General features: G+C 59.8%; 48 protein-coding genes, 2 tRNA genes and 3 rRNA genes (2 of these 53 running past the window's edge). 36 read left to right on the top strand and 17 right to left on the bottom strand.

Annotated features, from left to right (window positions below):
- The 4 genes from N2A98_RS22580 to dksA form a co-directional block, all read right to left on the bottom strand.
- Positions 1 to 221 carry the start of a sensor histidine kinase gene (locus N2A98_RS22580; protein ID WP_003194154.1) on the bottom strand. 2,734 nt of this gene lie to the left of the window's left edge, so 221 of the gene's 2,955 nt are visible here — the first part of the coding sequence; the start codon lies at positions 219 to 221; its stop codon lies beyond the left edge, outside the window.
- Entirely contained in the window at positions 205 to 381 is a 177-nt protein-coding gene (locus N2A98_RS22575) for a hypothetical protein (protein ID WP_003176118.1), read from the bottom strand. Before N2A98_RS22575 ends, N2A98_RS22580 begins: the two co-directional genes overlap by 17 nt.
- 62 nt (positions 382 to 443) lie before the next feature.
- Positions 444 to 1,331 carry a tRNA glutamyl-Q(34) synthetase GluQRS gene (gluQRS, locus tag N2A98_RS22570; RefSeq protein WP_047711790.1) on the bottom strand — a complete coding sequence of 296 codons (888 nt, stop codon included), beginning with the start codon at positions 1,329 to 1,331 and terminating at the stop codon, positions 444 to 446.
- 82 nt (positions 1,332 to 1,413) lie between these two features.
- Positions 1,414 to 1,857: an RNA polymerase-binding protein DksA gene (dksA, locus tag N2A98_RS22565; protein ID WP_275622665.1), complete on the bottom strand. Its 444-nt coding sequence runs from the start codon at positions 1,855 to 1,857 to the stop codon at positions 1,414 to 1,416.
- Positions 1,858 to 2,177: 320 nt separating this feature from the next.
- Here dksA and N2A98_RS22560 point away from each other — a divergent pair, with 320 nt between their 5' ends.
- Positions 2,178 to 3,350 (top strand): pyridoxal phosphate-dependent aminotransferase, encoded by a 1,173-nt coding sequence (locus tag N2A98_RS22560; protein WP_014719940.1) that lies wholly within the window; start codon positions 2,178 to 2,180, stop codon positions 3,348 to 3,350.
- Positions 3,350 to 4,063 (top strand): DNA/RNA nuclease SfsA, encoded by a 714-nt coding sequence (sfsA, locus tag N2A98_RS22555; protein ID WP_078803821.1) that lies wholly within the window; start codon positions 3,350 to 3,352, stop codon positions 4,061 to 4,063. The genes N2A98_RS22560 and sfsA overlap by 1 nt, the downstream gene beginning before the upstream one ends.
- Here sfsA and N2A98_RS22550 read toward each other — a convergent pair.
- Positions 4,060 to 4,377 (bottom strand): Rieske (2Fe-2S) protein, encoded by a 318-nt coding sequence (locus N2A98_RS22550; protein ID WP_078803820.1) that lies wholly within the window; start codon positions 4,375 to 4,377, stop codon positions 4,060 to 4,062. The two genes, sfsA and N2A98_RS22550, sit on opposite strands and share 4 nt — an antisense overlap.
- 156 nt (positions 4,378 to 4,533) lie before the next feature.
- On the opposite strand from N2A98_RS22550, the gene N2A98_RS22545 reads away from it, so the two are divergent.
- Genes N2A98_RS22545 through N2A98_RS22535 form a run of 3 tightly spaced genes read left to right on the top strand, consistent with a single transcriptional unit; the run spans position 4,534 to position 7,213 of the window.
- Entirely contained in the window at positions 4,534 to 5,412 is an 879-nt protein-coding gene (locus tag N2A98_RS22545) for an ABC transporter substrate-binding protein (protein ID WP_047711789.1), read from the top strand.
- The gene (locus tag N2A98_RS22540; RefSeq protein WP_044268556.1) at positions 5,409 to 6,446 is read left to right on the top strand and encodes an iron ABC transporter permease; all 1,038 of its coding nucleotides are present in this window, start codon (positions 5,409 to 5,411) and stop codon (positions 6,444 to 6,446) included. The genes N2A98_RS22545 and N2A98_RS22540 overlap by 4 nt, the downstream gene beginning before the upstream one ends.
- The gene (locus tag N2A98_RS22535; protein ID WP_047711787.1) at positions 6,446 to 7,213 is read left to right on the top strand and encodes a heme ABC transporter ATP-binding protein; all 768 of its coding nucleotides are present in this window, start codon (positions 6,446 to 6,448) and stop codon (positions 7,211 to 7,213) included. Before N2A98_RS22540 ends, N2A98_RS22535 begins: the two co-directional genes overlap by 1 nt.
- Positions 7,214 to 7,457: 244 nt before the next feature.
- Here N2A98_RS22535 and N2A98_RS22530 read toward each other — a convergent pair whose 3' ends face one another.
- The 3 genes from N2A98_RS22530 to N2A98_RS22520 form a co-directional block, all read right to left on the bottom strand.
- A complete protein-coding gene (locus N2A98_RS22530) occupies positions 7,458 to 7,730 on the bottom strand; it encodes a TfoX/Sxy family protein (protein ID WP_044268551.1) in 273 nt (90 codons plus the stop codon).
- 204 nt (positions 7,731 to 7,934) lie between these two features.
- Entirely contained in the window at positions 7,935 to 8,279 is a 345-nt protein-coding gene (locus N2A98_RS22525; RefSeq protein WP_044268549.1) for a pentapeptide repeat-containing protein, read from the bottom strand.
- Positions 8,280 to 8,371: 92 nt separating this feature from the next.
- Positions 8,372 to 9,928, bottom strand: a complete 1,557-nt coding sequence (locus tag N2A98_RS22520) for a bifunctional aminoglycoside phosphotransferase/ATP-binding protein (RefSeq protein WP_078803818.1) — start codon at positions 9,926 to 9,928, stop codon at positions 8,372 to 8,374.
- 118 nt (positions 9,929 to 10,046) lie between these two features.
- Between N2A98_RS22520 and mrcB the strand changes: the two genes are divergently transcribed.
- From mrcB to N2A98_RS22420, 20 genes are all read left to right on the top strand, one after another.
- Positions 10,047 to 12,371 (top strand): penicillin-binding protein 1B, encoded by a 2,325-nt coding sequence (mrcB, locus tag N2A98_RS22515; RefSeq protein WP_003194136.1) that lies wholly within the window; start codon positions 10,047 to 10,049, stop codon positions 12,369 to 12,371.
- Positions 12,372 to 12,387: 16 nt separating this feature from the next.
- Positions 12,388 to 13,122: a tetratricopeptide repeat protein gene (locus N2A98_RS22510; protein WP_032902681.1), complete on the top strand. Its 735-nt coding sequence runs from the start codon at positions 12,388 to 12,390 to the stop codon at positions 13,120 to 13,122.
- Positions 13,122 to 13,451, top strand: coding sequence for a YqcC family protein (locus tag N2A98_RS22505; RefSeq protein WP_014719929.1), 330 nt, complete (start codon positions 13,122 to 13,124; stop codon positions 13,449 to 13,451). Before N2A98_RS22510 ends, N2A98_RS22505 begins: the two co-directional genes overlap by 1 nt.
- A 431-nt stretch (positions 13,452 to 13,882) precedes the next feature.
- The gene (locus tag N2A98_RS22500) at positions 13,883 to 15,607 is read left to right on the top strand and encodes an acetolactate synthase 3 large subunit (RefSeq protein WP_044268781.1); all 1,725 of its coding nucleotides are present in this window, start codon (positions 13,883 to 13,885) and stop codon (positions 15,605 to 15,607) included.
- 2 nt (positions 15,608 to 15,609) lie between these two features.
- Entirely contained in the window at positions 15,610 to 16,101 is a 492-nt protein-coding gene (ilvN, locus tag N2A98_RS22495) for an acetolactate synthase small subunit (RefSeq protein WP_003176102.1), read from the top strand.
- A 46-nt stretch (positions 16,102 to 16,147) separates the two neighbouring features.
- Positions 16,148 to 17,164, top strand: a complete 1,017-nt coding sequence (ilvC, locus tag N2A98_RS22490; RefSeq protein WP_003194132.1) for a ketol-acid reductoisomerase — start codon at positions 16,148 to 16,150, stop codon at positions 17,162 to 17,164.
- A 145-nt stretch (positions 17,165 to 17,309) separates the two neighbouring features.
- On the top strand, positions 17,310 to 18,167 hold the full coding sequence (gene pssA / locus N2A98_RS22485) for a CDP-diacylglycerol--serine O-phosphatidyltransferase (RefSeq protein WP_003194131.1): 858 nt from the start codon (positions 17,310 to 17,312) through the stop codon (positions 18,165 to 18,167).
- A gap of 63 nt (positions 18,168 to 18,230) precedes the next feature.
- A complete protein-coding gene (gene msrP, locus N2A98_RS22480; protein WP_044268541.1) occupies positions 18,231 to 19,244 on the top strand; it encodes a protein-methionine-sulfoxide reductase catalytic subunit MsrP in 1,014 nt (337 codons plus the stop codon).
- Positions 19,244 to 19,864 (top strand): protein-methionine-sulfoxide reductase heme-binding subunit MsrQ, encoded by a 621-nt coding sequence (gene msrQ, locus N2A98_RS22475; RefSeq protein ID WP_044268539.1) that lies wholly within the window; start codon positions 19,244 to 19,246, stop codon positions 19,862 to 19,864. The genes msrP and msrQ overlap by 1 nt, the downstream gene beginning before the upstream one ends.
- A gap of 488 nt (positions 19,865 to 20,352) precedes the next feature.
- Positions 20,353 to 21,889 (top strand): 16S ribosomal RNA (locus N2A98_RS22470).
- An 81-nt stretch (positions 21,890 to 21,970) separates the two neighbouring features.
- A tRNA-Ile gene (locus N2A98_RS22465) sits at positions 21,971 to 22,047 on the top strand.
- A gap of 30 nt (positions 22,048 to 22,077) precedes the next feature.
- Positions 22,078 to 22,153, top strand: a tRNA-Ala gene (locus N2A98_RS22460).
- Between the two features lie 247 nt (positions 22,154 to 22,400).
- Positions 22,401 to 25,292 (top strand): 23S ribosomal RNA (locus N2A98_RS22455).
- Between the two features lie 158 nt (positions 25,293 to 25,450).
- Positions 25,451 to 25,566, top strand: a 5S ribosomal RNA gene (gene rrf, locus N2A98_RS22450).
- Together the 16S, 23S and 5S rRNA genes with 2 tRNA genes alongside form the textbook arrangement of a ribosomal RNA operon.
- Before the next feature lie 160 nt (positions 25,567 to 25,726).
- Positions 25,727 to 29,179: an exodeoxyribonuclease V subunit gamma gene (gene recC, locus N2A98_RS22445; RefSeq protein WP_275622664.1), complete on the top strand. Its 3,453-nt coding sequence runs from the start codon at positions 25,727 to 25,729 to the stop codon at positions 29,177 to 29,179.
- Positions 29,176 to 32,847 carry an exodeoxyribonuclease V subunit beta gene (gene recB, locus N2A98_RS22440; RefSeq protein WP_275622663.1) on the top strand — a complete coding sequence of 1,224 codons (3,672 nt, stop codon included), beginning with the start codon at positions 29,176 to 29,178 and terminating at the stop codon, positions 32,845 to 32,847. Before recC ends, recB begins: the two co-directional genes overlap by 4 nt.
- Positions 32,844 to 34,913, top strand: a complete 2,070-nt coding sequence (recD, locus tag N2A98_RS22435) for an exodeoxyribonuclease V subunit alpha (protein WP_044268528.1) — start codon at positions 32,844 to 32,846, stop codon at positions 34,911 to 34,913. Before recB ends, recD begins: the two co-directional genes overlap by 4 nt.
- Positions 34,914 to 35,054: 141 nt before the next feature.
- On the top strand, positions 35,055 to 35,621 hold the full coding sequence (locus N2A98_RS22430) for a YfiR family protein (protein WP_044268525.1): 567 nt from the start codon (positions 35,055 to 35,057) through the stop codon (positions 35,619 to 35,621).
- Complete coding sequence (locus tag N2A98_RS22425; RefSeq protein WP_044268522.1) at positions 35,618 to 36,880, top strand: diguanylate cyclase; 1,263 nt, start codon at positions 35,618 to 35,620, stop codon at positions 36,878 to 36,880. The genes N2A98_RS22430 and N2A98_RS22425 overlap by 4 nt, the downstream gene beginning before the upstream one ends.
- A 5-nt stretch (positions 36,881 to 36,885) precedes the next feature.
- Positions 36,886 to 37,374 carry an OmpA family protein gene (locus N2A98_RS22420; protein WP_275622662.1) on the top strand — a complete coding sequence of 163 codons (489 nt, stop codon included), beginning with the start codon at positions 36,886 to 36,888 and terminating at the stop codon, positions 37,372 to 37,374.
- A 144-nt stretch (positions 37,375 to 37,518) separates the two neighbouring features.
- On the opposite strand, the gene N2A98_RS22415 is transcribed toward N2A98_RS22420, so the two are convergent.
- Complete coding sequence (locus N2A98_RS22415; protein WP_044268516.1) at positions 37,519 to 38,466, bottom strand: LysR family transcriptional regulator; 948 nt, start codon at positions 38,464 to 38,466, stop codon at positions 37,519 to 37,521.
- A 131-nt stretch (positions 38,467 to 38,597) separates the two neighbouring features.
- Between N2A98_RS22415 and N2A98_RS22410 the strand changes: the two genes are divergently transcribed.
- Positions 38,598 to 40,115, top strand: a complete 1,518-nt coding sequence (locus tag N2A98_RS22410; protein WP_275622661.1) for a CoA-acylating methylmalonate-semialdehyde dehydrogenase — start codon at positions 38,598 to 38,600, stop codon at positions 40,113 to 40,115.
- 15 nt (positions 40,116 to 40,130) lie between these two features.
- Positions 40,131 to 41,018, top strand: coding sequence for a 3-hydroxyisobutyrate dehydrogenase (gene mmsB / locus N2A98_RS22405; protein ID WP_275622660.1), 888 nt, complete (start codon positions 40,131 to 40,133; stop codon positions 41,016 to 41,018).
- A 47-nt stretch (positions 41,019 to 41,065) separates the two neighbouring features.
- Here the strand turns inward: mmsB and N2A98_RS22400 are convergent, their stop codons facing one another.
- Positions 41,066 to 41,410, bottom strand: coding sequence for a cupin domain-containing protein (locus N2A98_RS22400; protein ID WP_003230905.1), 345 nt, complete (start codon positions 41,408 to 41,410; stop codon positions 41,066 to 41,068).
- A 366-nt stretch (positions 41,411 to 41,776) separates the two neighbouring features.
- Here N2A98_RS22400 and kynB point away from each other — a divergent pair, with 366 nt between their 5' ends.
- The gene (kynB, locus tag N2A98_RS22395; protein WP_034133668.1) at positions 41,777 to 42,427 is read left to right on the top strand and encodes an arylformamidase; all 651 of its coding nucleotides are present in this window, start codon (positions 41,777 to 41,779) and stop codon (positions 42,425 to 42,427) included.
- The gene (gene kynA, locus N2A98_RS22390) at positions 42,424 to 43,296 is read left to right on the top strand and encodes a tryptophan 2,3-dioxygenase (protein WP_073521906.1); all 873 of its coding nucleotides are present in this window, start codon (positions 42,424 to 42,426) and stop codon (positions 43,294 to 43,296) included. Before kynB ends, kynA begins: the two co-directional genes overlap by 4 nt.
- A 142-nt stretch (positions 43,297 to 43,438) precedes the next feature.
- On the opposite strand, the gene N2A98_RS22385 is transcribed toward kynA, so the two are convergent.
- The 4 genes from N2A98_RS22385 to antA form a co-directional block, all read right to left on the bottom strand.
- Positions 43,439 to 44,839 carry an amino acid permease gene (locus N2A98_RS22385; RefSeq protein WP_044274391.1) on the bottom strand — a complete coding sequence of 467 codons (1,401 nt, stop codon included), beginning with the start codon at positions 44,837 to 44,839 and terminating at the stop codon, positions 43,439 to 43,441.
- 71 nt (positions 44,840 to 44,910) lie between these two features.
- Positions 44,911 to 45,918 (bottom strand): anthranilate 1,2-dioxygenase electron transfer component AntC, encoded by a 1,008-nt coding sequence (gene antC / locus N2A98_RS22380; RefSeq protein WP_275622659.1) that lies wholly within the window; start codon positions 45,916 to 45,918, stop codon positions 44,911 to 44,913.
- Between the two features lie 147 nt (positions 45,919 to 46,065).
- A complete protein-coding gene (gene antB, locus N2A98_RS22375; RefSeq protein ID WP_198715965.1) occupies positions 46,066 to 46,557 on the bottom strand; it encodes an anthranilate 1,2-dioxygenase small subunit in 492 nt (163 codons plus the stop codon).
- A complete protein-coding gene (antA, locus tag N2A98_RS22370; protein ID WP_047711775.1) occupies positions 46,557 to 47,948 on the bottom strand; it encodes an anthranilate 1,2-dioxygenase large subunit in 1,392 nt (463 codons plus the stop codon). The genes antB and antA overlap by 1 nt, the downstream gene beginning before the upstream one ends.
- A gap of 311 nt (positions 47,949 to 48,259) precedes the next feature.
- Between antA and N2A98_RS22365 the strand changes: the two genes are divergently transcribed.
- Positions 48,260 to 49,252 carry an AraC family transcriptional regulator gene (locus N2A98_RS22365; protein WP_047711774.1) on the top strand — a complete coding sequence of 331 codons (993 nt, stop codon included), beginning with the start codon at positions 48,260 to 48,262 and terminating at the stop codon, positions 49,250 to 49,252.
- 133 nt (positions 49,253 to 49,385) lie between these two features.
- On the opposite strand, the gene N2A98_RS22360 is transcribed toward N2A98_RS22365, so the two are convergent.
- The gene (locus N2A98_RS22360; protein WP_047711773.1) at positions 49,386 to 50,261 is read right to left on the bottom strand and encodes a LysR family transcriptional regulator; all 876 of its coding nucleotides are present in this window, start codon (positions 50,259 to 50,261) and stop codon (positions 49,386 to 49,388) included.
- A 114-nt stretch (positions 50,262 to 50,375) separates the two neighbouring features.
- On the opposite strand from N2A98_RS22360, the gene N2A98_RS22355 reads away from it, so the two are divergent.
- The 3 genes from N2A98_RS22355 to catA are packed head-to-tail and all read left to right on the top strand — an operon-like array spanning position 50,376 to position 52,775.
- Entirely contained in the window at positions 50,376 to 51,503 is a 1,128-nt protein-coding gene (locus N2A98_RS22355) for a muconate cycloisomerase family protein (RefSeq protein ID WP_069557797.1), read from the top strand.
- 12 nt (positions 51,504 to 51,515) lie between these two features.
- Complete coding sequence (catC, locus tag N2A98_RS22350; protein WP_047711771.1) at positions 51,516 to 51,806, top strand: muconolactone Delta-isomerase; 291 nt, start codon at positions 51,516 to 51,518, stop codon at positions 51,804 to 51,806.
- 39 nt (positions 51,807 to 51,845) lie between these two features.
- The gene (catA, locus tag N2A98_RS22345) at positions 51,846 to 52,775 is read left to right on the top strand and encodes a catechol 1,2-dioxygenase (RefSeq protein ID WP_275622658.1); all 930 of its coding nucleotides are present in this window, start codon (positions 51,846 to 51,848) and stop codon (positions 52,773 to 52,775) included.
- Positions 52,776 to 52,837: 62 nt separating this feature from the next.
- Here the strand turns inward: catA and N2A98_RS22340 are convergent, their stop codons facing one another.
- Entirely contained in the window at positions 52,838 to 53,311 is a 474-nt protein-coding gene (locus N2A98_RS22340) for an Lrp/AsnC family transcriptional regulator (RefSeq protein ID WP_003176072.1), read from the bottom strand.
- 144 nt (positions 53,312 to 53,455) lie between these two features.
- On the opposite strand from N2A98_RS22340, the gene kynU reads away from it, so the two are divergent.
- Both kynU and N2A98_RS22330 read left to right on the top strand, forming a co-directional pair.
- On the top strand, positions 53,456 to 54,706 hold the full coding sequence (gene kynU, locus N2A98_RS22335) for a kynureninase (protein WP_044274378.1): 1,251 nt from the start codon (positions 53,456 to 53,458) through the stop codon (positions 54,704 to 54,706).
- Positions 54,707 to 54,838: 132 nt separating this feature from the next.
- Positions 54,839 to 56,266: an amino acid permease gene (locus N2A98_RS22330; RefSeq protein ID WP_275622657.1), complete on the top strand. Its 1,428-nt coding sequence runs from the start codon at positions 54,839 to 54,841 to the stop codon at positions 56,264 to 56,266.
- Between the two features lie 15 nt (positions 56,267 to 56,281).
- On the opposite strand, the gene N2A98_RS22325 is transcribed toward N2A98_RS22330, so the two are convergent.
- Complete coding sequence (locus tag N2A98_RS22325) at positions 56,282 to 57,193, bottom strand: LysR substrate-binding domain-containing protein (protein ID WP_044274374.1); 912 nt, start codon at positions 57,191 to 57,193, stop codon at positions 56,282 to 56,284.
- A 185-nt stretch (positions 57,194 to 57,378) separates the two neighbouring features.
- On the opposite strand from N2A98_RS22325, the gene N2A98_RS22320 reads away from it, so the two are divergent.
- Positions 57,379 to 57,671 carry the 5' end (the start) of a sulfite exporter TauE/SafE family protein gene (locus N2A98_RS22320; RefSeq protein ID WP_275622656.1) on the top strand. Its footprint extends 472 nt past the window's final position, so the window shows 293 of its 765 coding nt (coding positions 1–293); the start codon lies at positions 57,379 to 57,381; the stop codon falls past the right edge of the window.

Raw genomic sequence — 57,671 nt, 5'->3', positions numbered from 1 at the left:
CTGGAGAGAAAGCCGTAGCCGTACTGATAGGCCAACCCCACCGTGCCGTAGAACGCCCAGGCACTGGCGTACACGCCCAGGGATAGGGTGTAGGTCAACGGATGGCGAATGATCGCCCGCGGAATCATTCCGCGCTCGCTGATCCAGGCCACGCCGAATAACGCAGCCAGGTAGGCCGCGCTGATCAGCAGCATCTGGGTGAGACTAAAGCTCATCGGCATCTTTTTGGCTCTGCAGGATGAAGGTCACGACGATCAGGATCAGCCATAGCAGATAAGGGCGATACCAGGCGCCCGTGGCGTCGATCCACCAATCCATGATGGCGGGGGAGAACAGGTAGATCCCGACGACCAGCAGCAGGACCAAACGATAGATGTACATGTTGGCCTCTGATTAAAAATCTGCCGCGATGTTAACGGATGGCTGGCAACCTGCAAGCGCCTTCAACTCAATTGCGCTTCGGCCAGGGTCAGTGTGCGCGGGATGCGGGTGGCGTCCCAGTGCGCAATGCCCCAATCCAGCAGTTCTCGGGGGCTGGCGTACCGCAGTTGCGCGTCGGGCTGTTGGCCAAGGGCGCGCAGTGCTCTGAGCAGCAAAGGCGTGGCCTGGTCGGCTGTCAACGGTGGAGAGCGGTAGGACTTGCCCAGTTTGTTGCCGTCCGGCTGCACGATCAGCGGAACATGCAGGTAACGGGGTTGGCGCAGGCCGAGCAGCTCTTGCAAATAAAGCTGGCGCGGCGTGGAATCGAGCAGGTCGGCGCCGCGCACGATATCGGTGACCCCTTGCCAGGCGTCGTCGAGCACCACCGCCAGTTGGTAGGCGTAGAGGCCGTCGCGGCGACGGATGATGAAGTCGCCGGCATCGCGGCCCAGATGCTGCCGGAACTCGCCCTGCACACGGTCGGTAAAGTGGTATTCCAACTCGGGCACGCGCAGGCGGATGGCGGCATCCTGCTGGTCGTGGCCGGCATTGCGGCACAAGCCTGGGTAAATCCCGTTGTAGGGCTCCAACTGCTTGCGCGAGCAGGTGCAGGCGTAGGCCAGACCGTGGTTGAACATATCGTTCAGCACTTTGGCGTAGGCATCATGCCGCTCGCTCTGGCGAACCAGTTCGCCATCCCATTCAAAGCCGTAGCTTTCCAGCGCATGCAGAATCGCCGCCTGGGCGCCGGGCTCTTCACGGGGAGGGTCGAGGTCTTCCATGCGCATCAACCAACGGCCCTGGTGGGCGCGTGCATCGAGGTAGGAGGCGAGGGCGGCAACCAGGGAGCCAAAGTGCAAATGGCCGCTGGGCGTGGGGGCGAAGCGCCCGATATAAGTAGAGGCTGTCATGGCCCGGATACTACTGCATAACCGGTAAACGCCAGAAAAAAAATGGAGCGTTCGCACGCTCCATTCGTTCAACTCGGCAAAGTTACTTGCCGACCTGTTTTTCCTTGATTTCAGCCAAGGTCTTGCAATCGACGCACATGTCGGCAGTCGGGCGAGCTTCCAGGCGGCGAATACCTATTTCAATGCCGCAGGACTCGCACCAGCCATATTCTTCGTCTTCGATCAGTTGCAGCGTCTTGTCGATTTTCTTGATGAGCTTTCGCTCACGATCTCGCGCGCGGAGTTCAAGGCTGAACTCTTCTTCCTGGCTGGCGCGATCAGCCGGATCAGGGAAGTTGGCCGCTTCATCCTTCATATGGTCAACCGTACGGTCGACTTCCTGCATCAAGTCCTGTTTCCACTTGTTCAGGATTTTGGTGAAGTGCTTGCGCATGGGCTCGCCCATGTACTCCTCACCTTTCTTCTCTACGTAAGGTTCGAAGCCGTTGAGGCTTTGAGTCTGCTGTTGCTTTGCTTGGGTGGACATGAATAGACCGCCTCTCACTCTTCTAATCCATTGCGCAGGATTGCAACGTCACCGACACCTGCCGGCCCTGCGGCTGCAAGCGGGCGAACTTACCAGATAGATTCAGGGTGCGCTACTCCCGGTTGTCGAGGTCCAGGGCAAAGGGGATGCAAACCGCAGCAGCCCGCCATGACTGGGTATGTATCGCCTCGAATGTTGATTTTAGCTGTTTTACGAGCGCGCGCAGGGTGCACTTGCAGCCCCAATCAGGCAATAGAGCATGTTTTACCGTGAGGGTTCGGTAGAATCCTGATTTTGTCCTCACCGTCTAAGGAAGGCTAATGGCTCAGCCCTACAGTGCGCGCAGTCGCGCCATCGAACCTTTTCATGTCATGGCGTTACTGGCGCGTGCCAATGAGCTGCAGGCCGCCGGTCACGACGTGATCCACCTGGAAATCGGCGAGCCGGACTTCACCACCGCCGAGCCGATCATCCAGGCCGGTCAAGCCGCGTTGGCAAACGGTAAAACCCGCTACACCGCCGCCCGCGGCCTGCCCGAGTTGCGCGAAGCCATCAGCGGTTTCTACCAGCAACGCTACGGTTTGAGCATCGACCCGCAGCGTATTCTGATCACCCCCGGTGGCTCCGGCGCGTTATTGCTGGCCAGCAGTTTGCTGGTGGATCCGGGTAAGCATTGGCTGCTGGCGGACCCAGGCTACCCCTGCAACCGACACTTCCTGCGCCTTGTGGAAGGCGCGGCGCAGTTGGTGCCGGTCGGCCCGGACGTACGCTACCAGTTGACCGCTGACCTGGTGGCCAGGCATTGGGACCAGGACAGTGTTGGCGCACTGGTGGCATCGCCGGCCAACCCCACCGGCACGATCCTCACCCGGGACGAGTTGGCTGGGCTGTCGGGCGCCATCAAGGCGCGCAACGGGCACCTGGTGGTCGACGAGATTTATCACGGCCTCACCTACGGCACGGACGCCGCCAGCGTGCTGGAAGTCGATGACGACGCCTTTGTCTTGAATAGTTTTTCTAAGTATTTCGGCATGACCGGCTGGCGCCTCGGTTGGCTGGTGGCGCCGCCTGAAGCGGTGGGTGAACTGGAGAAATTGGCGCAGAACCTCTACATCAGTGCGCCAAGCATGGCTCAGCATGCCGCGTTGGCCTGTTTCACCCCGCAAACCCTGGAGATCCTGGAGCAGCGCCGTGCCGAGTTTGGTCGCCGTCGTGACTTCCTGCTGCCCGCCCTGCGTGAGCTTGGGTTCGGTATCGCGGTGGAACCCGAAGGTGCCTTCTATCTGTATGCCGATATCAGCGCGTTCGGCGGCGATGCCTTCGCGTTTTGCCGGCATTTCCTCGAAACCGAGCATGTGGCCTTTACGCCCGGGTTGGATTTCGGTCGCTACCAGGCGGGCCATCACGTGCGGTTTGCCTACACGCAAAACCTCGATCGGCTGCAAGAAGCGGTGGAGCGGATCGCCCGTGGTTTGCGGAGCTGGCAAGGCTGATGCGTTTTAATCCTCCTCTTGAAGAAGGGCGGCTGATCCGCCGCTACAAGCGCTTTCTCACCGATATCGAAACCGTTACCGGCGAGTTGCTCACCATTCACTGCCCTAACACCGGTTCGATGCTCAACTGCATGGTCGAAGGTGGCCAGGTCTGGTTCAGCCGTTCCACGGACCCCAAGCGCAAGTTGCCGGGCACCTGGGAAATTGCCGAAACGCCTCAGGGCCGGCTGGCGTGTGTCAACACCGCGCGTGCCAATCAGTTGGTGGAAGAAGCCTTGCTGGCCGGTGTGATCACTGAGCTCAACGGCTTTACTGCGTTGAAGCGTGAGGTGCCTTATGGCCAGGAGAAAAGCCGGATCGACTTTCGCCTGGATTACCCCCAAGGCGCTGCGTTTGTCGAGGTCAAAAGCGTCACCTTGGGCTTTGATGGCAGCTCGGTGGCGGCTTTCCCCGATGCGGTGACCCAGCGCGGTGCCAAGCACTTGCGTGAGCTGGCCCACTTGGCGCGCGACGGTATACGGGCGGTGCAGTTGTATTGCGTGAACCTGTCGGGGATCGACGCGGTGCGCCCGGCGGTGGAAATCGACGCCGGTTATGCGGCAGCGCTACGTGAGGCCAAGGCTGCAGGTGTAGAGGTGTTGGCCTATGGCGTACGGGTCACGCCGCAGGAGATTAACGTCGAACGTCGGCTGAAGGTGCTGCTGGGCGACTAGAGATCGACCCACAATCCCTGTTCGTCTTCGCGGCCCGGCAGGGCGGTGAGGCTTTGGCCTGCGCAAGGCCCGGCGATGCACTCGCCGCTTTCAATCAGGAACAACGCGCCATGGGTGGCGCATTGGATCAGGCTGGCGCTTTCATCGAGGAAGCGATCTGGCTGCCATTCCAGCGGGATGCCGCGATGGGGGCAGCGGTTGAGATAAAAGTAAGCAATGCCGTCCCGGCGCACTGCCAACAGCTTGCGGCCATCAATATCAAAACCGCGGCTGCTGTTGGGGGCGAGGTCGCCTGAGGTGCAGAGAAACTTCATTTCAATCCTTAAGTGCCTTGACGTGCAAATGCAAACAATTATCAAATGCCCGCTTCGCCCGTCAGCTGACTGGGTGCTCAATACGATGCATGGCAGCGGTTATCTGTCACATCAATGAGTGCTTGAGTGGCCCTGCCCTAGGAAGGAAACCCTGTTATGCGCTTGAGTACCAGCGCTATTGCGCTTGTTGCCTCACTGCTGATCAACCCTGGGGCGCACGCCTCTGAACTGCCGCAACGCTGGGTCAGTGCCGGCGGGGCGCTGTCGGAATGGGTGACGGCCTTGGGCGGTGAGTCGAAGTTGGTGGGAGTGGATACCACCAGTCAGCATCCAGCCTCGCTCAAGGCCTTGCCGAGCATTGGTTACCAGCGGCAGTTGTCGGCCGAAGGCATTCTCAGCCTGCGCCCGCAAATCCTTGTGGGCACGGAGGAAATGGGGCCGCCGCCGGTGCTGGCGCAGATTCGCAGTGCCGGGGTGCAGGTGGAGATGTTCTCGGCCCAGCCTGACTTGCCCACGCTCAAAGGCAACCTTGAACACTTGGGGAAACTGCTCGGCAGTGAGGCCCAGGCCAGTGCGTTGTTTGCCGGGTATGAGCAGGCGCTGGCGCAGCAAAAAAAGTGGGTGGCCAAGGCCCAGGCTACACAAAAGGCTCCAGGCGTGTTGTTGCTGCTCGGTCATGCCGGTGGCAAGCCGCTGATCGCGGGCAAGGACACGGCCGCTGATTGGATGTTGCAGCAGGCTGGGGGGCGTAATCTCGCCACGCATGTGGGCTATAAACCGTTTTCCGTCGAATCGCTGGCGGGTTTGAGCCCTGAGGTGCTGGTGTTTGCCGATCGCGCGCTGACCGGTGACGCGGCGCGCGCAGCCTTGTTCAAGGAAAATCCGATTCTTGCCTCTACGCCGGCAGCCAAGAGCGGCCGCGTCTTTGAGCTGGACGCGACCTTGCTGGTAGGTGGCCTGGGGCCTAGATTGCCGCAAAGCCTGGAGAAACTGTCTGCCGGTTTTTATCCGTCCCAGCCTAAGCCTGCTCCATGACCACTCTGGTTAAGCCAAAAACGCTGTTTATCGGGCTGTCGCTGCTGTGTGTATTGGCGATCTGGCTTTCATTGGCACTGGGGCCGGTCAGCCTGCCGTTAATGGACACGCTCAGGGCTGCGCTAAAACTGATGGGCGTACCGATTGAGGCCCAGGGTTTGGAGCAGGCCGAGTTGATCCTGGGGCAGATTCGCCTGCCGCGGACCCTATTGGGGCTGGCGGTCGGCGGTGTGCTGGCATTGTCGGGTGTGGCGATGCAGGGGTTGTTCCGCAACCCGCTGGCCGATCCTGGCTTGGTAGGGGTATCCAGCGGTGCCGCGCTGGGGGCGGCGGTGGCGATTGTCGGTGGCTCGTTCTTTGGCGGGCTGCCGGATGCCTTCGGGCCATACCTGTTGTCGCTGTGCGCATTTCTCGGTGGCTTGGGCGTCACGGCGCTGGTCTATCGGCTGGGGCGTCGCAACGGCCAGACCAATGTCGCGACCATGTTGCTTGCTGGCATCGCGCTGACGGCCCTGGCCGGTTCTGCGGTGGGGCTCTTTACCTATTTGGCCGACGACGCCACCTTGCGCACCCTGACGTTCTGGAACCTGGGCAGCCTCAATGGCGCAAGTTACTCGCGGTTGTGGCCCTTGCTGTTGGTGAGTGCGGGCGTGGCGCTGTGGTTGCCGCGCCGGGCCAAGGCGCTGAACGCGCTGCTGTTGGGTGAGTCTGAGGCCAATCATCTAGGTATTGATGTTGAAAGGCTCAAGCGTGAGCTGGTGTTCTGTACGGCTTTAGGCGTTGGCGCTGCAGTGGCGGCGGCGGGCATGATTGGTTTTGTCGGGTTGGTAGTACCCCATCTGGTGCGGTTGCTGGCGGGGCCAGATCATCGGGTGTTGTTACCGGCCTCAGTATTGGCGGGGGCGAGCCTGCTGTTGTTTGCGGACCTGGTGGCGCGCCTGGCGTTGGCGCCGGCGGAGCTGCCGATCGGTATTGTCACCGCGTTTATCGGTGCGCCGTTTTTCCTCTATTTATTGTTACGAGGGCGCGCCTGATGTTGCGGGTAGAAGCGTTGCAGATCCGGCGTGGTGGGAAAACCGTGCTGGCCGATATCACCTTGGACCTTTTGCCGGGCGAAGTGCTGGGCGTTCTGGGCCCCAATGGCGCCGGCAAAAGTACCTTGCTTGGGGCGCTGTGCGGGGAGTTGCAGCCGGATCAGGGCAAGGTCTGGCTGGATCAGCAGGCGCTCAAGCACATGACCGGCGCGCAGCGTGCCCAGCGCCTGGCGGTGCTGCCACAATCTTCCACCCTGGATTTTGCTTTTCGTGTCGAAGAGGTGGTGGGCATGGGCCGCTTGCCTCATCAGACCGGGCGAGTACGCGACGACGAAATCATCAGCGCGGCCCTGCAAGCGGCGGATGTCGGCCACCTGAGTGGCCGCAGTTACCTGGCGTTGTCCGGCGGCGAGCGGCAGCGTGTGCACCTGGCGCGAGTATTGGCGCAGTTATGGCCGGGTGAGGCGGGGCAGACGTTGTTGCTGGACGAGCCCACGTCGATGCTCGACCCTCTGCACCAACACACCACCTTGCAGGCTATTCGACACTTTGCCGACAGAGGCGCTGCGGTGCTGGTTATCCTGCATGACTTGAACTTGGCGGCGCGTTACTGCGACCGGATCCTGTTGCTGGAAAACGGCCGCCCCCACGCGTTGGATACGCCCTCGAAAGTCTTGCAACCTGAGCCGCTCAAGGCTGTATTCGGCCTGGATGTGTTGGTACAGCCGCATCCGGAGCGTGGGCATCCGCTGATCATTGCGCGCTAAGGCCGGTTAATTCGCGGGCAAAAAAAGACCCGGCAAGAGCCGGGTCAAATAACCGTGATTAGCCTGATGAGGAGATAATCTGAGAGTCCGAACCAATGGTCTTTCAGTTATCGGCTGATCTCGCGACCAGTTGTGATAATCATAACGATTCTCATTTGAGAGTCAACATTTGTTTTTCTGCCTCATCCAGTTTTTCTCAAACGCTCGTTTGTAATGCCCGTAAACACGGGGTTTGAGTGCCGCTCTAGTTCTTCTGATGCACTGAAATCGCTTCCAGCTGACGGTTCAAGGCCTCCTTGCGCTCCGCGGGTATGTCGTTCCAGTGCACATCCATCAATGCCCCTTCAATCGCATACAGCAGAACCTTCGAGGCTCGAAACCCGCGCGTGCGCACGGCTCGGTAGGCATCGACCGCCCCCAGCCGACGCAAGTCGGACGCGCTGTGGATGCCCACCGCATGCAGCCACTGCGCTGACGTCTTGCCAAGGTTTTTCAGGTGTTGCAGCTCATCGTTCATCAAGCCTCCTTGCGTTGGCTGAATGGTGCGGTGGGTGTCGTGACCAGGCAGCCTGAAAATGAGTGTAGCGCTCAGTAGGAAAAGCGTGGTTCTTTGGTCAGGAAGAGCTGAAAAGCTTATAAGAATGGCGCGACTGCGTTTGCTCGCAGATAGGCCCAAAGCGCCCGGCAGGCAGGGGATGTGGCCGTCACTCAGTGTGTGGGGTTACTTGGTACGGTAGCGCAGGCGAGTACCGAAATTGACCGACATGAGTATTTCGTCTGCCGTGAGTTCGGGCGGGAAATAAGCACCTGAAATCTGTGCATGGGCCAGGCTGGCGCCTTCCAATGAACAGCCACGCAAGTCCAGGCCCCGCAGGTCGGCAGAGCGAAAATAGGCGTCGGTGAAGTCAATACCGGTGGCGTTCAGGTCGCGCAGGTCCAGCCCTCGAAAGTCGCCACCGCGCATGTCGATGGTGCCGATTTCAGGGCGCTCCTGGTTGAAGCCGCGGATATCATCCTTATGCAGGAGGGCGTAGAGCGGGGTATCAAGAAGCTTGGGCTGACTCATGATCGCGACTCTGGCTGGTGTTATGGAGCCAGTATAGTGCCACTATCGCGAGGTCGCGCGCCGAAGACGGCGACGCGACCAAGAAATATTCCCTACAGGCCCGGCAGGCGCTGGCGGATATGTCCGACCAAGGCGTCGAGCGTCCCGCTTTCATTGGTCTCCACACGCTTGCTGAGCAGCAGCTCCTCGGCAGTCAGCGGATCACGACTGGCTTGTTGTTCTTCGATAACGGCCAGTGTGGCGTCGGACGGATCGTTTTTATCCGCCTGGCGTTGGGCCAGCCAACTGGTGATAACGGCTTGCGGGGCGTTGCAGTCCAGGATCAGGAACGGCGCCCCAGTGGCTTCGGCAACCTGAGCGGCGGCGTCACGCTGTGCGCGTTTCAGGAATGTGGCATCCAGCACCACCGGGTAACCGGCGCGCAGCACGGTGTCGGCAATCTCGTTCAGGCGTGCGTAGGTGGCAGCGCTGGCGTCCTGATTGTAGATGCCGGCCTGTGGCGTGTTCTCTACCTGCTGCTCGCCAAACAGGCGCTTGCGCTCAACATCCGAGCGTAGGCGGATGGCGCCCAGGGCTTCGACCAGGCGCATGGCCACGTGGCTCTTGCCCACGGCTGACACACCGTGGGTAATTGCCAGGAAGCGCGAGGGAATGGTGCTGTAGCTTTCCGCCAGGTTGGCGTAGTTGCGGTATTGGCGCAGGGTGGTAGCGCGTTGTACCGGGTTGGCTTCGCTCGGCATGCTAAATAGCGCAACCTTGGCGCGCACCAATGCACGGTAGGCTTTATAGAAGTTCAGCAGTTCCAGGCCCTGGTAGTCACCGGTCAGTTCCAGGTACTGGCTGATAAAGCGCCGTGCCAGGCATTTGAGGCCGCGATCTTCCAGGTCCATGGCCAAAAAGGCGGTGTCGGCGTACACGTCGGTAAAGCGGAAAGGCTCGTTGAACTCGATGCAGTCGAAGATCACCACGCGGCCATCGATCAGGGTGGCGTTGCCCAGGTGGATATCGCCGTGGCACTCACGGGTATAGCCCTCTAGCTTGCGCTGGGAAAGCAGAGGCTTGAGGCGTTCGAAGCTGCTTTCAGCCCAGGCTTGCAGAGCCTCCAACTGAGTAAGGTCGGCCTTGTCGCTGAGGAATGGGCGGATCTGGTCGAAGTTCTGGCGTACCGGAGCCATCACTTCCTCCGGCGTGCCGGCCGGGTGATCTTGCGGGACTTTGGGGGCACTGAGGTGGAACTGCGCAATCTGCTTGGCCATCTCATCGATGTGCGCGCTGGTCAGTTCGCCGTTGGCTTGCAGGGTGCTGAGCATCTGGCTTTGCGGGAACTGACGCATTTTCAGCGCGTATTCGATGGCCGTGCCGTCTCCACCCAGTTGGGGCGCCTCGGCAGTGCCGGTAATCGGCAACACTTCAAGATACAAATCTTCGGTCAGGCGTTGGTTCAGGCGCAGTTCCTCGCGGCAGAAATGCCCGCGGTCGTCCAGATTGGTGAAGTCCAGGAAGCCGAAGTTCATCGGTTTCTTTAGCTTATATGCATAGGGGCCCGTCAGTATCACCCAGGAAATATGGGTCTCGATGACTTGAAACGCGTCAACCGGATGAGGGTACAAGGCCGGGTTTTGCAGGGCAGCGATCAGGGTCTGGCTCACGGGCGATCCTTCAAAGTCTGGGGAAAATCATGGGGGGCATTATGGCTGCTGATGCCAGTCGTGCAAACCGCTGTCCGGCTCATGTTGATCATCAATAAAGTGCGTATAATCCGCCGCCATGACTCGAACCCGATCTCCCCGTTCCCGTAAAAAACCTCCTTCCCGCGGCCCGCGCCCTTGGCTGGGCTGGGTGATCAAGCTTGGCCTGGTGGGCCTTGTGGCGGTCGCCGGCCTTGCGGTGTACCTCGATGCCGTGGTGCAGGAAAAATTCTCCGGCAAGCGCTGGACGATTCCGGCCAAGGTGTATGCACGCCCGCTGGAACTGTTCTCTGGCCAGAAGCTCAGCAAGGAAGATTTCCTCACCGAGCTCGACGCGCTGGGCTACCGCCGTGAACCTGTGAGCAATGGCCCAGGCGCTGCGGCGGTCAGCGGTAACACCGTCGACCTGAACACCCGTGGCTTCCAGTTCTACGAAGGCCTGGAAAAAGCCCAGCCGGTGCGCGTGCGATTCTCTGGCGATTATGTGGCAGAGCTGTCGTCGCTCAATGGCTCCAAGCTGCCAGTAGTGCGTCTTGAACCGTTGCTGATCGGCGGTATTTACCCGAAAAACCTTGAAGATCGCATCCTGATCAAGCTCGATCAGGTGCCGCCGTACCTGCTGGAAACCCTTGTCGCTGTCGAAGACCGCGATTTCTATAGCCACTGGGGTGTCTCGCCGAAGTCGATCGCCCGCGCTATCTGGGTCAACACCTCCGGCGGCAAGATGACCCAGGGCGGCAGTACGTTGACGCAACAGTTGGTCAAGAACTTCTACCTGACCAACGAACGCAGCCTCACCCGTAAACTCACCGAAGCCATGATGGCGATGTTGCTGGAGCTGCATTACAGCAAGCAGGAAATCCTCGAGGCCTACCTCAACGAGGTATTCGTCGGGCAGGATGGCCAGCGCGCCGTGCACGGTTTCGGCCTGGCCAGCCAGTTCTTCTTCGGGCAGCCGTTGTCCGAGTTGAAGTTGCATCAGGTCGCGTTGCTGGTGGGGATGGTGAAGGGGCCGTCCTATTACAACCCGCGCCGCAACCCGGAGCGTGCGCTTGAACGTCGCAACCTGGTGCTCGATGTACTGGAGCAGCAGGGTGTCGCTACCGCTGAACAAGTAGCCGCTGCGAAAAAAATGCCACTGGGCGTGACCACCCGCGGCAAGCTGGCGGATAGCTCATTCCCTGGCTTTATCGACTTGGTCAAGCGCCAACTGCGCGAAGACTACCGCGACGAAGACTTGACCGAAGAGGGCCTGCGGATCTTCACCAGCTTCGACCCCATCCTGCAGATGAAGGCCGAAGCGTCGGTCAACGACACCTTCAAGCGCCTGACCGGCCGTAAAGGCTCGGATGAAGTCGAAGCCGCCATGGTCGTGACCAACCCGGAAACCGGCGAAGTCCAGGCCATGATCGGCAGCCGGCAGGCCAGTTTCGCCGGTTTCAACCGCGCACTGGATGCCGTGCGGCCGATTGGCTCGCTGGTCAAGCCCGCGGTCTACCTCACAGCACTGGAAAAACCCAGCAAGTACACGCTGACCAGTTGGCTGTCCGATGACCCGCTGTCGGTCAAAGGTGCGGATGGACAGGTGTGGACCCCCAAGAACTTCGACCGCCGCTCCCATGGCACGGTGTTCCTGTATCAAGGGTTGGCGCATTCCTACAACATCTCGACCTCGCGCCTGGGGCTTGAGGTCGGTGTGCCAAATGTCCTGAAAACCATAGCGCGACTGGGGGTGGAGCGTGAGTTCCCTGCATTCCCATCCATGCTTTTGGGCGCTGCGGCCATGACGCCGATGGAAGTGACCACCATGTACCAGACCCTCGCCAACGGTGGTTTCAATACACCGATGCGCGGTATCCGCAGTGTGCTGACCGCCGATGGCGAACCGCTCAAGCGCTACCCGTTCCAGATTCAGCAGCGCTTCGACGCGGGTTCCATTTACCTGATCCAGAACGCCATGCAGCGCGTGATGCGTGAGGGTACAGGGCGTTCGGTCTACAGCGTGCTGCCGTCGAACCTGACCCTGGCGGGCAAGACCGGTACCAGTAACGACTCCCGCGACAGCTGGTTCGCAGGGTTCGGCCAGGATGTACTGGCCGTGGTGTGGCTGGGGCGCGACGATAACGGCAAGACGCCGTTCACCGGTGCGACCGGCGCGTTGCAGGTATGGACCAGTTTCATGCGCAAGGCTGATCCGTTGCCGCTCAACATGCCGCAGCCGGACAATATCGTGCAGGCCTGGATTGATCCGCACACCGGCCAAGGCTCCGATGCCAACTGTCCGGGCGCGGTGCAGATGCCGTATATTCGCGGCAGCGAACCACCACCCGGCGCCGCGTGCAGTGGCAGTACACCTGCTGACGCGGAATCGGTGATGGATTGGGTCAAGGGCTGGATGAATTAAGCAAAGAGGGTTTCAAGTGAACAAGTTGTGGATTCCAGCAATTACGGCTCTGGCTTTGCTCGGCGGTTGCTCCAGCGTGCAGCGCGGCTCTATCCCTGTGGTGGACTCAAGCACGTCCGTCTCCAATAACGACCGCATTTCGGCCAATGGCGGCTTCCGTCAGACCGTGGTCAAACGGCCAGCCCAGGCTGCAACCCAGGCAATTCCCCAGGATTCCGGCGTCGTGGTGATGGTGCCAGGCAGTGGGGCTGCAACCTCGGCGCCTATCAGTGCCGAGCCATGGACCCCAGGCCCGAGCACTTCCGGGCCGGTGAACTCCACGCCGATTCAAACCGCGCCGGTCAACCAGGGCACCTACAACATGCCTTCGACGCCGAGCGGTATTCCGTCATCGTCCAATGCGGGCGGGTTGTCGGCTGACGAACAACTCGATGGCCCGGTACTGGCGTTGCTCACCACCGCTCAGCAGCAGCAGGCCGGTGGCGACTTGAACGGCGCCTCGTCGAGCCTTGAACGTGCCCAGCGCGTGGCGCCGCGTGAGCCACAAGTGCTCTATCGCCTGGCCCAGGTGCGCATGGCCCAGGGCGATGCGCCCCAGGCGGAGCAGTTCGCTCGTCGCGGCCTGAGCCTGGCCAATGGCCGTCCAGACCTGCAAGCCAGCCTGTGGGCCTTGATCGGTGATGCACGTGCCGCCCAAGGGGATGCAGCCGGTGCAGCCCAGGCGCGGCAAAAAGCCAAGGTCAGCCTCTGATGGATGCACGTTTCCCCGCGATTGCCGAGCAGTTATTGCTGATCGAGCGCGAACTGCGCGTGCAGGGCTGGTGGGACGAAGTCTCCCCTAGCGCTGAAGCCCTCAGCAGTGTCGAGCCCTTTTCCGTCGACACCCTGGACTTCCACCAGTGGCTGCAATGGATCTTCCTCGCACGTATGAAGCAGATCCTGGAGCAGGACCTGCCCTTGCCGAATGCGTCGGGGATCTTGGAAATGGCCGAGATGGTCTACGCCGACCGACCGCGGGAGAGCCTCGGCTTGCGTAACGCGCTGAAAAAGTTCGATCAATTGATCGTCGACGCTCGTTAATTGCCTGACTGCCGGTTTTTCCGGCAGTCTTGCGCACATTTCTACCGCTTGACGACATTCAGGCGAGTTTTATCCCTCCTCAAAGCCCTTTCTTCTACGTTCTCATGCGCTTAGTTGGAAAAAAGCGCAATTATTGCTTGACTTGAAGGGCGTGAAACAGAAGAATCCAAAGTCCGCTGTATCGGGACTGCCAGAAGCAGGCCCGCTCAGCAGATCATGAGGCGCACATCCGCGCCGACCTGTAACACCCGCAACGCGTTACCTCGCGCTGGGTGGGAAAAGCCCGCAACACTTGGGACGATCCCAATACTTGCTCAGTCAGTGCTGACGTAGTCGGCGACCACCGTCGCTCATGCTCTGTTGAGAAGTAAACCTATTAAGACCCGTCGGTTTTTAACGGACGGTATTCTGGCGTTTTAGAGGTGAACAACGTGGAGCTTTTATCTGGCGGTGAGATGCTCGTCCGCTTTTTGCGTGACGAAGGCGTCGACTATATCTACGGGTACCCAGGTGGTGCTCTGCTGCATGTCTACGACGCACTGTTCAAGGAACCGGCTGTTACCCACATCCTGGTTCGCCACGAACAGGCCGCGACCCATATGGCTGACGGTTACGCCCGTGCCACCGGTAAAGCCGGCGTGGTACTGGTAACGTCTGGCCCAGGCGCAACCAATGCCATTACCGGCATCGCGACTGCCTATATGGACTCCATTCCGATGGTAATCATCTCTGGCCAGGTGCCTAGCACTATGGTCGGTACCGATGCATTTCAGGAAACCGACATGATCGGTATTTCCCGGCCGATCGTGAAACACAGCTTCATGATCAAGCATCCCTCGGAAATCCCGGATGTCATGAAAAAGGCGTTCTACCTTGCCCAGTCCGGTCGCCCGGGCCCGGTAGTGGTCGATATCCCGAAAGACATGACCAACCCGGCCGAGAAGTTCGAGTACGTCTTCCCGAAAAAAGCCAAGCTGCGTTCCTACAGCCCGGCCGTGCGTGGGCACTCGGGGCAAATCCGCAAGGCGGCAGAAATGCTCCTGGCGGCCAAGCGCCCTGTGCTGTACTCCGGCGGTGGCGTGATTCTGGGCGGCGGTTCCGCCCCGTTGACCGAACTGGCCAAGTTGCTCAACCTGCCGGTGACCAACACCCTGATGGGCCTCGGCGCATTCCCGGGTTCGGACCGTCAGTTCGTCGGCATGCTCGGTATGCACGGCAGCTACACCGCCAACCTCACCATGCATCACGCCGATGTGATCCTGGCCGTGGGCGCGCGGTTCGATGACCGGGTGATCAACGGCGCGAGCAAATTCTGCCCGAATGCCAAGATCATCCATATCGACATCGACCCGGCGTCCATCTCCAAGACCATCAAGGCCGATGTGCCAATCGTGGGTCCTGTAGAGAGCGTACTGACCGAAATGGTCGCTGCACTCAAGGACATCGGCGAAACGCCGAACAAGGAATCCGTTGCCAGCTGGTGGAAGCAGATCGACGAATGGCGCGGTGATCGCGGCCTGTTCCCTTATGACAAGGGCGACGGCAGCATCATCAAGCCGCAAACCGTGATCGAAACCCTGTGCGAAGTGACCAAGGGCGACGCCTTTGTGACCTCCGACGTAGGCCAGCACCAGATGTTCGCGGCGCAGTACTACACGTTCGACAAGCCTAACCGCTGGATCAACTCCGGTGGCCTGGGCACGATGGGCTTTGGTTTCCCTGCGGCCATGGGTGTGAAGCTGAGCTTCCCGGATGCCGACGTTGCCTGTGTGACGGGCGAAGGCAGCATCCAGATGAACATCCAGGAACTGTCGACGTGCCTGCAGTACGGCCTTCCGGTGAAGATCGTCTGCTTGAACAACGGCGTACTGGGCATGGTTCGTCAGTGGCAGGACATGAGCTACGGTAGCCGTCACTCCCATTCCTACATGGAATCGTTGCCAGACTTCGTCAAATTGGTTGAAGCCTATGGCCACGTCGGCATTCGCATCAACGATCTGAAAGATCTGAAGCCGAAAATGGAAGAGGCGTTCGCCATGAAGGACCGCCTGGTGTTCATCGATATTCAGGTGGATACCAGCGAGCACGTCTACCCGATGCAGATCAAAGACGGCTCTATGCGCGACATGTGGCTGAACAAGACGGAGCGTACTTAATCATGCGGCATATTATCTCCCTGCTTCTGGAGAACGAACCCGGCGCTCTGTCTCGTGTTGTCGGCCTGTTTTCGCAACGCAACTACAACATCGAAAGCCTGACCGTGGCCCCAACCGAAGACCCGACCCTGTCGCGCCTGACGTTGACCACCGTGGGTCACGATGAGGTGATCGAGCAGATCACCAAGAACCTCAACAAGCTGATCGAAGTGGTCAAGCTGGTCGACCTGTCGGAAAGCGCCCACATCGAGCGCGAACTGATGCTGGTCAAGGTCAAGGCCACAGGCGCCCAGCGTGCCGAGATCAAACGCACTACCGATATTTATCGCGGGCAGATCGTCGATGTGAGCGCCAGCGTTTATACCGTTCAACTGACCGGTACCAGCGACAAACTGGACAGCTTCATCCAGTCGATCGGGACGGCCTCGATTCTGGAAACCGTACGCAGTGGTGTCACCGGGATTGCCCGTGGCGACAAAGTACTCAGCATCTAACCCAATTAGCGAATGGCCTTACGGCCTGGATATATAGAGGAACCTCATGAAAGTTTATTACGATAAAGATTGTGACCTGTCGATCATCCAGGGCAAGAAAGTCGCCATCATCGGCTACGGTTCCCAGGGCCACGCCCAAGCGTGCAACCTGAAAGATTCCGGCGTTGACGTGACTGTTGGCCTGCGTAAAGGCTCGGCCACTGTTGCCAAGGCTGAAGCTCATGGCCTGAAAGTGACTGACGTTGCTTCTGCTGTTGCGGCTGCCGACCTGGTCATGATCCTGACCCCGGACGAGTTCCAGTCCTCGCTGTACAAGAACGAAATCGAGCCGAACATCAAGAAGGGCGCCACCCTGGCCTTCTCCCACGGCTTCGCGATTCACTACAACCAGGTTGTGCCACGCGCTGACCTCGACGTGATCATGATCGCGCCGAAAGCACCGGGCCACACCGTGCGCTCCGAGTTCGTCAAAGGCGGCGGTATCCCTGACCTGATCGCGATCTACCAGGATGCGTCGGGCAACGCCAAGAACGTTGCGCTGTCCTACGCTGCTGGCGTGGGTGGCGGTCGTACCGGCATCATCGAAACCACTTTCAAGGACGAGACCGAAACCGACCTGTTCGGCGAACAAGCCGTTCTGTGCGGTGGTACCGTTGAGCTGGTAAAAGCCGGTTTCGAAACCCTGGTTGAAGCTGGCTACGCGCCGGAAATGGCCTACTTCGAATGCCTGCACGAACTGAAGCTGATCGTTGACCTCATGTACGAAGGCGGCATCGCCAACATGAACTACTCGATCTCCAACAACGCCGAATACGGCGAGTACGTGACTGGCCCTGAAGTAATCAACGCCGAGTCTCGCCAGGCCATGCGCAACGCCCTGAAACGTATTCAGGACGGCGAATACGCCAAAATGTTCATCAGCGAAGGCGCTACCGGCTACCCTTCGATGACCGCCAAGCGTCGTAACAACGCCGCTCACGGTATCGAAGTCATCGGCGAGCAACTGCGCTCCATGATGCCGTGGATCGGTGCCAACAAGATCGTCGACAAAGCCAAGAACTAAGTCGTACGCATCAAGGGAAAACGCGGCTTAGGCCGCGTTTTTTCGTTTGGAGGGCCGGTTCTGGTATAAAGCTGCATCGTTTGCAGGCGAACAGTCGCTGCAAGTATCTGTCGAATTTTTTTCACACCGTTGCAAGGTAAAGTCCATGAGCGAACGTCCCGAAGAGCCACATCAGGCTTCCGACGCCGAAAGCATGCTGCCGATCGATGAACATGTCGAAGAAGGGCATGACGCCGAAGGCCGCAAGGTCCGGCATCGTGGCATCTATCTGCTGCCCAACCTGTTCACCACGGCGAACCTGTTTGCCGGCTTCTACTCCATCATCAACTCCATGAGTGCCCAGAGTGCGCTGGCGGCGGGTGATGCGGCGAGTGCCAGCAAATACTTCGGTTTTGCCGCGATCGCAATCTTCGTGGCCATGGTGCTCGACGGGCTGGACGGGCGTGTGGCGCGTATGACCAATACCCAAAGTGCCTTCGGCGCCGAGTACGACTCGCTGTCGGACATGGTTGCGTTTGGTGTTGCCCCCGCGTTGCTGGCGTTTGCCTGGGCATTGGGTGACATGGGCAAGGTCGGCTGGATGGTTGCCTTCATCTATGTCGCGGGCGCCGCTTTGCGCCTGGCGCGCTTCAACACCCAGGTGGGGACTGCCGACAAACGCTACTTCATCGGCCTTGCCAGCCCGGCAGCGGCGGGTGTTGTCGCGGGGATTGTCTGGGCGTTCAGTGACTACGGGATTCAAGGGTCGAAGATGTCGTTCCTGGTTGCCCTGATGGTGGCGGCGGCCGGCATGCTGATGGTCAGCAATATCAAGTACAACAGCTTCAAGGAGTTCGACCTCAAGGGGCGCGTGCCTTTTGTGGCCATCCTTGTCGTGGTGCTGGTGTTCGCGGTCGTGTTCAGTGATCCACCGCGTATCCTGCTGCTGGCGTTCCTAGCCTACGCCGCTTCGGGTCCTATTCAGTACTTGTTGCGTCTGCGTCGGGACAAAACATTGCCTTAATGTAATTTCCCCCATACTCCGCAGTCTATTGGTGCATCAGTTCTCCAACGCTGCGGAGTTACCATGTTAATCAAATTACCCAAAGCGTCCGATTGTCACGAATCGGATGTCACGCCTGAATCTTTCTACCTCTCTCGCCGCAGCCTGCTCGGCGGTGCGCTTGCCGGTATTGCCGCCAGCAGCTTGCCGCGTTGGGCCAGTGCGGGCGATGCCTCGCGGTATGCTGACGTCGAGCCCGGCAGCGCGCCCAGCTGGTTTACGGAAAAACTACCGGGTACGAAATGGCAGGCGGTGACGGTCAAAGATGAAGCCATCACGCCGTTCAAGGACGCAACCCACTACAACAACTTCTATGAGTTCGGGACAGGCAAGGGCGACCCGGCCACGAATGCCGGCTCGCTCAAGACGCAGCCCTGGAGCGTTGTGATAGATGGTGAAGTCGCAAAACCTGGGCGCTATGCCCTGGAGGACTTCATGAAACCCTATGAATTGGAAGAGCGCATCTACCGCCTGCGTTGTGTCGAGGCATGGTCCATGGTGATTCCGTGGTTAGGCTTTCCCATCTCTGCGTTGCTCAAGCAGGTCGAGCCAACCTCCAAAGCCAAGTACATCCGTTTTGAAACCCTTCAGGATCCCAAGAGCATGCCTGGGCAACGCTCAAGTTTCGGCTTGATCGACTGGCCTTATGTAGAAGGGCTGCGCCTGGATGAGGCGATGAATCCGCTGGCGATCCTGGCTGTGGGTATGTATGGGCGGGAGTTGCCTAACCAGAACGGCGCGCCGTTGCGCCTGGTGGTGCCGTGGAAGTATGGCTTCAAGAGTGTGAAGTCCATCGTGCGGATCAGTCTGGTCAGTGAGCAGCCGAAAACGACCTGGCAGAGTATTGCGGCTGATGAGTATGGGTTTTATGCGAATGTGAACCCTACGGTCGATCATCCACGCTGGACCCAGGCGCGTGAGCGTCGTCTGCCGAGCGGCCTGTTTAGTCCGAATGTGCGCGAGACGCAGATGTTCAATGGCTATTCGGATGAGGTCGCTTCTTTATATACAGGCCTCGATCTGCGGAAGAACTACTGATGCGCTATCCCATCTGGCGCATCGGCGTGTTTGTAGCCGCCGCAGTGTGGCCATTGCTCTGGTTGTATGAGGCGTGGAGTTCCGCGCTGGGGCCTGACCCTGGCAAGGTGCTCGTCGATCGCTTGGGTTTGGGAACGTTGATTCTGTTGCTGATTACACTTGCCATGACGCCGCTGCAGAAGTTGAGCGGTTGGGCGGGGTGGATAGCGGTGCGGCGACAGTTGGGGCTGTGGTGCTTTGCTTATGTCGTGCTGCACCTGGCGGCCTATTGCGTATTTGTCCTGGGGCTGGATTGGTCGCAGCTCGGCGTAGAGTTGAGCAAGCGGCCCTACATCATTGTGGGTGCGCTGGGGTTTGTTGCTCTCCTGATGCTGGCTGTCACGTCGAACCGCTACAGCCAGCGCCGGTTGGGGAGCCGCTGGAAGAAGCTGCATCGCCTGGTCTATGTGATTCTTGGGCTCGGTTTGCTGCACATGTTATGGATAGTGCGGGCGGATCTGAAGGAGTGGGCTATCTACGCTTCTATAGGTGCGCTGCTTCTGTTGCTGCGGGTGCCGCCGGTGACGCGACGAATCCCTCGCCTTATTGCTAAAAAAGCGCCTTCTGCAACAAAAACGTAATTAAGCCTTGACGGCAGATTCTGGAAGCCTATAATTCGCCCCACTTCCGGCGCAGTCGAAACGGAAAACTCCTTGGTAAACAATGAGTTACGCAGTTATCGACAGCAAGTTGCTTCAGTTCATCGAAGCCAAAAGGAAGTTGAAAAAGAGGTGTTGACAGCAGCGTGTAACGCTGTAGAATTCGCCTCCCGCTTACGAGAGATCGCAAGCGCAAGTGGTTGAAGTTGTTGAAGAAATCTTCGAAAACTTCTGAAAATAACCACTTGACAGCAAATGAGGCTGCTGTAGAATGCGCGCCTCGGTTGAGACGAAAGATCTTAACCAACCGCTCTTTAACAACTGAATCAAGCAATTCGTGTGGGTGCTTGTGGAGTCAGACTGATAGTCAACAAGATTATCAGCATCACAAGTTACTCCGCGAGAAATCAAAGATGTAACCAACGATTGCTGAGCCAAGTTTAGGGTTTCTTAAAAACCCAAAGATGTTTGAACTGAAGAGTTTGATCATGGCTCAGATTGAACGCTGGCGGCAGGCCTAACACATGCAAGTCGGGCGGTAGAGAGAAGCTTGCTTCTCTTGAGAGCGGCGGACGGGTGAGTAATGCCTAGGAATCTGCCTGGTAGTGGGGGATAACGTTCGGAAACGGACGCTAATACCGCATACGTCCTACGGGAGAAAGCAGGGGACCTTCGGGCCTTGCGCTATCAGATGAGCCTAGGTCGGATTAGCTAGTTGGTGAGGTAATGGCTCACCAAGGCGACGATCCGTAACTGGTCTGAGAGGATGATCAGTCACACTGGAACTGAGACACGGTCCAGACTCCTACGGGAGGCAGCAGTGGGGAATATTGGACAATGGGCGAAAGCCTGATCCAGCCATGCCGCGTGTGTGAAGAAGGTCTTCGGATTGTAAAGCACTTTAAGTTGGGAGGAAGGGTTGTAGATTAATACTCTGCAATTTTGACGTTACCGACAGAATAAGCACCGGCTAACTCTGTGCCAGCAGCCGCGGTAATACAGAGGGTGCAAGCGTTAATCGGAATTACTGGGCGTAAAGCGCGCGTAGGTGGTTTGTTAAGTTGGATGTGAAATCCCCGGGCTCAACCTGGGAACTGCATTCAAAACTGACTGACTAGAGTATGGTAGAGGGTGGTGGAATTTCCTGTGTAGCGGTGAAATGCGTAGATATAGGAAGGAACACCAGTGGCGAAGGCGACCACCTGGACTAATACTGACACTGAGGTGCGAAAGCGTGGGGAGCAAACAGGATTAGATACCCTGGTAGTCCACGCCGTAAACGATGTCAACTAGCCGTTGGAAGCCTTGAGCTTTTAGTGGCGCAGCTAACGCATTAAGTTGACCGCCTGGGGAGTACGGCCGCAAGGTTAAAACTCAAATGAATTGACGGGGGCCCGCACAAGCGGTGGAGCATGTGGTTTAATTCGAAGCAACGCGAAGAACCTTACCAGGCCTTGACATCCAATGAACTTTCTAGAGATAGATTGGTGCCTTCGGGAACATTGAGACAGGTGCTGCATGGCTGTCGTCAGCTCGTGTCGTGAGATGTTGGGTTAAGTCCCGTAACGAGCGCAACCCTTGTCCTTAGTTACCAGCACGTCATGGTGGGCACTCTAAGGAGACTGCCGGTGACAAACCGGAGGAAGGTGGGGATGACGTCAAGTCATCATGGCCCTTACGGCCTGGGCTACACACGTGCTACAATGGTCGGTACAGAGGGTTGCCAAGCCGCGAGGTGGAGCTAATCCCATAAAACCGATCGTAGTCCGGATCGCAGTCTGCAACTCGACTGCGTGAAGTCGGAATCGCTAGTAATCGCGAATCAGAATGTCGCGGTGAATACGTTCCCGGGCCTTGTACACACCGCCCGTCACACCATGGGAGTGGGTTGCACCAGAAGTAGCTAGTCTAACCTTCGGGAGGACGGTTACCACGGTGTGATTCATGACTGGGGTGAAGTCGTAACAAGGTAGCCGTAGGGGAACCTGCGGCTGGATCACCTCCTTAATCGACGACATCAGCTGCTCCATAAGTTCCCACACGAATTGCTTGATTCATTGAAGAAGACGAAAGAAGCAGCCCGAAATTGGGTCTGTAGCTCAGTTGGTTAGAGCGCACCCCTGATAAGGGTGAGGTCGGCAGTTCGAATCTGCCCAGACCCACCAATTTTGTGTGGGAAACGCCTGTAGAAATACGGGGCCATAGCTCAGCTGGGAGAGCGCCTGCCTTGCACGCAGGAGGTCAACGGTTCGATCCCGTTTGGCTCCACCACTACTGCTTCTGTTTGTATAAAGCTTAGAAATGAGCATTCCATCGTGGTGATGGTGAATGTTGATTTCTAGTCTTTGACTAGTTCGTTCTTTAAAAATTTGGGTATGTGATAGAAAGATAGACTGAACGTTACTTTCACTGGTAACGGATCAGGCTAAGGTAAAATTTGTGAGTTCTCTTAACTGAGAAATTCGAATTTTCGGCGAATGTCGTCTTCACAGTATAACCAGATTGCTTGGGGTTATATGGTCAAGTGAAGAAGCGCATACGGTGGATGCCTTGGCAGTCAGAGGCGATGAAAGACGTGGTAGCCTGCGAAAAGCTTCGGGGAGTCGGCAAACAGACTTTGATCCGGAGATGTCTGAATGGGGGAACCCAGCCATCATAAGATGGTTATCTTGTACTGAATACATAGGTGCAAGAGGCGAACCAGGGGAACTGAAACATCTAAGTACCCTGAGGAAAAGAAATCAACCGAGATTCCCTTAGTAGTGGCGAGCGAACGGGGACTAGCCCTTAAGTGGCTTTGAGATTAGCGGAACGCTCTGGAAAGTGCGGCCATAGTGGGTGATAGCCCTGTACGCGAAAATCTCTTAGTCATGAAATCGAGTAGGACGGAGCACGAGAAACTTTGTCTGAATATGGGGGGACCATCCTCCAAGGCTAAATACTACTGACTGACCGATAGTGAACTAGTACCGTGAGGGAAAGGCGAAAAGAACCCCGGAGAGGGGAGTGAAATAGATCCTGAAACCGTATGCGTACAAGCAGTGGGAGCCCACTTTGTTGGGTGACTGCGTACCTTTTGTATAATGGGTCAGCGACTTATTTTCAGTGGCGAGCTTAACCGAATAGGGGAGGCGTAGCGAAAGCGAGTCTTAATAGGGCGTCTAGTCGCTGGGAATAGACCCGAAACCGGGCGATCTATCCATGGGCAGGTTGAAGGTTGGGTAACACTAACTGGAGGACCGAACCGACTACCGTTGAAAAGTTAGCGGATGACCTGTGGATCGGAGTGAAAGGCTAATCAAGCTCGGAGATAGCTGGTTCTCCTCGAAAGCTATTTAGGTAGCGCCTCATGTATCACTGTAGGGGGTAGAGCACTGTTTCGGCTAGGGGGTCATCCCGACTTACCAAACCGATGCAAACTCCGAATACCTACAAGTGCCGAGCATGGGAGACACACGGCGGGTGCTAACGTCCGTCGTGAAAAGGGAAACAACCCAGACCGTCAGCTAAGGTCCCAAAGTTATGGTTAAGTGGGAAACGATGTGGGAAGGCTTAGACAGCTAGGAGGTTGGCTTAGAAGCAGCCACCCTTTAAAGAAAGCGTAATAGCTCACTAGTCGAGTCGGCCTGCGCGGAAGATGTAACGGGGCTCAAACCATACACCGAAGCTACGGGTATCACGTAAGTGATGCGGTAGAGGAGCGTTCTGTAAGCCTGTGAAGGTGAGTTGAGAAGCTTGCTGGAGGTATCAGAAGTGCGAATGCTGACATGAGTAACGATAATGGGTGTGAAAAACACCCACGCCGAAAGACCAAGGTTTCCTGCGCAACGTTAATCGACGCAGGGTTAGTCGGTCCCTAAGGCGAGGCTGAAAAGCGTAGTCGATGGAAAACAGGTTAATATTCCTGTACTTCTGGTTATTGCGATGGAGGGACGGAGAAGGCTAGGCCAGCTTGGCGTTGGTTGTCCAAGTTTAAGGTGGTAGGCTGGAATCTTAGGTAAATCCGGGATTCTAAGGCCGAGAGCTGATGACGAGTTAACTTTTAGTTAACGAAGTGGTTGATGCCATGCTTCCAAGAAAAGCTTCTAAGCTTCAGGTAACCAGGAACCGTACCCCAAACCGACACAGGTGGTTGGGTAGAGAATACCAAGGCGCTTGAGAGAACTCGGGTGAAGGAACTAGGCAAAATGGCACCGTAACTTCGGGAGAAGGTGCGCCGGTGAGGGTGAAGGACTTGCTCCGTAAGCTCATGCCGGTCGAAGATACCAGGCCGCTGCGACTGTTTATTAAAAACACAGCACTCTGCAAACACGAAAGTGGACGTATAGGGTGTGACGCCTGCCCGGTGCCGGAAGGTTAATTGATGGGGTTAGCTAACGCGAAGCTCTTGATCGAAGCCCCGGTAAACGGCGGCCGTAACTATAACGGTCCTAAGGTAGCGAAATTCCTTGTCGGGTAAGTTCCGACCTGCACGAATGGCGTAACGATGGCGGCGCTGTCTCCACCCGAGACTCAGTGAAATTGAAATCGCTGTGAAGATGCAGTGTATCCGCGGCTAGACGGAAAGACCCCGTGAACCTTTACTATAGCTTTGCACTGGACTTTGAATTTGCTTGTGTAGGATAGGTGGGAGGCTTTGAAGCGTGGACGCCAGTCTGCGTGGAGCCATCCTTGAAATACCACCCTGGCAACTTTGAGGTTCTAACTCAGGTCCGTTATCCGGATCGAGGACAGTGTATGGTGGGTAGTTTGACTGGGGCGGTCTCCTCCTAAAGAGTAACGGAGGAGTACGAAGGTGCGCTCAGACCGGTCGGAAATCGGTCGTAGAGTATAAAGGCAAAAGCGCGCTTGACTGCGAGACAGACACGTCGAGCAGGTACGAAAGTAGGTCTTAGTGATCCGGTGGTTCTGTATGGAAGGGCCATCGCTCAACGGATAAAAGGTACTCCGGGGATAACAGGCTGATACCGCCCAAGAGTTCATATCGACGGCGGTGTTTGGCACCTCGATGTCGGCTCATCACATCCTGGGGCTGAAGCCGGTCCCAAGGGTATGGCTGTTCGCCATTTAAAGTGGTACGCGAGCTGGGTTTAGAACGTCGTGAGACAGTTCGGTCCCTATCTGCCGTGGACGTTTGAGATTTGAGAGGGGCTGCTCCTAGTACGAGAGGACCGGAGTGGACGAACCTCTGGTGTTCCGGTTGTCACGCCAGTGGCATTGCCGGGTAGCTATGTTCGGAATAGATAACCGCTGAAAGCATCTAAGCGGGAAACTAGCCTCAAGATGAGATCTCACTGGAACCTTGAGTTCCCTGAAGGGCCGTCGAAGACTACGACGTTGATAGGTTGGGTGTGTAAGCGCTGTGAGGCGTTGAGCTAACCAATACTAATTGCCCGTGAGGCTTGACCATATAACACCCAAGCAATTTGACTACTCTAACGAGCATCAGATTGCGGTGTGTGAAGACGAAGATGAACCGAAAGTTCGACGCTCACAAAGCACCGAAAGCTGTCACATACCCAATTTGCTGAAGCGAGGCCAGCTGGCCGCGACTCAGTACCCGAATTTCTTGACGACCATAGAGCATTGGAACCACCTGATCCCATCCCGAACTCAGCAGTGAAACGATGCATCGCCGATGGTAGTGTGGGGTTTCCCCATGTGAGAGTAGGTCATCGTCAAGATTAAATTCCGAAACCCCAATTGCGAAAGCAGTTGGGGTTTTGTTTTGGGCGCTCGAAAAGTGTCCACCTTGTCCCCGTACACTTGTTCGTCCTGTGTCCGCCCCGTGCACCACAGTGCTAAAGTCCATCCCTCGATTTTGCTTTTCCCAAGGAAGCCGTTATGCCGGACGCGACGTCCCTCAGCCCTGGATTCATGGTGGTTCATGGCAACCGCCTGGACGAGCTGCGAAGCCTGGTGGTCAGTTGGATGCGCCGTTACCCACTGGCGCCTTTGGAAAACGAAATCGCCCTGGTACAAAGCAACGGCATTGCCCAGTGGCTCAAGCTGGCCTTGGCCGAAGACCCGCAAGCCGATGATATGGGCGGCTGTGGCATTGCCGCAGCCATCGACGTGCAACTGCCTGGCAGCTTTATGTGGCAGCTTTATCGCATGGTCTTGGGCCGTGATGAGATCCCGCCCAAGTCCCTGCTTGATAAAGCCCCGCTGACCTGGCGCCTCATGCGCCTGTTACCCGAGCTGATCGACCAACCGCACTTCGAGCCGCTGCAACGCTTCCTGACGCAAGACACCGACCTGCGCAAACGCTACCAACTCGCCGAGCGCCTGGCTGACTTGTTCGACCAATACCAGGTCTACCGTGCTGACTGGCTGGAAGACTGGGCCGCAGGCCGGCACCAACTGCGCAATGGTCGAGGCGATTCCAAACCGCTCAACCCAGCCAACTGCTGGCAAGCCGAGCTATGGCGCGCGCTGCTGTTGGATGTAGGTGCAGCAGGCATGGCCGAAAGCCGGGCCGGCGTTCATCAGCGCTTCATCGAGCGCATCAACAGCCTTGAACAAGCACCTCCCGGCTTGCCTCCCCGGGTGATTGTCTTCGGCATCTCATCGCTGCCGGCCCAGGCGCTGGAAGCCTTGGCGGGCTTGGCCCGTTTCAGCCAAGTTCTGCTCTGCGTGCATAACCCCTGCCGCCATCATTGGTCGGACATCGTCGCCGACAAGGACTTGCTGCGTAACGAATACAAACGCCAGGCGCGCAAAGCGGGCATGCCCGTCACGATCGACCCACAAACTTTGCACCAGCACGCCCATCCGCTGCTTGCTGCCTGGGGCAAGCAGGGCCGTGATTACATCAGTCTGTTGGACAGCTACGACGACCCCAACAGCTACCGCGCGGCATTCCGCGACGGTCGTATCGACCTGTTCAGCGACAGCGAACCCACCACGCTGCTCAACCAACTCCAGGACGATATCCTCGAACTGCGGCCGTTGAATGAAACCCGTGAGCGGTGGCCCGCTGTCGACTTGCAACGCGATACTTCGATCCGTTTCCACATCGCCCACAGTGCCCAACGCGAAGTGGAAATCCTCCACGACCAATTGCTCCATCGCTTCAGCGCCGACCCCACACTGCGTCCTCGGGACATCATCGTCATGGTCCCCGACGTCGACAGCTACGCGCCGCATATTCGCGCGGTCTTCGGCCAGCTCGAACGCCATGACCCACGCTTCATCCCCTTCACCCTCACAGACCAAGGCCAACGCGGTCGCGACCCGCTGTTGATCGCCGTCGAGCACTTGCTCAAACTTCCCGACAGCCGCTTCCCCGTCAGCGAAATCCTCGACCTGCTCGACGTCCCGGCCCTGCGCGAACGCTTCGCCATCAAAGAGCGTGACCTGCCCACCTTGCATCGCTGGATCGAAGGCGCCGGCATCCGCTGGGGCCTGAACGCCGAGCAACGCGCCGGTTTAGGCCTGCCCACGGAGCTGGAGCAAAACAGTTGGCGATTCGGCCTGCGCCGTATGCTGCTGGGCTATGCCGTCGGCACTGGCTCGGCCTGCGACGGTATCGAGCCGTATGACGAAATCGGTGGCCTCGATGCGGCCTTGATCGGCCCGCTGGTCGCCTTGCTCGATGCCTTGAACGATGCCCATCAGGCGTTATCAGAACCCGCCTCCCCACAGGCCTGGGGCGAGCGTCTACAACGCTTGATGCAGCTGTTTTTCCTGCCCAGCAGCGAGCACGATGACTACTTGCTGGGCCAGCTCGAACAACTGAGAGAGACCTGGCTGGAAACCTGCGAATCCGTTGGGCTGCAAGACGAGCTACCCCTTACGGTAGTACGTGAGGCATGGCTGGCCGGATTGGATCAGGGGCGCCTGTCCCAGCGCTTCCTGGCGGGAGCGGTCAATTTTTGTACGCTGATGCCCATGCGTGCGATCCCGTTCAAGCTGGTTTGCCTGCTGGGCATGAACGACGGCGATTACCCGCGGGCCCAGCCACCGCTGGATTTTGACCTGATGGGCAGTGATTACCGCCCCGGCGACCGTTCTCGCCGCGAAGACGACCGCTACTTACTGCTCGAAGCGCTGCTGTCGGCCCGCGACCAGCTGTATATCAGCTGGGTAGGCCGCAGCATCCGTGACAACAGTGATCGCCCGGCCTCGGTGCTGATCGGCCAACTGCGCGACCACTTGGCCAGCGGCTGGCAGCACACCAGCGACGATCAGCCGCTGATCGACGCAATGACCCAGGAACACCCCCTGCAACCCTTCAGCGCCCGCTACTTCCACGAAGGCGATCCGCTGTTCAGCTATGCCCGCGAATGGCAATGGCTGCATCAGGCACCGGCGGTCATCACCCAAGAGCAAGGCTTGGCCCCTCACCAACAGGAAGAACCCCTGAGCCTCGGCCAGTTACAGGATTTCCTGCGCAACCCGGTCAAGCACTTCTTCAGCCAGCGCCTGAAAGTATTCTTCGAAGCCGCCGAAGTGCCGCTGGCTGACGAAGAACCCTTCGTGCTGGACGCGTTGCAACGTTACAACCTCAGCGACAGCCTGTTGAACGCGGCCCTCACCCAACCCGATCAACTCGATCAGGCGCTCAACGCCCAGGCCCTGCGCCTGCAAGGCAGTGGCCTGCTGCCGATGGTCGGTTTCGGTGAATGCCTGCGTAACGAGCTGATCGAGCCGCTGCCGGACCTGGTGCAACGCTATCAAGACCTTCTGGCGCTGTGGCCCACCCCGCATACCGGCGCTGAACCGATCAGCTTTGCGTACCAGGGCATCCAGCTGGAAGGTTGGATCAGCGGCCTGCACCGACGCAGTGATGGCGGGCTGTTAAGCGTCACCACCATCCCCAACAGCATTGGCTCGATCAAGACACGCAAGTGGCACCGCCTCATCCGCCCCTGGGTCAATCACGTGGTGGCCTGCGCCTGTGGCCTGCCCTTGAGCACCGGTCTGGTAGCCAGTGACGACACCTTACTGTTGGCCCCGCTGGACAAGTCCAGCGCCGAGGAAATCCTCGGCAACCTGCTTTTGGCCTGGCGCACGGGAATGAGTACACCGCTACCTGTCGCGGTGAAAACCGCGTTCGCCTGGCTCGGCCAGACTGACCCCGCCAAGGCCCAAGCGGCTGCGAGCAAAGCCTATGAAGGCGATGGCATCACCACTGACGGCGAACGCCGCGAAACGCCAGCCCTCACGCGGCAATTTCCCGACTACGCGGCCCTGGTCGCCAGCGAAGAGTTCGAAGGCTGGTGCGAAACCCTGTATCGCCCGCTGATCAACGCCCCCTGGCGATCGCTTTCCAGCACGGAGGCCAACGCATGATCGGCAAACCCTTGGCCCTGGCGTTCCCGCTCAAAGGCAGCCAGTTGATTGAAGCCAGTGCCGGCACCGGCAAGACCTTCACCATCTCCGCCTTGTACCTGCGCCTGGTGCTCGGCCATGGCGGCGATGAATCCGGTTTCGGCCGCGAGCTGCTGCCACCGCAAATCCTCGTGGTGACGTTCACCGACGCCGCCACCAAGGAGCTGCGAGAACGCATTCGCATCCGCCTGGCCGAAGCCGCGCGCTTCTTCCGTGACGAAATCGAACAGCCCGATGCGCTGATTGCCGACCTGCGCGAGCACTATGATCCGCAGCAATGGCCGGCCTGTGCCAATCGCCTGGACATCGCCGCGCAATGGATGGATGAAGCGGCGGTTTCGACGATCCACAGTTGGTGCCAGCGCATGCTGCGCGAACACGCGTTCGACAGCGGCAGCCTGTTTACACAAACCCTGGAAACTGACCATAGCGACCTGCTGGGCGAAGTGCTGCGCGACTACTGGCGCTTGTTCTGCTACCCAATGCATGACGATGCGCTCAACTGGGTGCGCAATAATTGGGGCGGCCCCGCGGCGCTGATGCCACGGGTGCGTGCATTGTTCGGCAGTGAGCGGCCCACCGACGAAACCCGCGAGCCAGCCGAACTGATCAGCGCCTGTTTGCAAGAACGCCGCGCCGCGCTGGTTACCCTCAAGGCCCCTTGGCAACAATGGGCCGCCGAGCTGCGGGATATCTGCCTGCAAGCCGTCGCCGCCAAAGCGGTCGACGGGCGCAAGATGCAAGCGCGTTACTTCGAACCCTGGTTCGAAAAGATCAGCGCCTGGGCCGCTGACGAAACCCTGGAACAACTGGATATCGGCACCGGCTTTACCCGCCTGACGCCCGATGGCATGGCCGAAGCCTGGAAAGGCGAGCCGCCGCAGCACCCCGGCATCCAAGCCATGGCCGGCCTCAAAGCCAGCCTCGACGCCTTGCCAACGCCCGACGCGGCGGTGCTGCAACACGCTGCCGGCTGGGTCGGCAAACGCTTCGAGGAAGAGAAACGTCGCCGCGCCGAGATGGGGTTTGACGACATGCTGATCCGCCTCAACGCCGCCCTCCAGGCAGACGGTGGCGAGCGCCTGGCCAGTGTGATCCGCGAGCAATTCCCGGTGGCCCTGATCGATGAATTCCAGGACACCGACCCGGTGCAATACAGCATCTTCGACAGCATCTACCGCATCGAGGAAAACCACCTCGACAGCGGCCTGTTCCTGATCGGCGACCCCAAGCAGGCGATCTACGCCTTTCGCGGCGCCGACATCTATACCTACCTGCGCGCCCGGCAGGCCACCACCGGCCGCCATCACACCCTGGGCACCAACTTCCGCTCCAGCCATGCGATGGTCGAGGCGGTGAACCATGTGTTCCAGCGTGCTGAAACCGGCCGTGGTGCGTTTCTGTTTCGCCAACCCGATGGCGACAACCCGGTGCCGTTCCATTCGGTACTGTCCCAAGGCCGTAGCGAGCAGTTGCAGGTCGACGGCCAGACGCTGCCGGCCATGAACGTTTGGCACCTGCCCAGCGACCAGCCGATTTCCAACGCGGTTTACCGTCAGCAACTGGCCGCCGCCTGCGCCACGCAGATCGTTGTGTTGCTCAATGGCGGCCAGCAAGGCAGCGCAGGCTTTGTGAAAGCGGGGCGCTTGAAGGGCGTGTTGCCGTCAGACATCGCCATCCTCGTGCGCGACGGCAAGGAGGCCCAAGCCGTACGTGCCGAACTGGCCAGCCGTGGCGTGCGCAGTGTGTACCTGTCGGATAAAGACTCGGTGTTTGCCGCCCAGGAAGCCCATGACCTGTTGGCCTGGCTCAAGGCTTGCGCGGAACCGGACGTCGAACGGCCATTAAGGGCGGCCCTGGCCTGCGTCACCCTGAACCTGTCCCTGGCGGAGCTGGAGCGTCTGAACCAGGACGAGCTGGCGTGGGAATCGCGGGTGATGCAGTTTCGTGGCTACCGTGCCATCTGGCGTACCCAAGGCGTGTTGCCGATGCTGCGTCGCCTGCTCCACGACTTCAAGCTACCGCAAACCCTCATCGCCCGCAGTGATGGCGAGCGGGTGCTGACCAACCTGTTGCACCTCAGTGAGTTGTTGCAACAGGCCGCCTCGGAACTGGATGGCGAGCAGGCGTTGATCCGTCATTTGGCCGAGCATCTGGCGCTGTCGGGGCAGGCCGGTGAAGAGCAGATCCTGCGTCTGGAAAGCGATGAGCAACTGGTCAAAGTGGTGACCATCCACAAATCCAAGGGCCTGGAATACGACTTGGTGTTCTTGCCGTTCATCTGTTCGGCCAAGCCCGTGGATGGCAGTCGCTTGCCGCTGCATTATCACGATGAACAGGGCAAGTCCCAGGTAAGCCTACGACCCACGGCCGAGCTGATCGCCCAAGCCGATGACGAGCGCCTGGCTGAAGACCTGCGTTTGTTCTACGTGGCCTTGACCCGCGCCAAACATGCCTGCTGGCTGGGCATCGCAGACCTCAAACGCGGCAATAACAGCAGCTCGGTCTTGCACCTCTCAGCGCTGGGCTATCTGCTGGGAGCCGGCGCGTCGTTGGGCGAGTCAGCAGGTCTGGCGCGCTGGTTGTTGGACTTGCAGCAAGGCTGCGCGGCCATCCGTTATGACCTTGTGCCGGACGCCCAAGACGTCTTGTTCCATCCGCCGCGCAACCGAGCGACCTTGCTTGCGCCGTTGCTGCCTGTACGCAAGGCCGCAGAAAACTGGTGGATTGCCTCCTACAGCGCCTTGCGCATCGGCGACAGCATGAGCGCCGCCAACCTCGAAGCGCCCGAAAGCCCACAGGCCCAGAAGCTGTTCGATGACGAACGCCTCGACCCCGATGCCCCTCGGGAAACGGTCGCGTCCGGCGGGGATATTCACCGTTTCCCACGCGGTCCCAACCCAGGCACCTTCCTTCACGGCTTGTTGGAGTGGGCCGGTGAAGAAGGTTTCAACGTGACTCCAGAGGCGATCGAAAAAGCCGTGGGCGCACGCTGTAACCGCCGCAACTGGGAAGGCTGGATCGTCACCCTCAGCGGCTGGCTGGAGCACCTGCTGCAAACGCCGCTGCCGCTGCACAACGAGCGCTTCACCCTCAACGGCCTGCAGCAGTACCAGATCGAGATGGAATTCTGGTTCGCCAGTCACACCGTCGACGTGCTCGCCCTCGACAAACTGGTTTGCCAGCACACCCATGGCGGCGTGTCCCGCGTGGCCGCCGAGCCCGTCCTGCTCAACGGCATGTTCAAAGGCTTTATCGACCTGACGTTCGAGCACGATGGCCGTTACTACGTGGCCGACTACAAATCCAATTGGCTTGGCCCTGACGACTCGGCCTACACCCAGGACGCCATGGAACACTCGATTCTCGAGCATCGGTACGACCTGCAATACGTACTTTACCTGCTGGCCTTGCACCGCCAGCTCAAGGCGCGCCTGCCCCATTACGATTATGACCAGCACGTCGGCGGTGCCCTGTACCTGTTCCTGCGCGGTAGCCAGTCGGTGAGCCAGGGCGCGTATTTCACCCGACCACCCCGTGAGTTGATCGAAAGCCTGGACCTGTTGTTCCAAGGCAAGCCCATCCCACCCAAGGTAGAGCCTGCCTGGGAACAAGGAGTGCTGTTATGAGCCTGTCGCCGTTACCGCTGGAGGCGCTTTTGCCGCTTGATCGTGCCGCCGACCTGCTGCAGTTGCTTGCGCGTTGGGTCGAGCGGGGTTGGCTGCGGGCCTTGGACAAAGCCTTCGTCGGCTTCCTTTACGAGTTGGACCCAAACGCCGATCCGCTGGTGCTGCTGGCGGCGGCTTTGACCAGCCATCAACTGGGGCATGGCCACGTCTGCCTGGATGTGTTCGAAACCCTCAAGGCGCCGGATTTCGCCCTGTCATTGCCGCCCGAAGGCGACCTGCACACCGGCGCCATGCTGCTGCCCTCGCAGTTGCTGCACGGCCTGGATGGCGGCCATTGGTGCCATGCTCTGGCTTCAAGCCCGTTGGTCGCGCTGGCCGTCGATGGCAGCGAGGAAGCCCGCAGCCGCCCGTTGGTGTTGTCCGGCAAGCGCCTGTACCTGCGCCGTTACTGGACCTACGAGCGGCGTATCGACCACGCCCTGCGCCTGCGCCTGGCCAGCGTGGAAGACGCCGCGGCCGATCTGCCGCAACGGCTCAATCGCCTGTTCGACCAGCCTGCGCCCGATGGGGTGATTGACTGGCAAAAGCTCGCCTGCGCCCTGGCGACCCGCGGCGCCTTCAGCATCGTCACTGGCGGCCCCGGTACCGGCAAGACCACCACCGTGGTGCGCCTGCTCGCGCTGTTGCAGGCGCCCGCCGTGGAATCCGGCAGCCCGTTGCGCATCCGCCTGGCCGCGCCCACCGGTAAAGCTGCTGCCCGTCTGACCGAATCCATCAGCCAGCAAGTGCTGTCACTGACAGTGCCCGACAGCGTGCGGGAAAAAATCCCGACCCAGGTCACCACAGTTCACCGTTTGTTGGGCAGCCGTCCGGGCACCCGGCACTTCCGTCATCACCTGGGCAACCCGTTGCCCTTGGATGTGCTGGTGGTGGATGAAGCCTCGATGATCGACCTGGAAATGATGGCCAACCTGCTCGACGCCTTGCCGCCCCACGCACGCCTGGTATTGCTGGGCGACAAAGACCAACTGGCCTCGGTAGAAGCGGGGGCCGTACTTGGCGATTTGTGCCGCGATGCCGAAGCCGGCTGGTACAGCCCGCAGACTCGCCACTGGCTGCAAGCCGTCAGCGGTGAAGACCTCAGCACCAGCGGCCTGCAAGAAGACCTCGATGGCAGCCATCCCCTGGCCCAGCAAGTAGTGATGCTGCGCTATTCGCGCCGCTTCGGTGAGGGCAGCGGTATCGGCCAACTGGCGCGTTGGGTCAACCAGCAAAATGCCGAAGAGGCCCGCCAGCTGCTAGCCGCAGGCCGTCACGACGACCTGTTCTGTGTCAGCCTCAAGGGCGAACATGACCACGCCCTTGAGCGCCTGGTCCTGGACGGGCAGGGCGATGGCGCCCAGGGTTACCGCTACTACCTGAACCTGCTGCAATCGGCGCGTCCCTCTGCCGACACACCGCGTGACGATCCAGCCTGGACCGCTTGGGCGCAACAATTGCTGCACGCCTTCGACGCGTTTCAGCTGCTGTGCGCCGTGCGAAAAGGCCCCTGGGGCGTCGAAGGGCTCAACCTGCGCATCACTGCCGCATTGCGCAAAGTACGCCTGATCGAAGGTGACGAGCAGTGGTACGAAGGCCGCCCCGTGCTGATGACCCGCAACGACTATGGCCTGGGCCTGATGAACGGCGACATCGGCATTGCGCTGAAATTGCCCGAAAGCGATGGCGGCCCCCACGTGCTGCGGGTGGCTTTTCCACGTAACGATGGCCAGGGCGGCGTGCGCTTTGTATTGCCCAGCCGCTTGAATGATGTGGAAACCGTGTACGCCATGACCGTGCACAAATCCCAGGGCTCGGAGTTCACTCACACCGCGCTGATCCTGCCGGATGCCCTCAACCCGGTGCTGACCAAAGAGCTGATCTATACCGGTATCACCCGTGCCAAGCGCTGGTTTAGCCTGATCGAGCCGCGCGGCGGCGTGTTTGAGGAAGCAGTGCGGCGCAAGGTCAAGCGTCTGAGCGGGTTGATGTTGGAGTTGGACCTTCCGTCTGAAAAAAATGACTGATAGGTCAGGCGATATTTCTCATTCAGACGTCTGATTTTTCTGAAAAAATAGCGAGCCCCTCGAATGCTGTGCTTCGTGGGGATGTCCGCCGCTGTGCTATCGTTGCGGCATCACCCTGAAAACCCTTGAGAGTATCGCTGCATGAACGTGGCTGTCTCGCCCAAAGCGCGCAGTTTGAGTTGGAGACGCCTGTTACTGGTGACGGTGCTGTGCCTGCTTGCGCCGCGCGTATTTGCGCAGACGCCCAGCCTGGCCGAGCACCGTGCCCAGGCGGTGACCCAAGTGGTGCTCGGTATCCTCAGCTACGCCCGTTGGCCGGTTGAGCCTGCGCAATTGCGGCTGTGCATTGTCGGGCCGACTCAGTACACCGATGACCTGGTCAAAGGCACCACCCAGGCCACCGGACGTCCGGTGCTGGTGCGGCGCTTGCTGGTCGATCATCCGGATATCGTCAATGCCTGTGATGCCGTCTACATTGGCAAAATCACCTCCGATGAACGCAACCGCCTGTTTACCTCATTGATCGGCCATCCCGTACTCAGCATCAGCGAAGGGGGCGACCAGTGCACGGTGGGCAGCCTGTTCTGCCTGCGCGTCAGCGATGAGCAGGTGTCGTTCGAGGTCAACCTGGATTCCGTCGCTCGTAGCGGCGTGCGCATCCATCCCAGTGTGTTGCAGTTGTCCCGTCGTCGAGCGCCTGGCTCATGAGTCGCGATAAAGTGCGGCCGACCCTGCGCTCGGTAATTGCCCGCGGGCATATGATCCTGGCGCTGGTAGCAGTGACCCTGGCCAGTGTGTCCCTGACCCTGCTGGGCGTACTTGCCCTGCGGGTTTACGCCGAGCACAACCTGCACCTGATCGCCCGCTCGATCAACTACACCGTGGAAGCAGCCGTGGTGTTCAACGACAGTGCGGCGGCCACCGAAGCCCTGAGCCTGATTGCCTCGACCGAAGAAGTGGCCCAGGCAGAAGTATTTGATATCAACGGCAAGCTGCTGGCGCGCTGGGTTCGCCCGGAAACCGGCATGTTGTCACGGGTCGAGCTGCAAATAGCGCACGCCCTGCTCGAACAGCCCATCAGCCAGCCGATCCTGCGCCAAGGGCAAACCGTCGGCAGCATCCATCTGGTCGGCCACGGTGGCAGCCTGTTGCGCTTCTTGCTCAGTGGCTTGATCGGGATTCTGATCTGCACCGCCCTCAGCGCCTGGGTGGCGTTGCATCTGTCACGGCGTCTGTTAAATGGTATCACCGTGCCATTGCAACGCCTGGCTGCCGTCGCCCACGCCGCCCGCAGCGAGCGAGACTTCGACCGCCGCGTACCCTCGGCGCAGATCGCCGAACTCGATAGCCTAGGCAGCGACTTCAACGCCCTGCTCGGCGAGATGGAGGCCTGGCAGAGCCACTTGCAAAGCGAAAACGAAACCCTGGCCCACCAGGCCAGCCACGACAGCCTCACCGGCCTGCCCAACCGCGCGTTCTTCGAAGGCCGGCTGATCCGCGCCTTGCGCAGCGCGGCCAAGGTCAATGAGCGGGTGGCGGTGCTGTTCCTCGACAGCGACCGTTTCAAAGACATCAACGACCGCTTTGGCCATGCCGCCGGCGACGCCGTGCTGGTGGCCGTTGCCGAGCGTGTGCGGGCGCAACTGCGCGAGGACGACCTGGTGGCGCGCCTGGGCGGCGATGAATTTGCGGTATTGCTGGCGCCCCTGCACAAGGCCGAAGACGCCCAGCGCATCGCCGACAAAATCATTGCCAGCATGGACATGCCGATTCCACTGCCTGGAGACACCCAGGTGTTGACCTCCCTCAGTATCGGCATTGCGATTTATCCCGAGCATGGCGCCACACCCGGCACCTTGCTCAACGCCGCCGACGCGGCGATGTACCAGGCCAAACGACTGTCCTCGGGCGGCCAGCAAACGGCGGAGTCGGAGCACTCCGTCGCCAACGTTCAACACAGGAGTTGATTCCCTTGTTCGCTAACGCACGCGTTTTATTTATTTCTTTGCTCGTGGCCTTCCTGGCCCTCAGCGGCTGCCAGACGCCACCCAAAGGCCTGACCCCGGCGCAAGTCGCCGTGCTCAAGCAACAAGGTTTCGAGCTGACCGATGAAGGCTGGGCCTTCGGCCTGTCCGGCAAAGTGCTGTTTGGCAGCGACGTCGAAACCCTCAACAAACCCAGCACCGACATCGTCGAACGCATCGGTAGCGCCCTGGTTGGCGCCGGCATCGAGCGCGTGCGCGTTGACGGCCATACCGACGCCTCGGGCAAAGAGCCCTACAACGTGGCCCTGTCCCTGCGCCGCGCTAAAAGCGTGGGCAAGGTGCTGACCCGCGTGGGCATGAAAGAAGAAAACATCCAACTGCGCGGCCTGGGCAGCAGCGAGCCGGTGGCGCCGAACACGACCCCAGCAGGCCGCACCGAGAACCGCCGGGTCTCCATCGTTGTGATCGCAGACTAAGCGGGTTCACCTTTCCGCAAGCTGAAACCCATTCAAAATGTGGGAGCGGGCTTGCTCGCGAAAGCGGTGTAACAGTAACGGCAAGGCTGACTGACCCACCGCATTCGCGAGCAAGCCCGTTCCCACATTTGTTTTGCGGTGACCTTAGTCCGCAAACCGCATCTCCCGCGTCTTCCCCATCAACAACCCCTGGTTCTGCTCCGTCACCCCCCTGATGTAATCCCACAACAGAGTAATCCGCTTCAACTTCCTCAAATCCTCCCGGCAATACATCCAGAACTGCCGCGTAATCGCAATCTGCTCCCCCAGCACCGGCAGCAAGCGCGGGTCCTGCGCGGCCAGGAAGCACGGCAATATCGCCATCGACCGGCCTTGCTGGGCCGCCACGTACTGCGCGATCACGCTGGTACTGCGCAAACTCGCGCTGGCGCCGGGCACCACATTGGCCAAGTACAGCAACTCCGAGCTGAAGGCCAAATCATCCACATAGCTGATAAACGGATGCTCGGCCAAATCCGCAGGTTTGCCGATCGGCGGGTGTTGGTCGAGGTAGTCCTGGGTGGCGTAGAGCTGCAGCTTGTAGTCGCACAGTTTGCAGCACACATACGGCCCGTGTTCCGGGCGTTCCAGGGCGATGACGATGTCGGCTTCGCGCTTGGACAGGCTGATGAAGTGGGGCAGGGGCAGGATGTCCACCGAGATCGCGGGATAAGTGTCGACGAAATGGCTCAGTTGCGGGGTGACGAAAAAGCTGCCGAAACCTTCGGTGCAACCCATTCGCACGTGGCCCGACAGCGCCACGCCGGAGCCGGACACCTGTTCGCAGGCCATGTGCAGCGTGCTTTCAATGGATTCGGCGTAACCCAGCAACCGCTGGCCTTCGCTGGTGAGCACGAAGCCGTTGGTCCGGGATTTTTCGAACAGCAGCGTGCCGAGGGACACTTCCAAAGAGCTGATGCGCCGCGACACGGTGGTGTAGTCCACCGCCAAGCGCTTGGCGGCGACGCTGGCCTTGCGGGTGCGGGCCACTTCGAGGAAAAACTTCAGGTCATCCCAGTTCAGGGCGCCGAGGGAGGTGATGTTTTTTTGCATATTGGACCGGCTTTTATGTGCGTTCTTATTAGAGATTTGCACATCTATACTCCAAAAACAGTCCGAACGCCTCATTCTTCAAGGCGATTCACGCGCCTTGTCTCTGTATAAATATAAGAGTTGGAGACCACATGAACGCATCTGCCGATATTTCCGTGCAACCGGTCAAGTTGCTGATCAACGGCGAGTGGGTCGAGTCCAAGACCACCGAGTGGCAAGACATCGTCAACCCCGCTACCCAGCAAGTGCTGGCCAAAGTCCCGTTTGCCACCGTCGATGAAGTCAACGCCGCCATCGACGCTGCCCATCAAGCGTTCCAGACCTGGAAACTCACGCCGATCGGCGCGCGCATGCGCATCATGCTCAAGCTGCAAGCCTTGATCCGCGAACATTCCAAGCGTATCGCCGTGGTCCTTAGCGCCGAGCAGGGTAAGACCATTGCCGATGCCGAGGGCGATATTTTCCGTGGCCTGGAAGTGGTGGAGCACGCCTGTTCCATCGGCACCCTGCAAATGGGTGAGTTCGCCGAGAACGTGGCCGGCGGCGTGGATACCTACACCCTGCGCCAGCCTATCGGCGTATGCGCCGGCATTACCCCGTTCAACTTCCCGGCGATGATTCCGCTGTGGATGTTCCCGATGGCGATTGCCTGCGGTAACACCTTCGTCCTCAAACCTTCCGAGCAAGACCCGCTGTCGACCATGCTGCTGGTGGAGCTGGCGTTGGAAGCCGGTGTACCGGCCGGCGTGCTCAACGTGGTGCATGGCGGCAAGGACGTGGTGGATGCGCTGTGCACTCACAAAGACATCAAGGCGGTGTCCTTCGTCGGTTCGACGGCTGTGGGCACCCATGTCTACGACCTGGCTGGCAAACACGGCAAGCGTGTGCAGTCGATGATGGGCGCCAAGAACCACGCGGTGGTGCTGCCGGATGCTAACCGAGAACACACCCTCAACGCCCTGGTCGGTGCCGGTTTCGGCGCGGCTGGCCAGCGTTGCATGGCCACCTCGGTGGTGGTGCTGGTGGGCGCGGCCAAGCAGTGGCTGCCAGACCTCAAGGCCCTGGCACAAAAGCTCAAGGTCAACGCCGGCAGCGAAGCGGGCACGGATGTCGGCCCGGTGATCTCCAAGCGCGCCAAGGCACGTATCCTGGAACTGATCGAAAGCGGCGTGAAACAAGGCGCCAAGCTGGAGCTGGACGGCCGCGACATCAAGGTGCCGGGCTTTGAGCAAGGCAACTTTGTCGGCCCCACCCTGTTCTCAGGCGTGACCACCGACATGCGCATCTACACCGAAGAGATCTTCGGCCCGGTACTGGTGGTGCTGGAAGTCGATACCCTCGATGAAGCCATCGCCCTGGTCAACGCCAACCCGTTCGGTAACGGCACGGGCCTGTTCACCCAGAGCGGTGCGGCGGCGCGTAAATTCCAGAGCGAGATCGATGTGGGCCAGGTCGGCATCAACATCCCGATTCCGGTGCCAGTGCCGTTCTTCAGCTTCACTGGTTCGCGCGGTTCCAAGCTCGGCGACCTCGGCCCGTACGGCAAGCAAGTGGTGCAGTTCTACACCCAGACCAAAACCGTCACCAGCCGCTGGTTCGACGACAACACGGTCAACGATGGCGTCAACACCACCATCAACCTGCGCTGAACCTGGGAGACGACCATGAAGATTGCATTTATCGGCCTGGGCAACATGGGCGCGCCCATGGCCCGCAACCTGATCAAGGCTGGGCACGCGCTGAACCTGTTCGACCTGAACCAGGCCGTACTCAAGGAGCTCGCCGAACTGGGCGGCACTATCAGCAGTTCACCGCGTGACGCCGCCCAAGGCGCCGAATTGGTGATTACCATGCTGCCGGCCGCCGCCCATGTACGCAGCGTGTGGCTCAATGAAGACGGCGTGCTCGCCGGCATCGGCAAAGGCGTGCCGGCGGTGGACTGCAGCACCATCGACCCGCAAACCATCCGTGATGTAGCGGCTGCGGCAGCCAAACAAGGCGTGGCAGTGGCCGATGCGCCGGTGTCCGGTGGCACCGGCGGTGCCCAGGCCGGGACGCTGACCTTCATGGTCGGCGCCAACCCGAAATTGTTCGCCACCCTGCAACCGGTGCTGGCGCAGATGGGCCGCAACATCGTGCACTGCGGTGATGTCGGCACTGGGCAAATCGCCAAGATCTGCAACAACCTGCTGCTGGGTATCAGCATGGTCGGCGTCAGTGAGGCCATGGCCCTGGGCGATGCCTTGGGCATCGACACTCAAGTGTTGGCGGGCATTATCAACAGCTCCACCGGGCGTTGCTGGAGCTCCGACACCTACAATCCTTGGCCAGGCGTGATTGAGACCGCGCCATCATCGCGTGGCTATACCGGTGGTTTTGGTGCCGACCTGATGCTCAAGGACCTGGGCCTGGCGACGGAAGCCGCACGCCAGGCACGCCAGCCGGTGATCCTCGGTGCGGTGGCCCAGCAGTTGTACCAATCCATGAGCCAGCGTGGGGAAGGGGGCAAGGACTTCTCGGCGATCATCAACAGCTATCGCAAGCCCAAATAAATACCTGTGGCGAGGGAGCAAGCTCCCTCGCCACAGGTTTTGCTGGGTCAGGCAAACACAAAATACTTACGCACCGTCTCGACCACTTCCCACGTCCCCTTCATTCCCGGTTCCACCACAAAGATATCCCCAGCCCGCAGGTGGATCGGCTCCATGCCTTCAGGCGTGATCACGCAGTAGCCTTCCTGGAAATGGCAGTATTCCCACTTCACGTATTCCACGTACCACTTGCCCGGTGTGCAGATCCAGGTGCCCATGATTTTGCTGCCGTCTTCGCTGGTGTAGGCGTTGAGGTTGACAGTGTGCGGGTCGCCTTCGAGCTTTTCCCATTTGCAGGCATCCAGGACCGGCAGTGGGTGGGTGTCGCGCAGTACGGTGATGGGCTTGGACATGATGACTCCGAGGCAAGGTAAGAAGATTCGAACCCTATAGCGTCGCAGCCAAGGCGGGTGGTCTGGACTCGACATCGGTATGCCCAGAAGCGCAGCAGAATGCGATCTCCGGGGCAGAGTGCAAATCCCTGTGGGAGCGGGCTTGCTCGCGAAAGCGGTGTGACAGTCAAACAGATTATTGACTGACACACCGCCTTCGCGAGCAAGCCCGCTCCCACAGGTGGGCATCAAATGAATTTTTTAAGCGTGAATAAATCAATTCCTCGCAGTAACTGCGAAAGATTTCCCGTGTCGCGCCAGAATTCGCAAGAAAATTCAGAGCTGGCCCTCGTATCATTCACCTCAGTACCCCGTGAGAGCCTTGCAATGAACCCAATAAAAACGTGGTGGGATATCAGCCCGCCCTTGAGCACGGCCACCCCGACCTGGCCGGGTGATACGCCGTTTCAGGAAGAGCGCGTGTGGCAGTTCGGCCCGGAGTGCCCGGTGAATGTGGGGCGCGTGACGCTGTCGCCGCACACCGGCGCCCATGTGGATGCGCCGCTGCATTACAGCGCAGACGGTGCGCCGATTGGCGAGGTGTCGCTGGACGTGTACATGGGCCCTTGCCGCGTGTTGCATTGCCTGGGCAGCGGCGCGTTGGTCGAGCCCCATCAGTTGCAAGGGCGTGTGGATAACGTGCCCGAGCGCGTGCTGCTGCGCACTTATCCACAAGCGCCGCTCACCGAATGGGATTCGAATTTCACCGCCATCGCGCCCCAAACCATTGAGCTGCTGGCCAGCCTGGGGGTGCGCCTGATCGGTATCGATACGCCGTCTCTGGACCCGCAACAGTCCAAGACCATGGATTCCCACAACGCCGTGGCTCGTCATGGTATGGCGATCCTCGAAGGCATCGTGCTCGATGACGTACCGGAGGGCGACTATGAATTGATCGCGCTGCCGCTGCGCTTCGCCAACCTGGACGCGAGCCCTGTGCGCGCCATTCTCCGCCCGCTCAAGGAGCCCACGCGATGAGCCAATGTCCTTTCTCACCAGACTATAAGCCTGCCGATAACCAACCCCCGGAAGAATGGCATAACGCCGAATTGAATTTCTCCGAGTCCATGAGCTATGGCGACTATCTGGACCTGGGCAAAGTCCTCAGTGCCCAGCATCCGCTGTCGCCGGACCACAACGAAATGCTCTTCATCATCCAGCACCAGACCTCGGAGCTGTGGATGAAGCTGATGCTCCACGAACTCAAGGCCGCCCGCGAACATGTGCGCCTGGGTGAGCTGCCGCCGGCATTCAAGATGCTGGCGCGGGTGTCGCGCATCTTTGATCAACTGGTGCACGCCTGGGCGGTACTGGCCACCATGACACCCTCGGAATACAAGGCAATTCGCCCGTTCCTGGGGCAGTCGTCGGGGTTCCAGTCGTTTCAGTACCGCGAGATCGAATTCATCCTCGGCAACAAAAGCCCGGCGCTGCTGCGGCCCCATGCCCATCGCCCGGAATTGCTGCAGCAATTGCAGGTGGCGATTGCCACGCCGTCGCTGTATGACGAGGCCGTAAACCTGATGGTCAAGGCGGGACTGGCGATTGATCCCAAACGCGCCGAGCGCGACCCGACCGCAGCCACGGTGCACGATGAATCGGTGGAAGCGGCCTGGCGCGAGGTGTATCGCGACCCGAGCCGTTACTGGGATTTGTATCAGTTGGCCGAGAAGTTTATCGACCTGGAAGATTCGTTCCGCCAATGGCGCTTCCGGCATGTCACCACGGTGGAGCGCATCATCGGCTTCCAGCCGGGTACGGGCGGTACGGAAGGCGTGGGTTATCTGCGCAAGATGCTCGATACGGTGTTGTTCCCCGAACTCTGGCGCGTACGTTCCACCCTCTAAACAAAAAGCCCCGGATTACCGGGGCTTTCATTTGGAACGCAATCCAAAAGGTGGGAGCGGGCTTGCTCGCGAATGCGGAGTGTCAGCTACACATACGTTGACTGAGCTACCGCATTCGCGAGCAAGCCCGCTCCCACAGGGGTTACTGCGCCACAGCTACTTTCCCGTTTCTGATCCTAAACCGGTAGGCGATATAGATAATCCCCACCCACACCGGCATCGCGTACACCGACTCGCGAATCCCCGGAATCGCCAGCATCACGCCGATGATCATCACCATGAACGCCAGGCACAGGTAATTGCTGAACGGGAACCAGAAGGTCTTGAACGACGGCGTCACGCCTTGCTCGCCCATGGCCTTGCGGAACTTGATGTGGGTCAGGCTGATCAGCGCCCAGTTGATCATCAACGAGGCAACCACCAACGCGAACAGCAACTCCAGCGCACTGTGCGGCGCCACGTAGTTGACCACCACGCACAGCATCGTCACCAGCGCCGAAATCGCCAGGGCCCGCAGCGGCACGCCTTGTTTGTTGAGCTTCATCAGCGCCTTGGGCGCATCACCTTGTTCGGCCAGGCCGAACAGCATGCGGCTGTTGCAATACACGCCGCTGTTGTACACCGACAACGCCGCGGTCAGCACCACGAAGTTGAGGATGTGGGCGGCGGTGTCGTTGCCGATCAGCGAGAAGATCTGCACAAACGGGCTACCGCTGTAGGCATCGCCTGACGCGCCGAGGGTTTGCAGCAGTTGATCCCACGGGTACAGCGACAACAGCACAGTCAGAGCACCGACATAGAAGATCAGGATGCGGTACACCACCTGGTTGATCGCTTTGGGGATCACCTTGCGCGGCTCGCTGGCCTCGGCGGCAGTGATGCCGACCAGCTCCAGGCCACCGAACGAGAACATGATGAAGGCCATCGACATCAACAGCCCCATGCCGCCATTGGGGAAGAACCCACCGTGGCTCCACAGGTTGCTGACCGAGGCTTGCGGGCCGCCGGTGCCGCTGAACAGCAGGTAGCAGCCGAGCACGATCATGCCGACAATCGCCACCACCTTGATGATGGCAAACCAGAATTCGGCTTCCCCGAAGAACTTCACGTTCAGGGTGTTGATCAGATTCACCGCGACAAAGAACACCAGTGCGCTGACCCAGGTTGGAATTTCCGGCCACCAGAACTGAATGTACTTGCCCACCGCCGTCAACTCGGCCATGCCCACCAGCACGTAGAGCACCCAATAGTTCCAGCCCGCCAGGAAGCCTGCGTAACCGCCCCAGTATTTGTGTGCGAAGTGGCTGAAGGACCCGGCCACCGGCTCTTCGACGATCATCTCGCCGAGCTGGCGCATGATCAGGAACGCGATAAACCCGGCCACCGCATACCCCAGGATCATAGACGGCCCTGCCGACTTGAGTACCCCGGCCGAGCCGAGGAACAAGCCTGTACCAATCGCCCCTCCCAAAGCGATCAGCTGAATGTGCCGGTTCTTCAGGCCTCGCTTGAGGCCCACCGGGTTAACCATGTCATCCGCCATTAACATTCCCTTCTACTTGTTTTTCTCAAGGGTGATTGCACGCCGCATCGGCCCCTCAGAACTGCTGAGGGTCAGATATTACTCTGGGTAAACTTTTCGTAATACAGCTGGACGCCATCAAGTGCCTGATCCGCCAGCCATTGTTGGATGGATTCGACCATTGGAGGGGGGCCGCACACGTACATATCCGCCGATCTGTCCCGCAATTCGGCCAGGTCGAAATGCTCGGTGAGGTAGCCGCGTTTGCCCGTCCACTCGGTTGAGGCGTCGCTCAGCACTTCGGTGTAGCGAAAGTTCGGGATTTTCGCCGCGTAGGCGTGGATACGCGCCGCTTCACATAAATCCTCAGCGCCGCGCACGCCGTAGTACAGGTGCACAGGTTGTGTGCAGCCCGTGATGGCCAGCTCATCGAGCATGCCCAACAACGCCGATAACCCGGTGCCGCCCGCCACCAGTACCAACGGTTGGGTGACATGCCGCAGATAGAACGCACCCAAGGGCGCCTCCATCAGCATTTCATCACCCACCTGGCAGCGTTCACGCAGGTAGTTGCTCATTACTCCATCGGGCAGCAGGCGTACCAGGAACTGCAATTGACTGCCCGGCCGGTTGGCGAAGGAGTAGGAGCGCCAGCTATCGGTGCCGGGCACTGACAGACGCGCGTATTGGCCCGGCAAAAAATCCAGAGGCTGGTCCAGTTGCACCTGCAAAATGGCGGTGCTGGTCGAGACCTGCTGCACCGCGCTCACCGTGCCGCGCACCTGCACGGGGCCTGGGGCGTTGCACAGGCTTGAATCGAAGTCGAAATAGAAGGTGGCGTCGGACTTCACCCGGGTCTGGCAACTGAGCATCTTGCGTTGTTGCAGGTCGAGGCTGGAGAGGGCTTCCTCGTCGACGTAGTCCTGGGTGTACTCGCCGGACTCGCAACGCCCCTGGCAGGTGCCGCACACGCCTTCGCGGCAATCGAGTGGGATCTTGATGCCGTTGCGCAGGGCCGCGTCCAACAGGATTTCATGGGCGCCCACCGGGAAGAACAGGGTCTTGCCATCGGCGAAGCTGAAGGCCACTTTGTGATTCATTCACATAACTCCGTGAATAGGTATGAACCCCTTGTAGGAGCGAGCTTGCTCGCGAAGAACGTCAACGATGACGCGGGACATCCTGAATGAACGGCGTACTTACGTTTTTCGCGAGCAAGCTCGCTCCTACAGGGCAGTGCACCACCGTTACAGGTGATAGAAATCCAGCACCGAGTTGATGGTGTCGTTGAGCAGCAAGGCGTGCTTGCGCATGATCAACCAGCTGTCGCCCGCAGGCTTGAGGCGGTAAGTGGCATGCCCATAGAACTGCTCGGAGGTGGCCAGGCGATAAAACAACGTGTGCCAGTTCAAACGCACCTCCAACGTGCCGTCGGCCTGCTCGGCTATGCGTACGTTATTGATCAGGTGCAAGGTGCGCGGCATCGGCGTGGCGGAGGCGGCTTTGCCGGTGCGCAGGCGGAACACGCGGTCTTCCAGGCCCGAACGGTTGGCGTAATAGATCAACGACATCTCGCGCTTGGGGTCTTGGGTATAGACGTGTTCGGAATCCCATTGCGGCAGGTGGAATTCACTCTGTGGGTCAAATAACTCCACGTAGGCGTCCCAGTCCTGGGCGTCGCACAGCTCGGATTTGCGGTAGAAGAATTGCTCGATCTGGTACTGCAATTGCGCATTCATCACTTCACCTCCCGCAGTGCCAGGGCTCGCTGGTCCAAACCCTTGAGCAGGAACTGCTGCCAGTTGCGATGCTGGTTGACGTACAGGCCTTCATGGGTGAATTCGGTACCGGTCATCGCCGGTTGGATGCCGATGGCCTCGCTGTTGGGCGTCGGCCCGGTCTCCCAGCGATGGCTACCCCGTGAGATGTCGCTCCAGCGTTCCAGGCGGCCCTGGAAGCCGCGCTGGGCCTCGCGAAACTCCACCAGGTCATCGGGCGTGCCCATGCCGGAAACGTTGAAGAAGTCTTCGAACTGACGAATCCGGTTTTCGCGATCGGCGTCGGACTCACCCTTAACCCCCAGGCACTGGCTGATGATCTCGGTTTTGTTCCAGGCCACTGGGCGGATGATGCGCAACTGCGAACTGATCTGGTCGAGGAAGAACAGGCTGGGGTAGATGTTCAGGTTACGCAGGCGGTGCATCATCCACTCGGCCTTCTGCTGGCCGTGTTCTTCTACCAGGCGCGGCATGATGGTGGCGTAGCCGGAGCGCACGCTGGGGTTGGGCATGTCGCTAAACAACACGCTGTGGCCGTTGTTGAAGGCGAACCAGCCGTCGTCGGTATTTGCGTCGCCGGCGCCGAGCTTGCTGTAGTCCAGCGTGGTGCTGGAACCTGCGCCGTTCTCGGTGTTGACCTGCTGGCGATGCTGCACGGTGGCCACGTAGTTGTAGTGCACGGTGCTGACGTGATAACCGTCCAGGCCGTTTTCGTTTTGCAGCTTCCAGTTGCCGTCGTAGGTGTAGGCGGACTTGCCCGGCAGCACTTCCAGCTCACCGGTGGCCGATTGCGCCACCATCATGTCGAAGAACACTTTGGCATCGCCCAGGAAGTCCTCCAGGCTGTTGGTGCCGTTCACGTCCAGGCTGATAAACACAAAGCCCCTGTAGCTTTCGATGCGCGCTTTTTTCAGGCCGCGGGTGGCCTTGTCGAAACCTTCCGGGTATTCCCCCGGCGCCTTGACCTTTACCAGTCGGCCATCGCTCTTGTAGCACCAGGCGTGGAACGGGCAGGTGAAGGTGGACTGGTTACCCTTGCCCACGCGGGTGAGGGTGGTACCGCGATGCTGGCAGGCGTTGATCAACGCGTTGAGTCGGCCTTCGCCGTCACGGGTGATGATCATCGGCTGGCGCCCGGCGCGCATCGTCACGAAGTCGTGGTTATTGGCCAGTTCGCTTTCGTGGCAGGCATAGATCCAGTTCTTCTCGAAGATCAGCTCCATCTCCAGGTCGAACAACTCGGGCTCGGTGAACATGTCGCGGGCGATGCGGAACACTTCATCCGCCGGGCGAAAGTCCAGGCAGCTTTCGATAAAGGATTTCCATTGCTCGACGGTTCTTGCACCACTCATGGGAGGCACCTTTTGATCATGGCTAAACGGTGAGCCATTAAGCGGCTGCGATGCGGTGGCGGGCTATCCGCTTAATGGGGGAACGTAGGCCGCAAAGTTGGGCAGCAAATACCCATGGCGGTGCGCGCCGGTGACGGCATGCGCTACTGTGATGGCGGGCGATGGTCGCAAAACCCTGGGGTTTATCCACATAGTCGACTGTTGCTATCCACCCAGTGAGAACTGCACTGGCGTGGCCTGGAACTTGCTGTCGAGGTTCAACGACGCGCCGTCAGAGCGCGCAAACGCCTAACCGCCGTGGGTGCACCCTGATGACTAGTCAGACACGCGATATTCATATTCAACGCTTCGACCTGGAGGGCGCGTGCAGCTGGATGTCCGGCATCTGCGGGCCCCATCGCCTGGCGACGGCAACCCCCGAGCGCCTGCGCTTTCACCACAGCGCCAACGTGTTCAAATCCCGCGCCACCACCCTGGGCGTGATCGAGTACGGCACCGATGTGACCATCGACATCGAAGACGCCGAGCACTTCAGCAGCTACAGCTTGAGCCTGCCACTGGTGGGCGAGCAGGAGCTGAGCAAGAACGGTGAGCGCCTCAGCTCCAACCGCGACCAGGGCGTGATCATTTCACCCAATGAGCATCAGGTGCTGGCGATTTCCGGTGACTGCCGCAAGTTGCAAGTGGTGATCACCCGCGCAGCGATGAGCGAGTCGCTGGAAGGTTTGCTGCAACGGCCCATTGATGCACCGCTGCGCTTTGAGTCGGTGATGGATGCCGTGGACGGCGCCCCGGCTTCGTGGTGGCGCATGGCGCGTTACTTCATCGCCGAACTGGAATGCAGCAGCGAACTGTACGAACAGGCGGCGTTTACTCGCGACCTGGAAAGCTCGCTGATCAAGGGCCTGATCCTGGCCCAACCAAATAACTACTCTGAAGAACTGCGTGACGTGCTGGGGGTGAAACTGCCGCACTACCTGATTCGCGCTCGGCAATTTATCCACGACAACGCCCGTGAAGCGCTGCACCTGGAAGACCTGGAAGCGGCGGCGGGCGTGTCGCGGTTCAAACTGTTCGATGCGTTTCGCAAGTACTTCGCGCTGTCGCCCATGGCGTATCTGAAGAAGCATCGGTTGGGGGCGGTGCGCCAGGAAATTCTGGAGCAGGGCTCGATTCGCACTATTTCTGAAATCGCCCTGGGGTGGGGGTTTACGCATTTGGGGCGGTTTTCGGCGGAGTACCGCAAGCTGTTCGATGAGTCGCCCAGCCAGACATTGCAGCGCAAGCGCCTGCGCAGTCTTTGAAAACAATGAAGACCCAAATGTGGGAGGGGGCTTGCCCCCGATAGCGGTGTATCAGTCAATGGATGTGCTGTCTGACACCCTGCAATCGGGGGCAAGCCCCCTCCCACAAGGAAATCACAGTGTTTGGGGAATCTCAGATCAACTCTTCAACCAGTTGCAGGCAATGAGTCAGCCCCGGCGACTGATCATTCACCCGCCGGCTAAGGATGATCGGCGAGCTCGCCGTCGCCTCCACCACCGGCGTATAGCCAATATCCGCCCGATGCAGCACCTGCACCGACGCCGGCACCAGCGTCACCCCCATGCCTGCGCCGACCAGGCCGATAGCGGTCTGCAATTCGTTGGTCCACTGCGCCACCTTCACGCTCAAGCCATGGGCGTCGAACAGTGCGATCACATGGTCGGCATAACTGGGGCGCGGGTTGCCGGGGTAGAGCACAAAGGGTTCGGCGGCCAACTGGGCGAGGGTGGCCGGGGCGCCCAGCAATGGGTGACCGCTGGGCAGCACTGCCACCAGGCGGTCTTCCACCAATACACGCTGGACGATGGCCGGGTCGTCAATGCGAATACGCCCGAAGCCCACGTCAATGCGGCCCGCCTTGAGCGCTTCGACCTGCTGCAACGTCGTCATCTCCGACAAGCCCAACTCCAGTTCCAGGGCCTCGTGAGTGCGCAGGCGCCGAATCAATTCCGGCAGCACGCCGTACAAGGTCGAGGGCGCAAAGCCGATGCCCAGCCAGGTTTTCTCGCCTTGGCCGATGCGCCGAGTGTTATCGCAGACCTTGCCCAGTTGTTCGAGCAACACATTGGCATGCTCATAGAAAAACCGTCCGGCCTCGGTCAGGCGCAAGGGCCGGCTGCGTTCCAGCAGCATCACCCCGAGTTCATCCTCCAGTTGCTGGATCTGCCGGCTCAACGGCGGCTGGGCGATGTGCAAACGTTCGGCGGCACGGGTGAAGTTGAGGGTCTCGCCCAACACCTGGAAGTAGCGCAGGTGACGCAGTTCCATATCGACTCCTTTTATACCTTGAGGGTATTGCTTGAGACCAATTCTATATTGGAAGCCCGAAAAAATGCGGAACAGAATCGAGGCAAATCTATAAAGAACCCAACGGGTATTGCCATGCCGATTTGCGCCATCGAGTCGATCGAAACTGTCATCGTCGACCTCCCCACCATACGCCCGCACAAGCTGGCGATGCACACGATGCAAAACCAGACCCTCGTTATCATCCGTCTGCGTTGCACCGACGGCATCGAGGGCATCGGTGAAGCCACCACCATCGGTGGCCTAAGCTACGGCAACGAGAGCCCCGACAGCATCAAGGTCAACATCGACCGCCACTTCGCGCCGCTGTTGATCGGCCAGGACGCGAGTAACGTCAATGCCGCCATGTTGCGCCTGGAGCGCAGTATTCGCGGCAACACCTTTGCCAAGTCCGGTATCGAAAGCGCCTTGCTCGACGCCCTCGGCAAACGCCTTGGGCTGCCGGTCAGCGAGCTGCTTGGCGGGCGTGTGCGGGACGCGTTGCCGGTGGCCTGGACCCTGGCCAGCGGTAATACCGAACAAGACATCAACGAGGCCGAGAAGATGCTCGACCTGCGCCGTCACCGTCTCTTCAAATTGAAGATCGGCGCGGGCGAGGTCGACCGCGACCTGGCCCATGTGATCGCGATAAAAAAAGCCCTGGGCGAGCGCGCCAGCGTACGCGTCGACGTCAACCAGGCCTGGGATGAAGCCGTGGCCCTGCGGGCGTGCAAGGTGCTCGGTGACCACGGTATCGACCTCATCGAACAACCGATCTCACGCAATAACCGTGGCGGCATGGCCCGGCTCAACCTGTCGAGCCCGGCGCCGATCATGGCCGATGAGTCCATCGAATGTGTCGAAGACGCCTTCAACCTGGCGCGTGAAGGCGCGGCCACGGTGTTCGCCCTCAAGATTGCCAAGAACGGCGGCCCTCGCGCTGTATTGCGCACGGCGGCGATTGCCGAAGCGGCCGGCATCGGCCTGTACGGCGGCACCATGCTTGAAGGTGGCATTGGCACCCTGGCCTCGGCCCATGCCTTTCTCACGCTGGACACACTGGCGTGGGGCACCGAACTGTTCGGCCCGCTGTTGCTCACCGAAGACATTCTTGCCGAGCCACCGGTGTACCGCGATTTCCAGCTGCATGTGTCCACTGCGCCGGGCCTGGGCCTGACGCTTGATGAAGAGCGCCTGGCGTTCTTTCGCCGTGACAAACACTAAGAGGCCCTTGCCATGTTGTTCCACGTAAAAATGACCGTGAACCTGCCCCTCGACATGCACCCCGAGCGCGCCGCCAGCCTCAAGGCCGAGGAGAAAGCCTTGGCGCAACGCCTGCAACAAGAGGGCAAATGGCGCCACCTGTGGCGCATCGCCGGGCACTACGCCAACTACAGCGTGTTCGATGTCGACAGCGTGCAGGACCTGCACGACCTGCTGATGCAACTGCCGTTGTTCCCCTACATGGCCATCGAAGTGAATGCGCTGTGCCGCCATCCGTCGTCGATCCATACGGACGACCGCTGAGACGGCTTGCACCTATAACTACAAGATGAGGAATGCACCATGTCCATCCGCCTGTCCCAGACTGCCCACGCCCAACAGTTTCTCGAAGAAGCCAGCGGTAACCTCAATGACGCGGGCAACCCACGCACCAAGGCGCTGATCTACCGGCTCCTGCGCGACACCGTGAACATCATCGAAGACCTGGAAGTGACCCCGGAAGAGTTCTGGAAGGCGGTCAACTACCTCAATGAACTGGGCAAAAACCAAGAGGCCGGCCTGCTCGCGGCCGGCTTGGGCCTGGAGCATTACCTGGACCTGTTGATGGACGCCGCCGACGAGCAGGCCGGCAAGTCGGGTGGCACGCCGCGCACCATTGAAGGCCCGTTGTACGTGGCCGGTGCGCCGCTGTCCAAGTACGAGGCACGGCTGGATGATGGCAAGGACGACGCGGTGCCGTTGTTCATGCGCGGGCAAGTACGCGATACCGAGGGCAAGCCGTTGGCAGGGGCAATTGTGGATGTGTGGCAGGCCAACACGGGCGGGACCTATTCGTGGTTCGACCCGAATCAGTCTGAGTTCAACCTGCGCCGGCGCATCGAGACCGACGCCCAGGGCAACTACCGTTTTCGCAGTATCGTGCCTTCGGGCTACGGCTGCCCACCGACCGGGCCGACGCAACAGTTGCTCGACCAGCTGGGGCGCCACGGGCAGCGGCCGGCGCATATCCACTTCTTCATCTCGGCGCCGGGGCACCGGCACCTGACCACGCAGATCAACCTGTCGGATGACCCGTACCTGCATGATGACTTTGCCTATGCCACCCGGGATGAGCTGATTGCCGAGATTCGCTTCAGCGACGACCGGCAACTGGCGCGGGAGTTTGGCGTGCAGGGGCGGTTTGCGCAGATTGATTTTGACTTTGAGTTGCAGGTGGCGGATGCGCCAATAGAGCAGCAGCGCATGCAACGAGTGCGTGCTCTGGAAGACTGATCAACTCGGTCAACTGTGGGAGCAGGCAAGCCAGCTCCCACATTGGTTTTAGGGTGTTTGTGTTATTTGCGCACGACCAGGTCCAACACCTCATCCCGGTCCTTGATCTTCTGCAGCACGATCTCCGAACGGATATCCATCACCCCCGCCGTGCGGTTCAGGTGGTTCACGATAAAGTCCGAAAAGTGCTTGAGGTTGCGCGCCTGCACCCGCAGCACATAGTTGCTGGCGCCAGTGATCACATAGGCGCTCGCCACCTCCGGCCAGCCTTGCACCTTCTTGATGAACGTCTCATGCCAGTCCTCCACATCCTGGCGCAACGACAGGTGCACGATGGCTTCCAACTCGATCCCCAACTGCTCGGCATTCAATACCGCGCGGTAACCGCTGATGATTCCTTCGCTCTCCAACAGGCGCAAACGGCGCAGGCACGCCGACGGCGACAGTGCGACTTTTTCCGCCAGTTCCTGGTTGCTGATGCGGCCATCCTGTTGCAGGAAATGCAGGAGGCGCAGGTCGGTGGCGTCGAGAATCATGCTTGGAAGATATCCGCGTATTTGGAGGTTAAATTCGAATTTCCTACAGCTTAAATAGCCGTTTACCCACCACTTTGCACGAAAATTCTCTAAAAGTTCGTTCATTATTTGGTCCATCCTCACTTATAAAAACCAGGACGACCCATGACCACTCGAAGCCATTGCCAAGCCCTCGACGCCCAGGACCCGTTGGCCTCCCTGCGCGCCCAATTCGCCTTACCCGAGGGGGTGATCTACCTCGACGGCAACTCCCTCGGCGCGCGCCCGGTGGCGGCGCTGGAGCGGGCACAACAGGTGATCGCCGAGGAGTGGGGCAATGGCTTGATTCGTAGCTGGAACAGCGCCGGCTGGGCGGATTTGTCCCAGCGCCTGGGCAATCGCCTGGCGCCGTTGATCGGTGCGCGTGACGGCGAGGTGGTGATCACCGATACCACCTCGATCAACCTGTTCAAAGTGCTCAGCGCCGCCTTGAGTGTGCAGCGCCAGCGTACGCCGGCGCGTAAGGTCATCGTCAGCGAAGCGAGCAACTTTCCCACCGATTTGTATATCGCCGAAGGCTTGGCCGAACTGCTGCAACAAGGCTATTCCCTGCGCCTGGTGAACAGCCCGGCCGAACTGCCCCAGGCCATCGATGCAGACGTGGCGGTGGTGATGCTCACCCACGTCAACTACAAGACCGGCTACATGTACGACATGGCGGCGCTGACCGCACTGAGCCACGAGTGCGGCGCGCTGAGCATCTGGGACCTGGCGCATTCGGCGGGCGCGGTGCCTGTCGACCTGCACCAGGCCAATGCGGATTATGCAATTGGCTGCACCTACAAATACCTCAACGGCGGCCCGGGCTCCCAGGCGTTTGTGTGGGTCAACCCGGCGTTGGTCGATGTGGTGCGCCAGCCGTTGTCCGGATGGTTCGGGCATACCCGGCAGTTCGCCATGGAGTCTACCTACGCCCCCAGCGCCGGCATCGCTCGCTACCTGTGCGGTACGCAGCCGATTACCTCGCTGGCCATGGTGGAATGTGGCCTGGAGATTTTTGCCCAGACCGACATGGCCAGCCTGCGCAGCAAATCCCTGGCACTGACCGACCTGTTTATCGCATTGGTCGAAAGCCGCTGCGCCGCCCACGGCCTGGAACTGATCACCCCGCGTGAACACGCCCGGCGCGGCAGCCACGTCAGCTTTGAACACCCCGAAGGTTACGCGGTGATCCAGGCCTTGATCGCCCGAGGCGTGATCGGCGATTACCGTGAACCGCGGATCATGCGTTTTGGTTTCACGCCGCTGTACACCAGCTTTACCGAGGTGTGGGACGCCGTGGAAATTCTCGGTGAAATTCTCGACAACGCCACCTGGGACCAGCCGCAATTCAAAGTCCGCAACAGCGTTACTTAAGGGCAACACAGAACAAATGTGGGAGCTGGCTTGCCTGCGATAGCGTCGGTGCATTCACTACCGTTATCGCAGGCAAGCCAGCTCCCACAGGTTCAGCGTCAGCCACCATCACAATAATAAAGGGGCACACCAGTGAGCACGCCAGACAACGGCTTTGCAGAGATTACCCACCGTGAACTGGGCCTGAGGCGCCAGCTCACTTCCGGCCAGATGAGCATGATCGCCATCGGTGGCGCCATCGGCACCGGGCTGTTCATGGGCAGCGCCTACGCCATCGGTTATGCCGGGCCGAGCGTGCTGGTGAGCTACGCTATCGGCGCGTTGATTACCTTGCTGCTGATGGGCTGCCTGGCGGAGATGACGGTGGCCCATTCCACCTCCGGCTCCTTCGGCGCCTATGCCGAGTTCTACATCAGCCCGTTGGCCGGGTTCCTGGTGCGGTATGCCTACTGGGCGGCGATTGTGCTGGCGGTGGGCGCCGAGGTCACGGCGGTGGCGATGTACATGAAGTACTGGTTCGCCAACGTGCCGGAGTGGGTGTGGATCGTGTCGTTCTCCAGTGTGCTGATTGTGCTCAATGCGATCAGCGTGAAGACCTTCGGCAACTTCGAATACTGGTTCTCGACGATCAAGATCAGCGCCATTGTCGGTTTCATCATCCTGGCAGTGTATGTGGTGTTCGGCTCCGGAAACCCTGACTACGGCGTGCAGAACTACACGGCCCACGACGGCTTTTTTCCCCATGGCTTGAGTGGCATGTGGATCGCGGTGATCGTGTCGATCTTCAGCTACCTCAGCGTCGAGATGATCGCCGTGGCCGCCGGTGAAGCCGCCGACCCGGAGCAGGCAGTGAAGAAAGCCTTTCGCGCTACCATCGTGCGGTTGGTGGTGTTCTACCTGCTGACCCTGGCGCTGATGCTCGCCATCGTGCCCTGGAACCAGGCCGGCCAGGCCCAGAGCCCGTTTGTTACGGTGATGCAGACCATCGGCATTCCCGGCGCCACCGGGGTGATGAATTTCGTGATCCTGATCGCGGCGCTGTCGGCCATGAACAGCCAGCTCTACATCACCACGCGCATGATGTTCAGCCTGTCGCGCGCCGGTTTTGCGCCCAAGTCCATGGGCGCGTTGAGCAAGAATGGCATCCCGCTGAATGCGCTGCTGCTGTCCAGTTCAGGCATTGCCCTGGCGACCTTGCTCAACGTGGTGTACCCGGAAAGCTCGTTCACCCTGATGATGGCGATCTCGATGTTTGGCGCGATCTTCACCTGGTTCATGATCTTCCTCACGCACCTGTTTTTCCGCCGCTATCGCAAGCGTCATGGCGGGGCGAAGTTGTCGTTCCAGTTGCGGTTTTTTCCCTACAGCACGCTGCTGGGGCTGGTGCTGATGGGGGCAGTGATGATCACCACCTATTTCACCGAAGCGTTCAAGATGACGCTGGTGTTTGGCGTGCCGTTCCTGGTGATCTTGTCGGCGGTTTACTACACCTTCTTCCACAAGCGCGCATCATCTGTAGGAGCGAGCTTGCTCGCGAAAAGCCCGAGAGCGCCGCGTTAAACCTGATAGCTCGCGTTATCGTTGACGATCTTCGCGAGCAAGCTCGCTCCTACAGGGTGCCTTGAGCGCAGCGAGTAAGGTGCTGGCGTAACCGGGCAATTGCTCGAACGAGCGTGCGCATAACAGCAGTTTGCGGCAGGCCCACTCCTCTTGCAGGGGGTGGGCCTTGAAGCGGCGCGCAGGTGGCCAACGGTCCAAGGCGGCCTGAGGCACGATGCCCAGGCCGGCACCGCCGGCGACCATGCGAATCACCCCGTCAAAGCTATCGGCGCGGATACGTGTATGCAGGCGAAAGCCTGCGTGCAATGCCTGTTCCTCCAGGTACACCGCCAGCGCGCTGTTGGCTGCCAGGCTGACGTAGTCGTATTGCAAGCTGTCGATAAAACTCGCGCTGGTCAACGGGTGGTCCAGGGGCATGATCAGCACCAACGGGTCGTCGCGAAACGCCAGGGTCTGCAAGCCGTGGGTGTCTACCGCATCGGAAATAATCCCCAGGTCGGCGGTGCCCTGGCGCAAGGCGTGGGTAATGCGCAGGCTGGGCAACTCTTGCAGGTCGATATCGAGGTTGGGGTGTTTGCGCAGAAACTGTGCGAGCAGTTCCGGCAGGTATTCGCTGAGGGCGGTGGTGTTGCATAGCAAGCGTACCTGGCCTTTGACGCCATTGGCGTATTCGGCCAAGTCCTGTTGCAGATGGTCGGCCTGTTGCAACAGCAGGCGAGCGTGTCGGGCCAGGGCTTTGCCCGCGGGTGTCGGGGTCACGCCACGGCGGCCGCGCTCGAGAAACGCGATGCCCAGTGAAGACTCCATGGCTCGGATGCGTGCACTGGCGGCAGCCAGGGACAGGTGGCTGCGGGCCGCGCCGGCGGTGATATTGCCGGTGTCCAGGATGTGCAGGTAGAGGCGCAGGTCGATGAGGTCAAAGTGCATGAAGTTTCCCAGTGACTGGAAGGGCCTCATCGCAGGCAAGCCAGCTCCCACACTTGAATGTATTCACAATTCCAAATGTGGGAGCTGGCTTGCCTGCGATAGCGTCATCAGCCTCACACAAAACAAGAGGCTGGCTCAGTATATGGCGAATTTTCAGCCACTCTCCAGCCCTGCACAATTGGTGCATGAATACCTTCCTCGCGTTCTACCAAAACCTCGGCCCCGCCCTGACAGCGTTGGTCATCACCACTTTCCTACTGGCCGGTACGGTCAAGGGCGTCATCGGCCTGGGCCTGCCCACCGTGGCCATGGGCATGCTTGGCCTGGCTATGTTGCCCGCGCAGGCTGCGGCATTGCTGATCATTCCTTCGACAGTGACCAACCTCTGGCAACTCACCTGTGGCGGCCACTTGGGTGCCTTGCTCAAACGCCTGTGGCCGATGCTGTTGCTGATTTCCCTCGGCACCGGGCTGGGCAC

The sequence above is a fragment of the Pseudomonas sp. FJ2-5-13 genome (genome assembly GCF_029201605.1).
Lineage (GTDB): Bacteria > Pseudomonadota > Gammaproteobacteria > Pseudomonadales > Pseudomonadaceae > Aquipseudomonas > Aquipseudomonas lactis.
The sequence above is the reverse complement of the archived record's forward strand: the minus strand, read 5'-3'. Positions and strand labels throughout refer to the sequence as shown.

Coding starts and splice junctions, on each gene's coding strand:
- N2A98_RS22540 (WP_044268556.1), top strand. CDS start 5,409: ATGACCACTCTGGTTAAGCCAAAAACGCTGTTTATCGGGCTGTCGCTG.
- gluQRS (WP_047711790.1), bottom strand. CDS start 1,331: ATGACAGCCTCTACTTATATCGGGCGCTTCGCCCCCACGCCCAGCGGC.
- N2A98_RS22525 (WP_044268549.1), bottom strand. CDS start 8,279: ATGAGTCAGCCCAAGCTTCTTGATACCCCGCTCTACGCCCTCCTGCAT.
- recC (WP_275622664.1), top strand. CDS start 25,727: ATGCCGGACGCGACGTCCCTCAGCCCTGGATTCATGGTGGTTCATGGC.
- catC (WP_047711771.1), top strand. CDS start 51,516: ATGTTGTTCCACGTAAAAATGACCGTGAACCTGCCCCTCGACATGCAC.
- pssA (WP_003194131.1), top strand. CDS start 17,310: ATGAGCGAACGTCCCGAAGAGCCACATCAGGCTTCCGACGCCGAAAGC.
- msrQ (WP_044268539.1), top strand. CDS start 19,244: ATGCGCTATCCCATCTGGCGCATCGGCGTGTTTGTAGCCGCCGCAGTG.
- N2A98_RS22430 (WP_044268525.1), top strand. CDS start 35,055: ATGAACGTGGCTGTCTCGCCCAAAGCGCGCAGTTTGAGTTGGAGACGC.
- kynB (WP_034133668.1), top strand. CDS start 41,777: ATGAACCCAATAAAAACGTGGTGGGATATCAGCCCGCCCTTGAGCACG.
- N2A98_RS22360 (WP_047711773.1), bottom strand. CDS start 50,261: ATGGAACTGCGTCACCTGCGCTACTTCCAGGTGTTGGGCGAGACCCTC.
- N2A98_RS22530 (WP_044268551.1), bottom strand. CDS start 7,730: ATGAACGATGAGCTGCAACACCTGAAAAACCTTGGCAAGACGTCAGCG.
- antC (WP_275622659.1), bottom strand. CDS start 45,918: ATGAATCACAAAGTGGCCTTCAGCTTCGCCGATGGCAAGACCCTGTTC.
- N2A98_RS22550 (WP_078803820.1), bottom strand. CDS start 4,377: ATGAAGTTTCTCTGCACCTCAGGCGACCTCGCCCCCAACAGCAGCCGC.
- catA (WP_275622658.1), top strand. CDS start 51,846: ATGTCCATCCGCCTGTCCCAGACTGCCCACGCCCAACAGTTTCTCGAA.
- kynU (WP_044274378.1), top strand. CDS start 53,456: ATGACCACTCGAAGCCATTGCCAAGCCCTCGACGCCCAGGACCCGTTG.
- N2A98_RS22410 (WP_275622661.1), top strand. CDS start 38,598: ATGAACGCATCTGCCGATATTTCCGTGCAACCGGTCAAGTTGCTGATC.
- N2A98_RS22400 (WP_003230905.1), bottom strand. CDS start 41,410: ATGTCCAAGCCCATCACCGTACTGCGCGACACCCACCCACTGCCGGTC.
- recD (WP_044268528.1), top strand. CDS start 32,844: ATGAGCCTGTCGCCGTTACCGCTGGAGGCGCTTTTGCCGCTTGATCGT.
- sfsA (WP_078803821.1), top strand. CDS start 3,350: ATGCGTTTTAATCCTCCTCTTGAAGAAGGGCGGCTGATCCGCCGCTAC.
- N2A98_RS22505 (WP_014719929.1), top strand. CDS start 13,122: ATGGATGCACGTTTCCCCGCGATTGCCGAGCAGTTATTGCTGATCGAG.
- recB (WP_275622663.1), top strand. CDS start 29,176: ATGATCGGCAAACCCTTGGCCCTGGCGTTCCCGCTCAAAGGCAGCCAG.
- dksA (WP_275622665.1), bottom strand. CDS start 1,857: ATGTCCACCCAAGCAAAGCAACAGCAGACTCAAAGCCTCAACGGCTTC.
- N2A98_RS22575 (WP_003176118.1), bottom strand. CDS start 381: ATGTACATCTATCGTTTGGTCCTGCTGCTGGTCGTCGGGATCTACCTG.
- N2A98_RS22365 (WP_047711774.1), top strand. CDS start 48,260: ATGACTAGTCAGACACGCGATATTCATATTCAACGCTTCGACCTGGAG.
- antB (WP_198715965.1), bottom strand. CDS start 46,557: ATGAATGCGCAATTGCAGTACCAGATCGAGCAATTCTTCTACCGCAAA.
- kynA (WP_073521906.1), top strand. CDS start 42,424: ATGAGCCAATGTCCTTTCTCACCAGACTATAAGCCTGCCGATAACCAA.
- ilvC (WP_003194132.1), top strand. CDS start 16,148: ATGAAAGTTTATTACGATAAAGATTGTGACCTGTCGATCATCCAGGGC.
- mrcB (WP_003194136.1), top strand. CDS start 10,047: ATGACTCGAACCCGATCTCCCCGTTCCCGTAAAAAACCTCCTTCCCGC.
- N2A98_RS22415 (WP_044268516.1), bottom strand. CDS start 38,466: ATGCAAAAAAACATCACCTCCCTCGGCGCCCTGAACTGGGATGACCTG.
- N2A98_RS22545 (WP_047711789.1), top strand. CDS start 4,534: ATGCGCTTGAGTACCAGCGCTATTGCGCTTGTTGCCTCACTGCTGATC.
- antA (WP_047711775.1), bottom strand. CDS start 47,948: ATGAGTGGTGCAAGAACCGTCGAGCAATGGAAATCCTTTATCGAAAGC.
- N2A98_RS22340 (WP_003176072.1), bottom strand. CDS start 53,311: ATGATTCTCGACGCCACCGACCTGCGCCTCCTGCATTTCCTGCAACAG.
- N2A98_RS22355 (WP_069557797.1), top strand. CDS start 50,376: ATGCCGATTTGCGCCATCGAGTCGATCGAAACTGTCATCGTCGACCTC.
- N2A98_RS22325 (WP_044274374.1), bottom strand. CDS start 57,193: ATGCACTTTGACCTCATCGACCTGCGCCTCTACCTGCACATCCTGGAC.
- mmsB (WP_275622660.1), top strand. CDS start 40,131: ATGAAGATTGCATTTATCGGCCTGGGCAACATGGGCGCGCCCATGGCC.
- N2A98_RS22425 (WP_044268522.1), top strand. CDS start 35,618: ATGAGTCGCGATAAAGTGCGGCCGACCCTGCGCTCGGTAATTGCCCGC.
- N2A98_RS22560 (WP_014719940.1), top strand. CDS start 2,178: ATGGCTCAGCCCTACAGTGCGCGCAGTCGCGCCATCGAACCTTTTCAT.
- ilvN (WP_003176102.1), top strand. CDS start 15,610: ATGCGGCATATTATCTCCCTGCTTCTGGAGAACGAACCCGGCGCTCTG.
- N2A98_RS22535 (WP_047711787.1), top strand. CDS start 6,446: ATGTTGCGGGTAGAAGCGTTGCAGATCCGGCGTGGTGGGAAAACCGTG.
- msrP (WP_044268541.1), top strand. CDS start 18,231: ATGTTAATCAAATTACCCAAAGCGTCCGATTGTCACGAATCGGATGTC.
- N2A98_RS22385 (WP_044274391.1), bottom strand. CDS start 44,839: ATGGCGGATGACATGGTTAACCCGGTGGGCCTCAAGCGAGGCCTGAAG.